Source organism: Mesobacillus subterraneus, assembly GCF_000934845.1.
In the GTDB taxonomy this organism is placed as follows: domain Bacteria; phylum Bacillota; class Bacilli; order Bacillales; family Cytobacillaceae; genus Mesobacillus; species Mesobacillus stamsii.
In genome coordinates, this window is record NZ_JXIQ01000023.1 from 1 (window position 1) to 57,671 (window position 57,671).

A 57,671-nucleotide genomic window follows, 5' to 3' on the forward strand; every position below is an offset into this window, starting at 1 on the left:
AGAGTAGGACGCCGCCGGGCAAACGAAAGAACAGCTAATATAGCTGTTCTTTTTTTGTTACTGGAAAAAAACAATAAAGTCAAAGAAACACCAAAATCATATAAATAAGGGAGGTTACTACTGGAATCAAGGCATCTTTCCGCTTGATAGATACCCTTATAGAGGTGGAAGTGCTCGCAAAAGGGTATCATTCCGCTCGAAAGATACCCTTATAGAGGTGGAAATGCTCGCAAAAGGGTATCATTCCGCTCGAAAGATACCCTTATAGAGGTGGAAGTGCTCGCATGAGGGTATCATTCCGCTCAAAAGATACCCTTATAGAGGTGGAAGTTGCTCGCAAAAGGGTATCATTCCGCTCGAAAAATACCCTTATAGAGATGGAAGTGCTCGCATAAGGGTATGATTCGCATAATAGATGCCCTTATGGTTTTAGTAAAAAAAACATATAAAATTACGGGGAGTTTAGATAACGACCAAGGAGCTTGCCCTTTTCATATATAAAGCTCTAATTTTTCCTTGCGGTTCGCAAATTTGTCCATTTTAAGAAATTTCATGTCGAATAATTCATATATACAGGAAACCTCCGATATATCCTAGGTACAAATTGTTTCTATCATCACAATAATATAGAAACAGTTTCATCAAGGGGGGAAAGTATTTTGCGAAAAAACGGGACGGGTCTAAAATTGAAATTAGGGACGAAAATCAATTTAATTGTACTTGGCACGGTTCTATTGATTTCTGCGATCATTGGTGTCATCGTGACCAGAGAAGTGACGGCAGGGATTAAAACTTTTGCAGTGGAAAAAGCAAAAGGGGACTTGGCTTTAAGCAAGCGATATATTGCTAATGAATATCCAGGTGAGTGGGAAATCAAAGACGGTAGGCTATATAAGGGGGATCAGGTTTTTAATGACCATTTTGAGCTAGTAGACAAAATTGGTGAGGATACAGGGGATACAGTCACTATTTTTCAGGAAAACACTCGGATTGCCACAAATGTAATGCTGGAGGGTAAGCGTGCTGTTGGGACAACAGTTTCCGCAGAGGTTGCTGACGTAGTGCTAAAACAAGGAAAGCCATATTATGGAGAGGCAAATGTGGCAGGTCACACGTACCAAACAGCTTATGAGCCTATAATTGATCAGAACGGCAAGGCAATCGGAATTCTGTACGTTGGTGCTCCAGACGGGATCATCGGACAAATTTTGTCTTCTTTTATGACCAAATTTTTGATTCAGGTCGTTATCGTTTTACTCCTCGCATTTATAGGAATCTACTGGTTTACACGTAGTTTAAAAAGAAGATTGGATGCTATTGCAGCAGCGATGATCAAGTCAGGAGCCGGAGATTTTACAGCTGTGGTTGAAGATAACAGCGGAGATGAGCTTGGTGATCTTGCGAAAAGCTATCATAGCATGAAAAAAAGCTTGAGTACAATGCTGCAGGATGTACTTGAAACTTCAGAGCAGGTTGCAGCTTCATCTGAACAGCTAACAGCAGGCGCTGAACAGACAAGCAGAGCGACAGAGCAAATAACGGAGGCTATCCAACAAGTCGCTAGCGGTTCGGATGCTCAAGCACAAGGGATAGAGGAAAGTGCAGGAGCCCTTGCGGAACTGGCAAGAGGAGTGGCGGAAATTGCAGAGACTTCTTCATTAATTGCTGAGTCAAGTTCACAAGCAAGTGTTCATGCAAAGCAGGGGGAAACATTTGTCGAAGAGACAGCAAGTCAAATGAATCGGATCCACACTTCCGTTGAACAAACAGGAGAAGTTTTTCGTTTGTTGAATAAAAGGTCCAGGGAAATTGATACTATCTCGCAGGCGATTAGCGAGATTGCAGACCAAACCAATTTACTAGCATTAAATGCGGCCATTGAGGCAGCAAGGGCTGGTGAACATGGCAAAGGTTTTGCCGTGGTTGCCTCAGAGGTCAGGAAGCTCGCGGAACAATCGCAAAAATCTTCTTCTCAGATTTCAGATTTGATTAATCAGATACAAATTGATATGGAGCAATCCAATGATTCGATTGAAACAGTAAAACATGAAGTGCTAAGTGGTCTGGAGATTGTGGAAGGGACTCAAGGGAGCTTCCGGGAAATCCTTAACTCCATGAAAGATATGAGTGCGAGAATGGATGAGATGGCCGCTACAGCAGAACAAATGTCGGCTAGCACAGAGGAAATCTCAGCAACCGTCCATGAAATTTCAACTGTTTCGAAGGCATCAACTATCCATACTCAAAATGTTGCGGCTTCAGCTGAGGAGCAATTAGCTTCCATGGAGGAAATCACAGCAGCTGCAAATAACTTGTCTACAATGGCAGAAACTTTAAAAGATACAGTCAGCCGATTTCAAATGTAATAGAAAACCATCAGTGCCATTCTTTGGCTTGATGGTTTTTTTTTCGATCAAATCGCAAAATAGCGCCTTTTCAGTGTGGACATCTTAATAAATTTCTATAAATTTCCTTTTTTGTTCTTTTGCAAGATGCTTTACATGGGACTTGATTAATGGGAACATTAAGGCTTGTAGGATAACATGTCTGGAGGGGTTAGGAAATGCTGGAGAATAGTTTTGTCATGGTATCCATCATCTTAATCATCAATATTGTTTACGTGTCTTTTTTTACCATAAGGATGATTCTGACGTTGAAGGGGCAGCGTTATACGGCTGCGGGTTTAAGCATGATCGAAGTGGTGGTTTATGTTGTCGGCCTTGGCTTAGTACTGGATAATTTGAACCAGATCCAGAACTTAGCTGCCTACGCAATTGGCTATGGGATCGGTGTCATTGTCGGAATGAAAATTGAAGAGAAGCTGGCGCTTGGATATATTACGGTTAATGTCATTACAAAGGAATATGATCGGGATCTTCCTAAAGCATTGCGGGATCAGGGGTTTGGTGTGACAGACTGGGCTGCGCACGGGCTGGAGGGGAACCGGATGGCGATGCAGATTCTTACGCCGAGGAAATATGAGCTGAAGCTATATCACACTATTAAGGAACTGGATCCAAAAGCGTTTATCATCGCGTTTGAACCGAAAGCCATTCATGGCGGGTTTTGGGTGAAATCTGTACGGAAAGGAAAACTATTTTCATGAGCAAAGCAAAAAAGAAACAGATGTATGAAGTCGGTGAACATGAATCGATTGATGATTGCCTTAATAGAATGAAGATGGATGGGTTTGCTCCTGTACGCAGATTGGAAAAACCAATTTTTAAGGAAATAGAAAAAAACGGAACAATGGCGTACGAGCCTGCTGGCCGGAAAATTATTTTTGAGGCCAGATCGATAGAAGAATAATCATTTAAACACGAACGAAAAAAATAAAAGACATATTAATGTTCGATTATTGGTTGACAACAAGGCGAAATGGTTGGTAATATGTAGATGTCGAAAGTGAAATTTAGTTTTCCCTCGTATAATAATGGGGATATGGCCCATGAGTCTCTACCCGGCTGCCGTAAATGGCCGGACTATGAGGGAAAGTAGTTTATAGCGAAGGGAACAGAAATCGCGTTCACTTATGGATTTCTTGCGCACAAACGCACCCGGACAGACTACTTTCTCTTCTTTATGGAGGAAGCAGTCTATCCGGTTTTTTGTTTTTATAACTCCAAAAGGGAGGCGAGAAAAAATGTCGGTTGCGGTCATAATGGGGAGCAAGTCGGATTGGGAAACAATGAAGCATGCATGTGACATACTGGACCAATTGGAAATTTCTTATATAAAAAAAGTTGTATCCGCCCACCGGACGCCGGACTTGATGTTTGAGTTTGCTGAAAATGCGCGAGCGGAAGGAATCAAAGTTATCATCGCAGGTGCGGGTGGGGCAGCTCATTTGCCAGGGATGGTAGCAGCGAAAACCACCCTTCCGGTCATCGGGGTGCCTGTGCAGTCGCGGGCGCTGAATGGATTGGACTCGCTTTTATCAATCGTCCAGATGCCTGGAGGAGTGCCAGTTGCAACGGTAGCAATTGGCAAGGCTGGGGCAACGAACGCAGGCTTGCTGGCAGCACAAATTATCGGAGCATTTGACCAGGAGCTTGCAAAGAGGCTGGAGCGATTGCGGGAAGAGACAAAGATTTCGGTGATGGAAAGCAGTGATGAGCTTGTCTAAATTGATTTTACCAGGAGAGACGATCGGGATAATTGGCGGCGGACAGCTTGGCAAAATGATGGCGCAATCGGCAAAGGCAATGGGTTTTAGGGTCATCGTACTTGACCCGGTAGCGGATTGCCCATGCGGCCAAGTAGCAGATGAGCAGATTGTTGGCGGCTATGAGGACCTTGAAAAAATAAAGCAGCTGTCTGAACAGAGTGACGTGATTACGTATGAGTTCGAGAATATTGACGCGGATGCGCTGGAGTGGCTGAATAAATACGCCTATGTGCCGCAGGGAACAGAATTGCTGCGCGTTACACAGGACAGGATAGAAGAGAAGCGCCATTTGGAAGCAGCAGGTGTGAAGGTGGCACCCTACACGGTTGTTGAAAAAATCGAAGATGTCAGGGCTGGAATCGAGAAGTTGGGAGTGCCAGCTGTTCTGAAAACTGCACGCGGCGGTTATGACGGCAAAGGGCAACTGGTGATCAAGTCCATCGATGATATCGTTTTGGCGGGAACACTTGTCAGCCAGGGGACTTGCGTACTGGAAAAATGGATTTCTTTCGAGAAAGAGATTTCAGTAATCGTCACCCGCGGTACGAATGGCGAAACGAGTATTTTCCCTGTTGCTGAAAATATCCACGAGGAAAATATTCTGCATCAGACGATTGTGCCGGCAAGAATGAGCGCAGAGGCTGGAGCTAAGGCTATAAAAGCAGCCAAACAGATTGCGGAGGCGTTGGAGTTAACTGGGACGCTTGCGGTGGAGATGTTTTTGGCGGCTAACGATGAGCTTTTCATAAATGAACTGGCACCGAGACCGCATAACTCGGGTCATTATACGATTGAAGCATGTGAGACTTCGCAGTTCGAGCAGCATATCAGGGCGGTATGCGGCTGGCCGCTTGGAAGCACAAATTTGCTGAAGCCGGCTGTGATGGTGAATATTCTCGGGCAGCACCAGCAGCCATTGCTTGAAAAGATCGCCGAGCTATCGGATTGGAAAATTCATATATATGGCAAAAAAGAAGCAAAGCATCAACGGAAGATGGGGCATGTGACCCTTTTACGAGACACAGTAGAGGTTGCGCTGGATGAAGCTGAGAGAAGTTGTATTTGGAAAGGCGCAGCACAATGGATCGGAGGACAAAACAAATGATAGATCGTTATACAAGACCGGAAATGGGAGCAATCTGGACGGAGGAAAACCGCTTTAAGGCATGGCTTGAGGTGGAAATTTTGGCATGTGAAGCTTGGGCTGAACTTGGCGAAATTCCTAAGGAAGATGTAAAGAAGCTAAGGGAAAATGCCTCTTTTGATGTGGACCGGATCAAGGAGATCGAGGAAGAGACACGTCATGATGTGGTTGCTTTTACAAGGGCGGTGTCCGAGACGCTTGGGGAAGAGCGCAAATGGGTGCATTATGGCTTGACGTCTACAGACGTTGTTGATACGGCTTTATCTTATGTTCTTAAACAGGCAAATGCGATCCTTCTGAAGGACCTTGAGAACTTCGTTGAAATTTTGGCGAATAAGGCGAAAGAACATAAGTACACCGTGATGATGGGCCGCACGCATGGCGTGCATGCAGAGCCGACGACATTTGGCCTGAAGCTTGCTCTTTGGCTGGAGGAAATGAAACGAAATCTCGAGCGTTTCAAAATGGCTGCCCGTGATGTCGAATTCGGCAAGATTTCCGGTGCGGTTGGAACGTATGCGAATATTGATCCATTTGTTGAATCTTATGTTTGTGAAAAATTAGGGCTGCAGCCGGCACCGATTTCTACACAGACTTTGCAGCGTGACCGCCATGCGTTTTATATGTCGACGCTCGCGTTGATTGCGACTTCGATGGAAAAATTCGCTGTGGAAATCCGCGGCCTGCAAAAGAGCGAGACTCGTGAGGTGGAGGAGTTTTTTGCAAAAGGCCAAAAAGGGTCTTCCGCTATGCCGCATAAGCGGAATCCGATTGGTTCTGAGAACATGACCGGAATGGCGCGGGTCATCCGTGGCTATATGACAACAGCCTACGAGAATGTGCCGCTATGGCATGAACGGGATATCTCGCATTCTTCAGCAGAGAGAATTATTTTGCCAGACGCAACGATCGCGTTGAACTACATGCTGAACCGTTTTGGCAATATCGTAAAGAACTTGACGGTTTATCCGGAGAATATGAAGCGCAATATGGACCGGACGCTTGGCTTGATTTACTCCCAACGCGTGCTGCTAGCCTTGATTGATAAAGGCATGTCCCGTGAGGAAGCGTACGATACAGTGCAGCCACGCGCGATGGAAGCCTGGGAGAAGCAGGTGCAGTTTCGCAGCCTGATCGAGAGTGATGAGACAATCTCCGGGCTATTAAGTGAAGCGGAACTCGATGACTGCTTTGATTACCACTATCACATCAAGCATGTAGAGATGATTTTTGAGCGTTTAGGTCTGTGATGGAAGATTTACCTGCAGGTGACTGAGATTGCCAATTATCTTAATCGGAGGGCGTTAAAATGGAAGAGCAGACATTGCTGTACGAAGGGAAAGCGAAGCGGGTTTATGCAACAGATCAAGAAGGGATTGTCAGGATTCAATATAAGGATTCGGCGACTGCTTACAACGGCGAGAAAAAGGCGGAAATTGCCGGCAAGGGCCGACTGAATAATGAGATTACCAGTCTTTTATTTTTGAAGCTTAGCGAAGCGGGAATCCAGTCCCATTTTATCAAAAAGATCTCCGAAACAGAGCAGCTTGTGAAGCAAGTGAAAATCATACCACTTGAGGTTGTCGTGAGGAATTACGCAGCTGGGAGTTTTTCCAAGCGGCTCGGAGTTGAGGAAGGCGAGAAGCTCCGGCGCTCGATCGTTGAGTTTTACCTGAAGGATGATTTGCTTGGCGACCCGCTCATTACCGATGATCATGTCGATGTACTGAATCTTGCGACTGAGGAAGAAGTGGCGGAGTTGAAGGCAGCGGCTTTAAAAATCAATCAAGTCCTTGGTGGATTTTTCGCGGAAATTGGCGTCAGGTTAATAGACTTCAAGCTTGAATTTGGCAAGGACGGAGACGGCAGCATCCTGCTGGCTGACGAGATTTCACCTGACACATGCCGCCTGTGGGACATGAAAACGCAGCAGAAGCTTGATAAAGACGTGTTCCGCCGTGATCTGGGGAATTTGACCGATGCATACGAAACCATTTTAACGAGATTGGGAGGACAATTGCATGTATAAAGTGAAGGTGTATGTCACGTTAAGGGAAAGTGTGTTGGATCCGCAGGGAACGGCAGTCAAAAATGCGCTTGCGACACATAGGTATGAGGGAATCCAGGATGTACGGATCGGCAAGTATATGGAACTGACTTTAGATGAAAGTGTGCAGGATGTCGATAGTACTGTGAAGGAAATGTGCGAGCGCCTGTTGGCAAATACGGTAATCGAGGATTACAGGTACGAGGTTGAGGAGGTAGTTGCACAGTGAAATTTGCGGTGATTGTCTTTCCGGGTTCGAACTGTGATATCGACATGTACCATGCCGCAAAGGATGAGCTTGGTGAACAAGCCGAGTATGTATGGCATGACACTGAAAGTCTAGAAGACTATGACGCGGTGCTTTTGCCAGGCGGTTTTTCCTACGGAGATTATTTAAGATCCGGTGCAATCGCGCAGTTCAGCAATGTCATGAAGGAAGTTGTGAAGGCTGCGGAAGCAGGGAAGCCTGTACTAGGCGTCTGCAACGGGTTCCAGATTTTGCTAGAGGCAGGACTTCTTCCAGGGGCAATGCGTCGCAATGAAAGCCTTAAGTTCATCTGCAGGCAGGTAGAGCTGAAAGTCGAGAACAACGAGACGATGTTCTCAGCAGGCTATGAAAAAGGCGAGGTCATTACGATTCCGGTTGCACATGGAGAGGGCAACTATTATTGCGATGATGCAACGCTTGCCCGATTGAAGGAAAATAATCAAATCGTGTTCACCTATAGTGGAGAGAATCCAAACGGAAGTCTTGAGGATATCGCTGGTATCATGAATGAGCGCGGCAATGTTCTTGGGATGATGCCGCATCCGGAACGAGCTGTTGATGAGTTACTTGGCGGCGCAGACGGCCTGAAGCTTTTTAAATCAATCGTCAAACAATGGAGGGAAGCAAATGCGGTTAATGCTTGAACCAAGTCCAGCGCAAATTAAACAGGAAAAGATTTATCGTCAAATGGGCCTGTCAGACAGCGAGTTTGCTTCTGCTGAAAAAATACTTGGACGCACACCTAATTATACAGAGACGGGCTTGTTCTCGGTTATGTGGTCGGAGCACTGCAGCTATAAGAATTCCAAGCCCGTGCTGAAAAAGTTTCCTGTCACCGGGGAGCGCGTGCTGCAAGGGCCGGGGGAAGGTGCGGGAATCGTTGATATCGGCGATGGCCAGGCGGTTGTTTTCAAAATCGAGAGCCATAACCACCCTTCAGCCATCGAGCCTTACCAAGGTGCAGCTACTGGTGTTGGCGGCATCATCCGCGATGTTTTTTCGATGGGAGCAAGGCCAATTGCATTATTGAATTCCCTCCGTTTTGGCGAGCTGGAGTCGCCTCGGGTGAAATACTTGTTTGAACAGGTTGTTGCCGGGATTGCTGGCTACGGAAACTGTATCGGTATTCCGACTGTCGGCGGTGAGGTTCAGTTTGACTCTTCTTACGAAGGCAATCCGCTTGTGAATGCGATGTGTGTCGGACTGATCAACCACGAGGATATCAAGAAGGGCCAGGCACATGGAGTAGGCAATCCGGTTATGTATGTTGGTGCGAAGACTGGACGAGATGGTATCCACGGTGCCACTTTTGCTTCCGAGGAATTGAATGAAGCATCGGAAGAGAAGCGTCCTGCTGTCCAGGTCGGAGATCCCTTTATGGAAAAATTGCTTCTGGAAGCTTGCCTGGAGCTTGTGAAAAATGACGCGTTAGTCGGCATCCAGGACATGGGTGCTGCCGGTTTGACAAGTTCGGCTGCTGAAATGGCAAGCAAGGCAGGTTCCGGAATCGAGATGAATCTTGACCTTGTTCCTCAGCGCGAAACAGGCATGACACCTTATGAAATGATGCTCTCCGAGTCACAGGAACGTATGCTGATTGTGGTGGAAAAGGGTCGCGAGCAGGAAATCATCGATCTTTTTTCCAAGTACGAGCTGGAAGCGGTGGCGATTGGCACAGTAACGGACGACAAGATGCTTCGTCTTTTGCATAACGGGGAGGTAGTAGCGGAAGTGCCGGCAGATGCGCTGGCAGAAGAGGCTCCTGTCTATTACAAGCCTTCTAGTGAACCAGCTTACTTCCGTGAATTCCAGGCAATGGATAAGCAAATTCCTAAAGTAGAAAACTATGAAACGACTCTTTTGCAGCTGCTCAAGCAGCCGACGATTGCGAGCAAAGAGTGGGTCTATGATCAATATGACTATATGGTGCGCACGAGCACAGTCGTTTCGCCAGGTTCGGATGCTGCTGTAGTCAGAATTCGCGGCACGGAAAAGGGTCTGGCGATGACGACGGATTGCAATTCCCGCTATCTCTATCTTGACCCGGAAACAGGCGGAAAGATTGCTGTTGCTGAAGCGGCACGCAATATCGTCTGTTCTGGCGGCGAGCCGCTGGCGATCACAGATTGCCTGAACTTCGGGAATCCGGAGAAGCCGGAGATATTCTGGCAGTTTGAAAAAGCAGTCGACGGGATGAGTGAAGCGTGCCGGACATTGAGCACACCCGTCATCGGCGGGAATGTAAGTTTGTACAATGAAACGAATGGAACAGCTGTCTATCCAACCCCGGTTGTCGGAATGGTCGGATTAGTTGAAAACCTGAAGCACGTTACGACGCAGCATTTTAAAAACGCCGGCGATTTGATTTATTTATTGGGTGATACGAAGGATGAATTTGGCGGCAGCGAGCTGCAAAAGCTAGTTCATGGCCGGATTTTTGGCAAGGCGCCTGAACTAGATTTACAAGTAGAAGCAAGCTATCAGGCTCAAATTTTAATAGCAATCAGAAAGGGTGTTGTTGCTTCGGCACATGATGTCGCAGAGGGCGGCGTCGCGGTTGCACTTGCTGAATCCGTGATCGGCAGCAAAGGGCTCGGAGCAGAAGTGAAATTAGAAGGAAATGTTGTATCGGCGCTGTTCAGCGAATCGCAATCCCGCTTCCTTTTATCGATAGCACCTGATGACCAAATAGAGTTTGAAAAGATCACAAATGCGGTCTTGATCGGAAAAGTAACGGAAACTCCAGTCTTAAAAATAGATGTCAACGGTAAGAACGTGATCCATCATGATGTAAAGGGGCTGAAAAAAGCCTGGAAAGGAGCCATCCCATGCTTGCTGAATTAAAAGGCTTGAATGAGGAATGCGGCGTTTTTGGAATCTGGGGACATCCTGAGGCAGCACAAATCAGCTATTACGGTCTACACAGCCTGCAACATCGCGGCCAGGAAGGGACGGGAATCGTTGTTAGCGATGGGCAGCAGCTAAAGGGCAAGAAAGGCGAGGGCCTTGTTACGGAAATTTTTACCGCAGAGGCAATGGAAGATTTGCAAGGTGTCGGTGCCATCGGCCATGTTCGCTATGCGACTGCAGGGGGAGGCGGCTACGAGAATGTTCAGCCGCTCCTGTTTCAATCGCAAAACGGCGGTCTTGCGTTGGCGCATAATGGCAATCTGGTAAATGCTGATTCATTGCGGAATCAGCTTGAAGCTCAAGGCAGCATCTTCCAGACAAGTTCTGATACGGAAGTACTCGCCCATTTAATTAAGCGTGGCGGCTTCAGTCAGCTGAAGGATCGTGTAAAAAATGCCTTGCCGATGCTGAAGGGTGCCTATGCCTTTTTGATTATGACCGAGACGGAGTTAATGGTGGCACTAGATCCGCATGGCCTTCGCCCGCTTTCGCTTGGCATACTTGGCGATGCCTATGTGGTCGCATCAGAGACATGTGCCTTCGATATTGTCGGAGCGGAATTTATCCGGGATATCCTTCCGGGAGAACTGCTCGTGATCGATAAGGATGGTCTTCATTCTGAGATGTATTCAGTGAATACAACGACAGCCATCTGTACAATGGAATATATTTATTTTTCGCGGCCAGATAGCAATATCCACGGGATCAACGTCCATGCCGCCCGGAAAAATCTTGGCAAGCAGCTGGCAAAAGAAGTGCCAATCGAAGCGGATGTGGTCACGGGTGTTCCGGATTCCAGTATTTCTGCAGCCATCGGTTATGCGGAGGAATCGGGAATTCCGTACGAAATGGGGTTAATCAAAAATCGCTATGTTGGCCGGACCTTCATCCAGCCATCGCAGTCCCTGCGGGAGCAGGGTGTGAAAATGAAGCTTTCACCGGTACGCGGGATTGTTGAAGGCAAGCGTGTCATTATGGTGGACGATTCCATTGTGCGCGGTACGACAAGCCGCCGGATCGTAAAGATGCTGAAGGAAGCGGGAGCAACCGAGGTGCATGTGGTGATTAGTTCGCCGCCGATTCAGAATCCATGCTTTTACGGGATCGATACCTCGAATAAGGAAGAGTTGATCGCATCTGAAAAATCGGTGGAAGAGATTCGCGAACTGATTGGCGCCGATTCGTTGACGTTTTTAAGTGTTGAAGGGATGCTAGACGCAATCGGACACAATGAACCAGGCGAAACACGCGGCCAGTGCTTGGCATGCTTTACAGGGAAGTACCCGACGGAAATCTATCCGCAGGCGATTCCTGCAGGACATAAGTGCTGATCAAAGAGTTTATTCCAAATATAGGCAATATTTTGATGTTTCCATTCGGCCAGTTTTACGAAATCTATACTAAACTGGCTCTTTTTTGGACAATAAGTAGAAAAAATCAGCCAAATCGGAGGTAGTGAACATGGCTAATGCGTATAAGCAGGCCGGTGTAGATATCGAGGCCGGATATGAAGCGGTTAAACGGATCAAAAAGCATGTGAATCGGACAGTCCGACCGGGTGTGTTCGGAGCGCTGGGCGGATTCGGCGGGATGTTCGATCTTTCTAGCCTTGAGCTGAAGGAACCGGTGCTCGTTTCGGGTACAGATGGTGTCGGCACGAAGCTCATGCTCGCCTTTATGATGGACCGCCACGATACAATTGGCATAGATGCAGTTGCAATGTGCGTGAACGACATTGTTGTCCAAGGGGCAGAACCACTCTACTTCCTGGACTATATTGCCTGCGGAAAGGCACAGCCTGAAAAAATCGAGGCAATTGTCAAAGGAATTGCCGATGGCTGCGAGCTGGCTGGCTGCGCCCTTATCGGCGGTGAAACAGCGGAAATGCCAGGAATGTACTCTCCGGATGAATATGATTTGGCTGGTTTTTCAGTCGGTGCATGTGAAAAAGCTGCTATCATAACAGGGCAGCAAATTAAGGAAGGCGATGTGCTGATTGGGTTGGCGTCAAGCGGGATTCACAGCAATGGCTATTCGCTTGTGCGCAAGGTGTTTCTCGAGCAGGCCGACTGGAAGCTTGACCGATATATCGAGGAATTCGGCTGCACACTTGGCGAAGAGCTGCTGAAGCCGACCCGCATTTATGTAAAATCATTGCTGGCTGCGATGAAGCAATTCGAGCTAAAAGGACTTGCCCACATCACAGGCGGCGGTTTCATGGAAAACATTCCGCGGATGCTGCCGAAAGGACTTGGTGCAGAGATCGAAGAAGGCAGCTGGGAAATATCCCAAGTCTTTAAGACGCTAGAGTCATTAGCCGAACTCGATCGCCAAGATATGTATCAAACTTTTAATATGGGCATTGGCATGGTCGTGGCGGTTGATTCAAAACTTGCACCGGAACTTGTTGCATTTTTTACCGAAAAAGGGGAGCGGGCTTCAGTAATTGGGACAGTCACTGGTACGGAGGGAATCTTGATCAAACCGGCTGGTGAAGCAATATGAAAAAAATTGCAGTGTTCGCATCAGGAAGCGGCAGCAATTTTCAGGCGATTGCAGTTGCAGCCCAGTCTGGTAGCCTAAACGCTGAAATCAGCCTGCTCGTATGCGACAAGCCGGATGCGTTTGCGGTGGATCGTGCCGAAATGCTGGGGATTCCTGCTCTGGTCATCAGCCCGAAAAACTATGCTTCTAAGGAAGCATACGAGAAAGAAATTTTGCAAAGGCTGACCAGTTTGCAAGTAGACATGATTGTACTTGCTGGCTATATGCGGTTGATTGGCCCAATATTATTGAATGCGTACGTGGGAAAAATCATCAATATCCATCCATCGCTGCTCCCGGCTTTTCCAGGAAAGGATGCCATTGGCCAGGCGCTGGCAGCGGGAGTCAAGACGACGGGAGTGACGATTCACTATGTCGATGAGGGAATGGACACCGGACCGGCGATTGCGAGTGCGGCAGTGGATATCATTGCTGGGGAGACACACGAGTCACTTCAGCGAAAAATACAGCGAATCGAGCACAGCTTATATCCAGAGGTTCTGGAGAAGCTGCTAAATGGAAAAGAGGAGGCAGTACAATGAAAAAAAAGCGGGCACTGATCAGTGTTTCCAATAAAGATGGTATTGTGGAATTTGCCAAGGAACTTGTTGAGCTTGGGTTTGAAATCATTTCGACTGGCGGAACGAAGAATGCGCTGAAAGAAGGAGGGATTCCAGTCATCGGCATCAGCGATGTAACAGGATTTCCGGAAATTCTTGAAGGCCGTGTCAAGACGCTGCACCCAAAAATTCATGGTGGATTGCTTGCAAAGTACGACGATCCTTCCCATCAGGCTCAGATGTCTGACAATCACATTGAAAAAATCGATCTCGTTTGCGTCAATTTGTATCCTTTCAAAGAAACCATTTCCAAGCCCGGCGTCACACCGGAACAAGCGATCGAGAATATTGATATTGGCGGTCCGGCAATGCTGCGCGCCTCTGCGAAAAACCATCTATACATAACCGTGCTCGTTGACCCTGCAGACTACAAGCAGGTGATCGATGAATACAAAAAGAACCAGGGAACGTCGCTGGAAACACGCCGCACGCTGGCTGCAAAGGTGTTCCGCCACACGGCAGCTTACGATGCGCTAATTGCGGAATATATGACAAATCTTGCAGGCGAACAACAGCCAGAGAAAATGACGGTTACTTACGAGTTAAAGCAAAGCCTTCGTTATGGTGAAAATCCGCATCAGAAGGCAGCTTTTTACCAGAAGCCGCTTGGTTCTTCATTTTCGGTTGCAGCAGCAGAACAGCTTCATGGGAAAGAGCTTTCCTATAACAATATCAATGATGCAAATGCTGCCTTGCAAATTGTCAAAGAATTCTCCGAGCCTGCAGCCGTTGCCGTGAAGCATATGAATCCATGTGGTGTCGGCACGGGAAAAAATTTATTTGAGGCGTTTGAGAAGGCATTTGAAGCGGATCCTGTTTCTATTTTCGGCGGCATTGTTGCGCTGAATCGCGAGGTGGATCGAGAGACGGCACGCAAATTGTATGAAATCTTCCTGGAAATCATTATTGCGCCTTCTTTTAGCGACGAAGCGTTTGAGATTTTATCGGCGAAAAAAAACCTGCGCTTATTGAAGGTTTCCTTCGATGGCAAGGGAAACAAGGAAAACACTCTTTCTTCGATTGAAGGAGGTTTGCTTGTCCAGGAGCAGGATGCGTTTGGATTCGATGACGCAGAAATCTCTGTGCCAACGAAGCGAGAACCAACGGATGTCGAGTGGGAGGCGTTGAAACTAGCTTGGAAGGTTGTCAAGCATGTTAAGTCCAACGCAATCGTCGTATCCGATAAAGATAGGACTCTTGGCATTGGAGCAGGACAGATGAACCGTGTTGGAGCAGCAAAAATTGCCTTGGAACAGGCTGGTTCGAAAGCGAAGGGTGCAGCGCTTGCATCCGATGCGTTCTTCCCGATGGAAGACACAGTCGAAGCGGCGGCAAAAGCCGGGGTCACAGCCATCATCCAGCCAGGAGGCTCGGTCCGTGATGCGGATTCCATTAAGAAAGCAGATGAATACGGGATCGCGATGGTGTTTACTGGAGTAAGGCATTTCAGGCATTAAGTTAGTTGGAATAGTGGCAGGGAAATTCGTTAGGAAGCAGGACACGGAGGTGCAGGAAATGAAGGTTCTGGTGGTTGGCAAGGGCGGCAGAGAGCATGCGATTTGTAAAAAAGTGAGGGAGAGTCCGCTAGTTACAGAAGTGTTTGTGGCGCCGGGAAACCCGGGCATGGAGGACTGTGCGAAGCTTGTGGCCGTTAACGAAATGGATGCAGAAGCGCTTGTTTCCTTTGCAAAGGAGCAACAAATTGGGCTGACGATCATCGGTCCGGAAATTCCACTGCTCGCGGGGCTGGCAGACAGATTCATCGAAGAGGGGCTCAAGGTTTTTGGTCCGCGAAAAGCAGCAGCGATGATCGAGGGCAGCAAATCGTTTGCGAAGGACTTGATGAAAAAATATGGCATTCCTACTGCTCAATCCGAAACATTCACCGACTACGGCCAGGCAAGGGATTATTTGGCCATAGTTGGTGCTCCAATTGTCATTAAGGCGGATGGATTGGCAGCAGGAAAAGGTGTCGTCGTAGCAATGACAATGCAGCAAGCGGAACAGGCACTGCAGGAAATGATGCTTGACGGCAAATTTGGGGAAGCTTCCGCAATCGTGGTCATTGAGCAATTTTTAACAGGAGAAGAGTTTTCACTGATGGCGTTCGTGAACGGAGAAACGGTGATTCCGCTTGAAATTGCCCAGGACCATAAGCGGGCGTTTGATGGGGATAGAGGGCCGAACACCGGCGGGATGGGTGCGTATTCGCCCGTTCCGCAAATCAAAAACGATTCCATCGAAGAGGCGGTCGAGAAAATCCTTATTCCAGCTGCAATTGCGATGGAAATGGAAGGAAGAAGCTTTACTGGGATACTATATGCCGGGTTAATCGAGACAGAGGAAGGACCTAAGGTGATCGAATTCAATGCCAGGTTCGGCGATCCGGAAACGCAGGTCCTTCTGCCGAGAATGAAGTCGGATTTGGTTAAGGTGATCATCGAATTGCTTGAAGGCGGCAAACCGGAGATTAATTGGCATAAGGAAGCGATGATCGGCGTGGTGGTCGCAGCTAATGGCTATCCAGATGAGTATGAAAAAGGTGCTGAACTCAAAGGCATTGAAAATATGTCCGATGTTTTTCATGCAGGTACAGCGAAAAACAGCCACGGCAAGTTCGTGACAAACGGTGGCAGGGTGTTGCTAGTTGGCGCTAAAGCAGAAACACTAAAAGAAGCGCAGCAACTAGTATATGCTGAGCTGGAAAAGCTTGACTGTCCGGAGACTTTTTACCGAAAGGATATCGGCAGCAAAGCTATCGCGCACGTCTCTTACTAGAACTCTTTATATAAACGAATAAAATGGCAATGATGCTGCCAATCAATGCGATCCAGACAAAGCTGACGTCAATGATATATTCCCAAAACATTAGAATCATCTCCTTTTTTGAAGCCCCCAGGTAATGGGGGCTTTCTATTTTAACTAGGATTGTACTGGATCCATCCTTCAGAGTCTTGATCCTCCGAATTTTTCTGTTCCATTCTATCTTGGCATTTTTCATAGGCGGCGGTCATTGGACAATAGCGAACGATTCCTTCGCCGACCTTCATGGCGCCGAGCATGGCAATAAAAAGATAGGAATCCTTCCACGGCCGCTTCACCATTTTGGCGGTCGACCATGCCAGAATTGTCAGCCCCGAGGTAATTCGCACAAGGGCATTGAGGATGCCCATATTCGGACGCACGTTCATTTTTCATCGCTCCCTTGATCGCTATTTTAAAATTCTTTAGTGCGTTAAACAGTAAAATATGATACGATAGTACAATAATGTAAAGGCTTTCTTTTTAAAACTTAGAAAAGGGGAACATGGTATGGAACAACGTTACCGATGGAAAAACAAACAATTGCGCAACCATGCTGCTGTGCTGGACGGCACCCTTCCACCGACGATTTTATTGAAAAATGCAACGTATTTAAACCAGACATTCCGCAAATGGATGACTGCGAACATATGGATTTACAATGACAGGATTGTGTATGTTGGTGAAAACCTGCCGGAAAATACGGAGCAGTGTGAAATCGTGGATTGCACCGGAATGAGACTCGTTCCGGGGTATATTGAACCACACGCTCACCCATTTCAACTTTATAATCCCCATTCTTTCGCTGCTTATGCAGCGCAAACGGGGACGACCACATTGATCAATGACAATATGGTGCTTGCTTTGCAATTAGGAAAAAAGAAAGCGTTTTCTTTTATCAATGAGCTTAATGATATTCCCGTTACCATGTACTGGTGGAGCCGGTTTGACGCACAAACAGAGATTGATCACGAGGAAGAGGTATTTTCCAACAGCAATGTCAGAGCATGGCTGGAGCATGAGAATGTCGTCCAGGGCGGGGAACTGACATGCTGGCCAAAGCTGTTGAGCGGCGATGACATGATTCTTCACTGGATGCAGGAAACGAAGCGTTTGCACAAGAAAATAGAAGGGCATTTTCCAGGAGCATCAGAGAAAACCTTGGCAAAAATGATGCTGTTCGGTGCGGACTGCGACCATGAGGCGATGACAGGCGAGGAAGTCAGAAGAAGATTGATGCAGGGGTATATGGTGTCGCTGCGGCATTCCTCCATCCGCCCAGATTTGCCGAAGCTGCTGGATGAAATTCATGAGCTTGATATCGCGGTGTACGACCGGTTTATGATGACGACTGATGGTTCATCAACAGCATTTTATGAAAATGGCGTTATGGATGAATTGATCCGGATTGCCATGGATCATGGCGTTCCGGTTATCGATGCCTATAATATGGCGACCATCAATGTGGCGCGTTATTATAATTTCGAGCATCTGCATGGGAATATCGCTACTGGACGGATTGCGCACATCAATATCCTGAGCGATGAAAGAAATCCAACTCCTGTATCGGTGCTCGCGAAGGGCCGTTGGGTGAAACGAGATGGCGTGGCCATGGATGAAGCAAAAGAGTTGCCTTGGTCGGAGATGGGCTTTGCTCCGCTAGAATTGGATTGGAATTTGACAATGGACGATCTGCAGTTTTCGATGCCATTTGGAATTAAGATGGAGAATTCAGTGATTACGAAGCCTTATTCCATTTCGATCGATGTTTCCGCAGAGCAATTAGCATCAAACCATGATGAATGCTTTTTCACCCTGTTCGACCGCAAAGGGAAATGGCGCATCAATACAGTGTTAAAAGGCTTCGCAACCGATTTGCAGGGGCTTGCAAGTTCATTTTCCAATACCGGAGATATTATTTTAATTGGGAAAAACAAGCAGGATATGATTGCTGCTTTTGACAGACTGAAGGAGCTTGGAGGAGGCATTGTTGCCAGTGAAAATCGAGTCCCTGTCCGTGAAATCCCATTGACTCTTCAAGGAGTCATGTCGAGCCATCCAGTAATGGAGCTGATGGCAGAAGAAAAGCAGTTGCTGGAATATTTGAAGGACAAGGGCTATAAATTTGCGGATCCAATCTATTCCCTGTTATTCTTCTCATCAACGCATTTGCCTTATATCCGAATCACCCAGATGGGCATCTATGACGTGATGAAAAAAACGGTACTCTTTCCAACGATAATGCGTTAAAATATAAAAGTACATCTAAGAAATAGACAGCCATGCATGAACCGTGTTCTAGGGGTGGCCAAATGAGAAAAATATCGATCGCTGTGCTGGCTGTAGCAATCGTGCTTGCAGGAGGATGCAGCAGCAAAGAGACAAAAAAACAAGAAATAGAGAAAGAAAAACAAGCGGAAACAGATAAAACGGAAACAGAAGGATTGCAAGCTCCATTTCCGCTTACCGGAGTGGGCACAACAGAGGTATCGTCAGACCGGGCAGTAGCAGTGGTTGTCAATAATCACCCGCAAGCAAGGCCGCAATCCGGGCTTAATAAAGCAGACATTGTTTATGAAGTTTTGGCCGAAGGAGGCGTAACAAGGTTCGTGGCGATTTTTCAGAGCGAGAAGCCTGAAAACATCGGCCCTGTTCGCAGTGCGAGGGAATACTTCATCGATTTGGCATCGGGGTTTGACAGCTTTTTCATCGCCCATGGTTACAGTCCTGAAGCGAAGGAAATGCTGGAACGCGGCGAAATTGATAACATCAATGGCATGCAATATGATGGATCATTGTTCAAACGTGCTGATTTTCGCAAGGCACCTCATAATTCGTATATAACGTATGAGAATATCGTGAAGGGTGCGGAGATGAGAGGCTATGGAATGGACAACTCGCCTGAACCTGCAGTATTCTTGAGCAGCAAGGAAGCAGAACTGCTCGAGGGAACTCCGGCGGAAGACTTAATGGTATCCTATGGTTCGCCGTCTTTCGATGTTATTTACAAGTATAATCCGGTGGAGGCTAAGTACCACCGTTTTAATGGAAGCGAAGAAACCGTTGACTTTGAATCAAAGGGACCTATTCTACTCGATAATATCCTTATCGTCCAAATGGACCATAAAGTTGTCGACAATGCCGGACGCAGGGAAATCGACATGAACTCCGGAGGCAAGGGCTATCTATTTCAAAAAGGCAAAGTGAATGAGATACAATGGAAAAAGGAAGCTGGCAGAATCATCCCTTATAAAGATGGGTCAAAAGCTGGTTTCGTTCCCGGGAAAACTTGGATCAATATTGTCCCATCAATCAGTGATGTCTCATTCGACTCTCCACAATAAATTCCGAGTGAATTAAGGGGTAGAATATATGCAAATTGATAAATTAAGAGGCAAGGAACTCGACCAATTGTTCAAGGCGATTTTATCGCTGAAGGACCTGGAAGAAGCGTACCGTTTCTTTGATGACCTGGCAACAGTGAATGAAGTCCAGTCACTTGCACAGCGTCTGGAAGTAGCCCGCATGCTTCGAGAAGGGAAGACCTACCACAAAATCGAAACAGAAACAGGCGCAAGCACTGCCACAATTTCCCGCGTCAAGCGCTGCCTGAACTATGGGAACGATGCTTACGAAATGGCACTCGAACGATTGAAAGAGCAGGAAAATACCGAAAAAGCAAATTAGTTTTTCTTGAGGACGGAATCAAATAGGATTCCGTCTTTTTTAAATTATAGCACCAATGCTATAATGGGGAAATGGATAGTTAGAATGGGGGCAATTTTGCGATGTACGATGTTCGCGAGTGGAGACATGTGTTTAAACTCGACCCAAATAAGCAGATCACTGATGAAGAGTTAGAAAGAATTTGCGAGTCTGGAACCGACGCCATCTTAGTTGGTGGGACGGATGGAGTCACGCTGGAAGGCGTCCTCGATTTGATGGCTCGCGTACGCCGGTATACGGTACCATGCATTCTCGAGGTCTCGACGATCGACTCAATCACGCCGGGATTTGATTTTTATTTTATCCCGACGGTGCTAAACAGCAGCAACGCGGAGTGGATTACCGGGATGCATGTTAAAGCGGTCAAGGAATATGGCCATCTAATGGATTGGGCTGAGGTGAAAATGGAAGGCTATTGCATCCTCAATCCGGATTGCAAGGCGGCCAACTTGACCGAGGCGAAGACAGAGCTTTCAGTCGATGATGTACGAGCATACGCGATGATGGCGGAAAAAATGTTCCACTTGCCGATTTTCTATTTGGAATACAGCGGTACCTACGGAAATCCGGAATATGCCAAAGCGGCAAAGGATGTGCTCGACCAAACGGTCCTCTTTTACGGTGGCGGGATTGAGTCCGCACAGCAGGCAGTCGAAATGGCTGCCCATGCCGATGTGATTGTTGTAGGGAATATCATCTACCAAAACATCGATGAAGCAGTGAAAACAGTTGCTTCAATTAAGTCCTAATCTAGTTGAATTGTATGGTTTTATCGGGTAAAATAAGAACAAGTGTTTGTATAGGTGGTGGAGAGTGTGCAGTTTTTAACGGATAAATTATTGAATAGCCTGAATCCGGAGCAGCAAAAGGCTGTCAAGAAAGTCGACGGACCGCTGCTTCTGATGGCCGGAGCAGGCTCAGGGAAAACAAGAGTTTTGACCCACAGGATTGCCTATTTAATGGTCGAAAAAGGGGTAAATCCTTATAACATCCTGGCGATTACATTTACGAATAAAGCGGCGCGCGAGATGCGCGACAGAATTCAAAAGATGATGGGCGGAGCGGCAGACCAAATTTGGATTTCGACGTTCCATTCCATGTGTGTGCGAATTTTGCGCCGGGACATCGATCGTCTAGGCTATAATCGGAATTTTACGATCCTTGACTCAACAGACCAGCAATCGGTCATTAAGTCCATTTTGAAAGATAAGAACATGGATCCGAAGAAATTCGATCCAAGAGCGATCCTAGGGACGATCAGCTCGGCGAAGAATGAATTGATTACACCTGAAGAATATGCGAAAACAGCTGCGGATTATTTTTCGCAGAAGGTCAGCGATGTATATGAAGAATACCAGCGCAGGCTCCGCAAAAATAACGCGCTCGATTTCGATGATCTAATCATGACAACGATCACCTTATTCATCCGCATACCGGAAGTACTTGAATATTATCAGCGCAAATTTCAATATATACACGTAGATGAATACCAGGATACAAACAAGGCACAATACATGCTGGTAAAACTGCTTGCGCAGCGCTTCCAGAATCTTTGTGTTGTCGGTGACTCCGACCAATCGATTTATCGCTGGCGAGGTGCGGATATCACGAATATCCTTTCTTTTGAAAAAGACTACCCGAGAGCCAGCGTGATTCTGCTCGAGCAGAACTATCGCTCGACGAAAAAGATTTTGCTGGCGGCGAATATGGTGATCCAAAACAATATGAACCGCAAGCCGAAAAATTTGTGGACGGAAAATGCCGAGGGCAATAAAATCATGTATTACCGTGCAGATAGCGAGCATGGCGAAGCACAGTTCGTCATTGGAAAAATCCAGGAGCTACTGCGCCAGGGCCGCAAGCTGTCTGATATCGCGATCCTGTACCGGACAAACGCTCAGTCGCGCGTGATCGAGGAATCATTCCTGAAGTCCAACATTGATTACTTGATTGTCGGCGGCACTAAGTTCTATGACAGGAAAGAAATTAAGGATATCCTTGCTTACTTGCGCCTGATTTCCAACCCGGATGATGACATCAGCTTGCAGAGAATCATCAACGTTCCGAAGCGCGCAATTGGGACAACCTCGATTGAAAAAATTTCCAACTTCACAACGATGCATGACCTGTCAATGTTCCAGGCGCTTGAGACGATTGAAATGATTGGACTCAGCCCGAAGGCGGAAAAAGCAGCGGCTGAATTCCGCACCTTGATCAGCCATTACACGCAGCAGCAGGAATACCTATCGGTTACTGAGCTGGTGGAGGAAATCCTTGATAAGACAGGCTATCGCGATATGCTAAAGGCGGAGAAATCGTTGGAATCGGAGAGCAGACTGGAAAATATAGAGGAATTTTTATCGGTAACAAAGAGTTTTGAAGCAAGCAGTGAAGATAAGAGCCTAGTCGCGTTTCTGACGGATTTGGCGCTTGTTGCCGATATCGACCGTCTTGATGATGACGGCAAACAAAAAACCGATGTTATCACATTAATGACCCTGCATTCAGCCAAGGGACTAGAGTTCCCGGTGGTGTTCCTGATCGGAATGGAAGAGGGAGTTTTCCCGCATAGCCGTTCCTTGATGGAAGAGAATGAAATGGAGGAAGAGCGGCGTCTTGCTTACGTGGGAATCACCCGCGCCGAGGAAGAACTCTTCATCACGAATGCACAGATGCGTACTCTTTTCGGCCGCACGAATATGAACCAGGAATCACGTTTTATCAAAGAAATTCCTGATGAGTTAATCGAAGATGCCGTGCCAAGAGGAAGAACATCGGCACCTGCTAGTGGGGCAAGACCAACACCAGCTAACGGAGCAAGACCAACACCAATCCGCGGAGGGAGAACTGGCGCGGCATCTATACCTGCGCGCGGGGCTGTGACTCGACCGGCTGCCGTAGCCAGCGGCGGCGAGGGTCTCGATTGGAAGGTTGGCGACAAAGCCCAGCATGGCAAATGGGGTACCGGCACGGTTGTCAGTGTGAAGGGGTCCGGAGAAGGAACGGAGCTAGATATTGCTTTTCCGAGTCCTACGGGAATCAAACGATTGTTGGCCAAGTTTGCACCGATTACGAAGGCGTAAGTTTCTGCACACAGTTAATATGCTCATCTTAATTATGAAAGGGCTGGATTTATGGATTTTCAAAGCGCTGAGAAAAAAGCGAAGGATTTGCAAAATCTGTTGAATCAATATAGTTATGATTACCATGTTCTTGACCAGCCGACAATTCCGGATGCGGAATACGACAGACTGCTGCGGGAACTGCTTGAAATCGAAGAACAATTCCCGGAACTGCAGACGGCTGATTCCCCGACACAGCGTGTCGGCGGCGAGACATTATCGATGTTCCATAAGGTGCAGCATACGATTCCGATGCTAAGTCTTGGGAATGCATTTGACGACCAGGAACTGCGCGATTTTGACCGCCGTGTTCGCCAGGGTGTTGGCGACAATGTATCCTATGTTTGCGAGCTGAAGATCGATGGACTTGCCGTTTCGCTTATTTATGAAGATGGCATGTTCATCCGCGGGGCAACCCGCGGTGATGGAACAACAGGAGAGGATATTACGTCTAATTTAAGAACCATCCGTTCCTTGCCGATCCGTCTGAAAAAGCCGGTTTCGCTTGAAGTTCGCGGCGAGGCGTTCATGCCAAAGAAGTCTTTTGTAGCCTTGAACAAGGCCAGGAAAGAACGCGAAGAAGAGCCATTTGCCAATCCGCGCAATGCAGCAGCAGGCTCTTTGCGTCAGCTTGATCCGAAGATTGCCGCTTCTAGGAATCTTGATGTTTTCCTTTATGGCATCGCCGATGTCGGCGATACAGGGATCCGTTCTCATAGCGAAGGACTGGATTATCTGGAGCAGCTTGGATTCAAAACAAATAAAGAACGCCGCAAGGTTGACAGTATCGAAGCGGTCATCGAGTATGTGAATGGCTGGGTCGAAAAACGCCCGGATCTTCCGTATGATATTGATGGCATCGTCATCAAGGTGGATTCGCTTGACCAACAGGCTGAACTGGGAACAACGGCGAAAAGTCCACGCTGGGCAATCGCTTATAAATTTCCTGCCGAAGAAGTTGTCACGACTTTGATGGACATTGAATTGAACGTAGGCCGCACTGGGGTTGTGACACCAACAGCCATCCTTGAGCCTGTACAGGTTGCAGGTACAACCGTTGGCCGTGCTTCCTTGCATAATGAAGATTTAATCCGTGAAAAAGATATCAAAATCGGCGACAAGGTCGTCATCAAAAAAGCGGGTGACATCATTCCTGAGGTGGTGAATGTTCTTGTTGAGCAGCGGACAGGCGAAGAAGTAGAGTTCCATATGCCAACTCACTGCCCTGAATGCGGAAGCGAGCTTGTCCGGATGGAGGGGGAGGTCGCGCTTCGCTGCATCAATCCGAAATGTCCTGCCCAAATCAGGGAAGGGTTGATTCATTTCGTTTCCCGTGATGCGATGAATATCGACGGGCTTGGTGAACGGGTAGTAAGCCAGCTGTTTGCTCAGGAGCTGATCAATGATGTAGCCGATATTTACAAGCTGACACGCGAGCAGCTTCTCGCCCTTGAGCGAATGGGAGAGAAGTCCGTCAACAATTTGCTGACTGCGATTGAAGCAACAAAGGCTAATTCGTTGGAAAAGCTGCTGTTCGGACTGGGGATCCGCCTTGTTGGTGCAAAAGCCGCAAAGACTTTGGCACAGGAATTTGAAACAATCGATCAGCTTATGCAAGCATCAAAGGATGAACTGATTGCGATCAACGAGATTGGCGACAAAATGGCTGACTCCATCGTCACGTATTTTGGCAATGAAAAAGTGAAGGAACTGATCTCCGAATTAAAAGCAATTGGCGTCAATATGGAATACAAAGGGCCTAAAAAAGTAACCGCGGAGGAATCAGATTCATTTTTTGCCGGTAAAACGATCGTGCTAACCGGCAAGCTGGAGCAATTGAGCCGAAACGAAGCGAAAGCAAGGATCGAGACGCTTGGCGGCAATGTAGCAGGCAGCGTCAGCAAAAAAACCGATTTGGTCATTGCCGGAGAAGAAGCCGGCTCGAAGCTTGCCAAAGCAGAGAGCCTAGGGATTGAAGTGTGGAATGAGGAGAAAATGCTGGAAGAATTAAATAAATAAGAGGTGTACATGCCATGAGAAAGCTTTCCATAGTCGCTCTATCTCTTGTCCTTTTGCTGACGGCCTGTGCCCCTAATTTTCAAAAGCAACAAGAGGTCGTCCAGAAAAAGGATGATGCTACGAAAGAAAAGGCGATTATCCCGAAATACAAAATTTCGGACAAATATTACCGTACCATCATGCCGTTCGAGCCGGGGTCGGCCCGCGGCATGGTCGTCAATAATTTGAATACTAGGTATGACATCACCGAGTTTGAAACGGGATTGATGCGGATTGCCCAAAACTCTTTTTCGACCGATCAGTACGTTTTTAAAGAAGGCCAGTACCTTGACGGTGACACTGTCTCTGCCTGGCTGGCGAGAGAAATGACGCCTGCTCAGGTAAAAGCGAAGGAAGAAGAACTGCGGGCTAAGCAGGAGAATAAAAATAAGGATGTCACAGTGGAAAATCTTGGATTAAATCCGATCGATACTGGCACAGGAGACATCAAAACTCGAAATGAAAAAAATCCAATTTATCTGGCCCATATCCTCGAGCATGATTACCTCGTCCAGTCCGGGAAAGAGGGAACATACCAGCTTGGCGGCATTGCGATCGGGCTGGCGTTGAATTCCATTCATTATTATCGTACCGAAGAATTTGGAGCTGTATACGAAAAAAACATAACCCGGTCTGAACTGGAAGCAGAAGGGAAGAAGATTGCCAAGCAAATACTGAGCAGACTCCGGAATATCGAAGAGTTAAAGAATATCCCGATTACTATTGGGTTATTTGAACAGGAAAGCCGCTCTTCCGTCGTGCCGGGGAATTTCTTTGCTTTTACAGAAGTTTCCCAAGGAAGCAATGATATCGGCAACTGGAAAGAAGTAAAAGAAGAATATATCCTGTTTCCATCTGACAAAGCGGAGAAGGAACACAGGGATGATCTGACATTTTTCGAGAATTTCAAACAGGATGTCGAAGCATACTTCCCTAACTACAATGGTGTCATTGGCAAAGGATTTTATTTAGATGGCCAGCTGCAGGAGCTGAACATCGAAATTCCTATCCAATTTTACGGAAAGGCAGAAGCAATCGGCTTCACCCAGTATGTAACCGGTCTTGTCATGGAGCATTTCCCTAACTATGTTACCGTGCAGGTCAGCGTCTCCTCCGTCCTCGGGCAAGAGGCGCTAATTGTCAAAAAGCCAGAACAGGATGAACCTTTTGTCCATATTTATGAGTAAAAGCAAAGCAAAGAGCAGAATGGCTCTTTGCTTTTTCCGTATCGTCTAAAATCGTCGAAATAAGCAGGACTTGCTAATACGTTGGCATTGAACACTAAGAGACTCTCATGATAGAATGGAAAGGGAATGAAAACGATTTACTACATAGGAGGGGATCGAATGGTTCAGCCATACAAACACGAGCCTTTCACGAATTTTAAAGTTGATGAAAACCGTGAAGGATACTTAACAGGACTTAAGACAGTGGAAGGTTATCTAGGCAAGGATTACGATTTGGTTATTGGCGGAGAGAGAGTCTCGACAGAAGCTAAAATTGTATCTTACAACCCATCCAATAAAGAAGAAGTTGTTGGACGCGTTTCCAAGGCCAACCGAGAGCTTGCTGAAAAAGCAATGCAGGCGGCTGTCGAAGCGTTCAAGAGCTGGAGAAAAGTGAAGCCTGAAACACGTGCAGATGTTTTGTTCAAGGCTGCTGCCATCATTCGCCGCCGCAAGCACGAATTTTCGGCGCTTTTAACAAAAGAAGCTGGTAAGCCATGGAATGAGGCAGATGCTGATACAGCAGAAGCAATCGACTTCCTTGAGTTTTATGCTCGCCAAATGCTGCGAATCAAAGACGGCGTCCATGTAGAAAGCCGTCCAAATGAAGACAATCGATATGACTATATTCCTCTTGGAGTTGGAATCATCATTTCGCCATGGAATTTCCCGTTGGCGATCATGGCTGGAACAACTGTAGCAGCAATCGTCACTGGAAACACAGTTCTATTAAAGCCTGCTTCGACCACACCGGTTGTTGCCGCTAAGTTTGTTGAAGTCATGGAAGAAGCAGGACTTCCTGCAGGAGTTCTTAACTTTGTACCAGGAAGCGGCGCAGAAGTTGGCGACTACCTTGTTGACCATAAAGACACTCGCTTTGTAAGCTTCACCGGTTCACGCGATGTAGGTCTGCGCATTTACGAGCGAGCTTCAAAATTGAATGAGGGTCAAATCTGGCTGAAGCGGGTCATCGCTGAAATGGGTGGCAAAGACACAATCGTTGTCGACAAAGACGCTGACCTAGAATTGGCTGCACAAGCGATTACTGCATCTTCATTTGGCTTTTCCGGCCAAAAGTGCTCCGCATGCTCACGTGCCGTCATCGTTGAGGACGTATATGACCAGGTCCTTAACCGTGTTGTTGAACTGACAAATGAGCTTAAGCTGGATGATCCTACCGACCAGAGCACATTCATGGGTCCTGTTAACGACCAAAGTGCATTCGATAAGATCATGAGCTATATTGAAATTGGCAAAGAAGAAGGGCGTTTGATGACTGGCGGCGAGGGCGATAGCTCAAAGGGTTATTTTATTAAGCCAACCATCTTTGCAGACGCTGATCCAAAAGCTCGCATCATGCAGGAAGAAATCTTCGGCCCAGTTGTTGCATTCGCAAAAGCGAAGGACTTTGACGAAGCGCTTGAAATCGCGAACAACACAGAATACGGCCTAACTGGAGCAGTAATCACGCGTAACCGTGAACACATCCAGAAGGCACGTGAAGACTTCCACGTCGGTAACCTTTACTTCAACCGCGGCTGCACAGGCGCAATTGTCGGATATCAGCCATTTGGCGGTTTCAACATGTCAGGAACAGATTCAAAAGCTGGCGGACCTGACTACCTACTGCTCCACATGCAAGCTAAGACTACTTCCGAAATGTATTAACAAATAGAGCTGTGACATCCCCCTTCTCATATGAGGAGGGGGATTTTTTTTAATAACAGAATTTATATGTTGACCCTTTTTGTGAAGCCGGAGCACAAACCATTTTTAGCTTTAGAAGGAGCAAGCCCATCATCCTAAAGAGGATAGCCTAGGTCCTATTTATCCCAAGGGCAACCCTTTTAACGAACCTTATAACAAACCGAACAAGAAACCGATCATGATAATTGCCACGATGATCATTAGAATGGTTCCTACCACAAAACATCACCTAATACTATGACTACATTGCCCCAAAAAAACCGGAAATCGGAAAAAGAGGTCACCAATGAGCACTATACTAAGTCTATTTTTCATCAAATAGGGTCTAAAGTCTCAATTTTAGAATCTTTTCAGAAAAATTCACAAAATGGTTGCATTCAAAAAATTCTGTTATATAATACTTATTAGATATATCCGATCTGTACTATAACAAAGGGGTGAAACGCAGAAAAGAAATTAATAGGAAGTATCTATCAGTCTCTCGTTTAGTAGCTGGAAAAATCGTAAATCAGGAGGAATGAAAATGACTCAAGATCGTGTAAAGCAATTGCAGGAAAGCTGGGAATTGGATAACAGATGGGCTGCGGTAGAAAGAACCTATACTGCGGAAGATGTTATCAAGCTTCGCGGTTCAATTGATATGGAATATACACTTGCACGTCGCGGTGCGGAAAAACTTTGGAAACTACTAAATGAAGAAGACTTTGTCAATGCACTCGGAGCATTAACTGGCAACCAGGCAGTGCAGCAGGTAAAAGCGGGCCTTAAGGCGATTTACTTGAGCGGCTGGCAGGTAGCTGCAGACGCAAACCTATCCGGAAATATGTATCCAGACCAAAGCTTGTACCCTGCAAATAGTGTCCCTGCGGTAGTTAAGCGGATCAACCAAGCTTTGCAGCGGGCCGACCAGATCACTTATGGCGAAGGAGAGGATTCTATTGACTGGTTCGCGCCAATCATAGCGGATGCAGAAGCGGGCTTCGGCGGCCAGCTAAACGTGTTCGAATTGATGAAGGGAATGATTGAAGCGGGTGCTGCAGGCGTGCATTTTGAGGACCAGCTTTCTTCTGAAAAAAAATGCGGACACCTTGGCGGCAAAGTGCTGCTTCCAACACAGACAGCAGTACGCAATCTAATTGCTGCACGACTTGCGGCAGATGTAATGGGAACGCCAACCTTGATTGTTGCGCGAACGGATGCGAATGCAGCAGATTTGATCACAAGCGATGTCGATCCGACTGATGCCCCATTCATCACAGGCGAAAGAACTCCTGAAGGATTCTTCCGCACGAAGGCTGGTCTAGATCAGGCAATTGCCCGCGGTTTGGCGTATGCCCCATATGCTGACCTGGTCTGGTGTGAAACATCTGAACCAGACTTGGAAGAAGCTCGCCGGTTTGCAGAAGCCATCCAGGAAAAGTTCCCTGGAAAGCTGCTTGCTTACAACTGTTCGCCGTCATTCAATTGGAAAAAGAAGCTGGACGAGGAAACGATCGCAAAGTTCCAAATCGAGCTTGGGAAAATGGGCTATAAATTCCAGTTCGTTACATTGGCAGGCTTCCATGCGCTAAATCATAGCATGTTCGAACTGGCTCGCGGCTACAAAGAGCGCGGCATGGCTGCATACTCCGAGCTGCAGCAAGCCGAATTCGCAAGTGAGCAGTACGGCTACACAGCAACAAGACATCAGCGCGAAGTCGGAACTGGCTATTTCGATGATGTATCAATGGTCATCTCTGGAGGAACTTCCTCAACGACTGCGCTAAAAGGGTCCACTGAGGAAGCGCAATTTACTGCTTCTAGATGAATTTGTCCGTTTAACGGGTTTTCTTCAAAAGATAAGAAAAGCATAAAATTCACTACGAGAATTGTCTAGCTCCAGCGGCTAGCCCCTCGAGTCGCTAGGCTAGTGTCGCCTCCTAGAAACTCCGAAACTTCAACTCCACCGGCAGAAGCAAAAAGCGCTTCTTCCGGTGGAGTCTCCAGTTTCTGTGTTTCTGGGCAGTCGGCTATACTTATTGGTTTCGATCCGCCCATTCGATCCGCCCAATGAAGTCAAAGAACGACTTCACCGGTCGGCCCTCCGAGGCACAGGACGTGCTAGACCCGCCCGCCACGGGACTTGCGTTTTAGGCGGGCAGCGCTTGTCGGAGCTGACCAAGGCGCTTGCGCTTTTCTCATAATATCAGAATTTATATGTTGCCCCTTTTTTGCAATTGCGGGAAAATCGAGGCGTGGAGCCAAATATTCTTAAACGAATCTATTTTGTTGATAGACCAGAAGGTGAAAAACGTCTCGAGGAGTTAGCGGCAAACGGGTTGCCTAAGCGTTGAGCAATGTGCTAGTGCTGGACAAGACAAGAAACCGACGTTATTTTGACAGGTTTGGGTGCTTGGAGTGAAAAGTTGTCAAGAAAGCCCTGTTATTTTGACAGGTTCTATGTTCTTATCAAAAAAACCGATCCTGTGAGGGTTTGGGGTGAAATTATTTATTCGGATGGTGATAGGCTCGGTTACGATCGGAATAGGTTTGAGCGAAGCGAGGAGGAGGCTCGCCTGACGCCCAACGGAAAGTGAGTGTCTGGAGTAGAAATCGATTATCCGCCAAACCCAAAAAAGGACCGGGCGCAGTTTGCCCGGTTTTTCTCATCCCTGGGTCATTTAACTCAGGGATGGATTTACCATTTGATTTTTTCACCTTGCATTCTCCTATTTGTGTCCTTCTCTTCGATGCGAAGAGAAGGTTTTTTTTGCCCTGAAATAGGTTAACCTTAAACTAGCACAGACAAATGGGCGCGAACATACATAATATTAGCCAAGGTTTTTATTTACGATTCAATCAATGACGAAACGCAAAAACCAAAAAACTGTCGAGAATCGATGTGTGGGAAAGCAGGGGTTTCGCTCAATAGCACACAAAGAGGTAAGATGATACAATAAGTTGGAGGTGGACCAATTGAGCAATAGTAAGATGGATGATTATTTGCAACAAGGGATCCATGGTGCAAAGCAGACAAAACCTGATGAGCGAAGAAGGTTTCTGACAACTCTTCGGGAAAGGGTGGTCATCGCGCTTACACAAAGAGAAGTGATCCGAAATGGCGTTGAACCAGAGGTGGAACAACTGATGGATCAAAATCAAGATGCCCATCTGTTTTTAAATGGCAATCTCTCCTATCCATATTTATCAGAATATATTAAGGCGGCAGAGAAGCGCGGGATCGAGTTTACGATCGTGACCAACAAGGAGTATGACTCCGAGTTGGGGCTAGTTTTAGCGCATGATTATGCGATCGATAAGGAAGATATTTATCTCAGTAAAAAGAAACCAATGCCCAAAACTGCTCCAGTCAAGAAAAAAGGATTCTTTTCTCGATTATTCAGCAAATGAGCAAGCCAGTTAATCTAGGCCTGCTCCTTTTTTTGTCTAGGAAAGAAATAAAGAGTTCCAGTAATAGGTACCTTGTGTAGAAATAGTACAAACGGCAAGGCTTATATTGCTTTAAGGACGAAAACTTTGCTATGATGATTATTATTGACTGACGATTGAACATGGAGGTGCTTATATGTCAAGGATTTCAGAAGGTCAGGTGAAGCATGTCGCACACCTGGCAAGATTGGCGATTACGGAAGAAGAGGCGCAATTGCTGACAGACCAGTTGGATAAAATCATTACATACGCAGAACAGTTGAATGAGCTGAATACGGATAATGTTGAGCCGACTGCTCATGTGCTGGAAATAAAGAATGTGATGCGAGAGGATCGTGCCCAAAAAGGACTGCCACGTGAAGAGGTTTTAAAGAATGCACCGGAACACCAGGATGGGCAGGTAAAAGTACCTGGAATTATCGAGTAGGAGGATCGGCGATGAGTTTATTTGAACATAAGATTTCGGAACTTCATAAGCTTTTACATAAAAGAGACATAAGTGTTTCCGACCTGGTCGACGAATCATACAAGCGAATTGGCGAGGTCGAAGGCAAGGTGCAGGCGTTTTTAACCTTGGATGAAGAAAATGCCAGAACAACCGCAAAAGCATTGGATGAAAAGGCCGTGCAAAACGGTCCAACGAGTAAATTATATGGCCTGCCAATTGGAATAAAGGACAATCTTGTAACAAATGGTCTGCGTACGACGGCAGCAAGCAAGATTCTCGAAAACTTCCATCCTATTTATGATGCAACGGTAATCCAGAAGCTTAAACAAGCCGAAACCGTGACAATAGGCAAGCTGAACATGGACGAGTTCGCGATGGGATCATCGAATGAAAACTCAGGCTTTCAAAAAACACACAACCCATGGGATTTGGACCGCGTACCTGGTGGGTCTTCAGGCGGTTCAGCTGCATCAGTAGCAGCAGGGGAAGTGCTGTTCTCTTTGGGTTCTGATACAGGTGGATCCATCCGCCAGCCGGCATCGTTCTGTGGAGTGGTAGGCATGAAGCCAACATACGGACTTGTTTCCCGTTTCGGATTGATCGCGTTTGCGTCTTCTTTGGACCAGATCGGCCCGATTACACGAAATGTAGAAGACAATGCCTATTTGTTAACAGCAATCGCTGGCTACGATGAGATGGATTCAACTTCTGCAAAAGTTGATGTACCAGACTATATTGCTTCCCTAAATGGCGATATAAAAGGGTTGAAGATCGCAGTACCAAAGGAATATCTTGGTGAGGGTGTGAACGAAGAGATTCGCAAGTCTGTGATGGATGCTCTTGCAGTCCTGGAACAACTAGGAGCAACATGGGAAGAGGTTTCCCTGCCGCACTCCAAGTATGCTCTGGCTACTTATTATCTATTGTCCTCTTCCGAAGCGTCCGCGAACCTGGCACGCTTTGATGGCGTTCGCTACGGTTATCGGACACCAAACGCAGAGAATCTGATCGAAATGTATAAAAAGACTCGAGCAGAAGGCTTCGGTGAGGAAGTGAAACGCCGGATCATGCTTGGAACTTTTGCGCTTAGCTCTGGATATTATGATGCTTATTATAAAAAAGCGCAGAAAGTTCGGACACTGATCAAGCAGGACTTTGAAAAAGTATTTGAACAATATGATGTCATTGTAGGACCGACAACGCCTACGCCTGCATTTAAATTCGGCGAGAATACGAGCGATCCGCTGACAATGTACGCAAACGATATTTTAACGATTCCGGTAAACCTAGCTGGCGTTCCAGCCATTTCGGTTCCATGCGGATTCGACCAGGGACTGCCGCTTGGTTTGCAAATTATTGGCCGTCATTTTGATGAAAGCACCGTGTATAAGGTTGCCCATGCTTTCGAGCAGGCGACATCATTCCATAAACAACAACCTGAGCTATAAAGGGGTGAAACAGATGAAGTTTGAAACGGTAATTGGCCTTGAGGTCCATGTGGAATTAAAAACAGAGTCTAAAATCTTTTCGGCAAGTCCAAACCAGTTTGGTGCCGAGCCGAATACAAATACAAGCGTGATCGATCTCGGCTATCCGGGGGTACTGCCGGTCTTAAATAAGAAAGCAGTCGATTACGCTATGAAAGCGGCTATGGCTTTGAACTGTGAAATTGCAGAGCATACGAAATTTGATCGCAAGAACTATTTTTACCCGGACAATCCGAAAGCCTATCAGATTTCCCAGTTTGATAAGCCGATCGGGGAAAATGGCTGGATTGAAATAGAAGTCAATGGCTATAAAAAGAAGATTGGCATCACGCGCATCCATATGGAAGAGGATGCCGGAAAACTAACTCATGGAGACGGCTATTCATTAGTAGACTACAATCGTCAAGGAACGCCGCTCGTGGAGATCGTATCGGAACCCGATATACGCACGCCGGATGAGGCATATGCCTATCTTGAAAAGCTGAAGTCCATCATCCAATATACAGGCGTATCGGATTGTAAAATGGAAGAAGGCTCCCTCCGGTGTGATGCGAATATCTCCATCCGTCCAGTTGGCCAGAAGGAATTTGGCACAAAGACAGAGCTGAAAAATTTGAATTCCTTTAACTTTGTGCGCAAAGGGCTTGAGTATGAGGAAAAACGCCAGGAACAGGAAATCCTAGCTGGCCGCAAAATTCAGCAAGAGACAAGGCGATATGATGAAGCCACGAACACGACACTGCTCATGCGCGTGAAAGAGGGATCAGATGATTATCGCTATTTCCCTGAACCGGACTTACCTGATCTTTACATCGATGAAGAATGGAAAACAAGAGTCCGTGCAGAAATTCCAGAACTCCCTGACGAGCGGAAGAAGCGATATGTCGAGGAAATGGGACTGCCGCCTTATGATGCTGAAGTGTTGACTGTTTCAAAGGAAATGGCTGATTTCTTTGAATCAGCAGTGCAAGCAGGTGCAAACCCTAAGCAGGCATCCAATTGGCTGATGGGAGAGGTTTCAGCTTATCTGAAATCCGAATCGAAGGAGCTTCATGAAACAGCACTGACATCTAAAACACTTGCCGACTTAATCAGTCTGATCGAGAAAGGCACGATCTCTTCCAAGATCGCCAAGCAGGTTTTCAAGGAATTAATCGAAAATGGCGGTGAGCCGGCGCAAATAGTCAAGGAGAAGGGTCTTGTGCAAATCTCTGACGAAGGAGAGCTGCTAAAAATCATTACTGAAATCATCGATGCCAATCCACAATCTGTTGAAGACTTTAAAGGTGGAAAGGACAAGGCAAAAGGTTTCCTTGTCGGTCAAATTATGAAAGCGACAAAAGGCCAGGCGAACCCGCCATTAGTTAATAAACTGTTGGTGGAAGAACTGAATAAAAAATAATAGCGAAGGCTGGCGAATCAATCGCCAGCTTTCTTGTCGTTATTTCCCGAGAAATGATGTCGAAATTACCCAATAAACTTTCAAACTTGATTCTTTTTTTATAGATTAAGAAAGTAGAAAAGTTGTTTGAGAACTGTCCAGCTCCAGCGATAGTCGGGACACGCCAAGGCACTTGCGCTGTTCTTTATTGGCAGGTTCGATGTTCTTATCGAAAAAAAACCCGGTCCTATGAGAAGGTTCGGGTTGAAATTCTTTATTTGGATGGTGAAATGACGAAATGTCAGTGGACCTCGCTCGGTGCCATCGGTTTTATTCCGATTTTAAGTTCTCTACACTCTGATTAAATTCCTTTTCTATCTCCGGGTTTGTCTTAAAAGTAACCAGGCTGACGACGATGGATACAATCAGATTGATCAGGAAGCCAGGGACGATTTCATACATGGTGTCGCTCAGACCGGCATTGCTCCAGATGACGACGGTGGCTGCGCCGGCAACCATCCCGAATATCGCTCCCCAGTTGGTCATCTTACGCCAGTACAGGCTTAGCAGGATGATCGGTCCGAACGCTGCACCGAAGCCTGCCCATGCGTATGCCACCAGTCCAAGAATGGTATCGTTCTGAGCCCATGCAAGCACAGCGGCTACGATTGCTACTAAGAGCACAGCCAAGCGTCCGAAAAATACATATTGCATATCGGATTTCTCTTTTTTGAATAAAATTTTGTATAAATCTTCCGTAAGGGCGCTGGATGTAACAATCAACTGAGAAGAAATCGTGCTCATGATCGCAGCCAGCACCGCAGCCAGCATGAATCCAGCAAACAATGGATGGAAGAAGATTTGCCCGAGCACAATGAAAACTGCCTCAGGGTTATCCAGTTTCACATCTGGGTTCTGATTGAAATAAGCAAGACCGACAAGAGATGTTAGAACAGCCCCAATTAAGGAGAAAATCATCCAGCCCATTCCGATTCTTCTGGCACTTTTTATTTCTTTTATCGATGTAATCGCCATAAAGCGGGTGATGATATGCGGCTGGCCAAAGTAACCAAGCCCCCATGCGGAAGTGGAAATGATCCCGAGTACGGTAGTCCCTTTAAATAAATCAAGCAAGGAAGGATCAATTGACCGGATTGTGTTGAACGTCTCGGCAGTTCCGCCTGTTTTTGAGAAGCCGATGATCGGTACAAGCAGCAGAGCGAGGACCATCATCATTCCTTGAATGAAGTCGGTGTAGCTTACCGCGAGGAAGCCACCAAATAAGGTATAGGCTACGACAACAACGGAAACAAGCAGCAAGCCGGTATGATAATTAAGGCCGAAGGAACTCTGGAAGAACACGGCACCGGCGACCATTCCAGAGGAGACATAGAAAGTGAAAAATAGTAGAATAACAATGCCGGAGATAATTCTTAAAAGCTTTGTATCATCTTTAAAACGGTTTTCAAGGAAGCTTGGGATGGTGATCGAGTCATTCGCTACAAGTGTGTAGGAACGAAGTCGAGGCGCAACATACAACCAGTTCAGGTATGCACCTACCGTAAGGCCAATCGCAATCCATGCATTCGCCAAACCACTAACATAAATTCCTCCTGGAAGACCCATCAAAAGCCAACCGCTCATATCGGCCGCTCCGGCACTAAGTGCGGTGACTGCTGGACCGAGCGATCTCCCGCCCAGCATGTAGTCTGTCAGATTGGCAGTCTTTTTGTAAGCGTACCAGCCGATATAGAGCATCACGGCCATGTAAATTCCAATCGCGATAATTTGATACATTTCATTGGACATCATCTTTCCTCCTTTATTTTTGCTAATAAAAATAAAAAAATATTGCCAATACATGTAATATTCTATCATTTTTTCTGAAAAATTAACACTCTATTTTTCTGCAAAAAAACTATTCATTTCATAGTAATTTTCTCTATTACTATACTAAATTGATGTTAGCGTTTTTTAGGAGGAATGCGATCGCGGCCTTTCTTATCAGTGATCTTCGGTTCACTGCCATTAAAGAAATTCTGGATGTTTGACCGGTGCAAGAAAAGTAACAAAATAATAAATGCAGTAAAAATAAGTGGTTCTTCGATGTTCGGTGAGAAGAATGAATAAATAAGCATCGCAATTCCAACTGAAATAGAGCCGATAAATACATATTTGGTCAAAAGAATAACGGTGAAAAAGGTAAGATAGACGGCCAGGAACATGCCGACATCAGCAATCAGCAGCACACCTGCTGTTGTTGCGATTGCTTTGCCGCCGCGAAATCCGGCAAAAATTGGGAAGCAGTGACCGATGACCGCAATTAATCCCGCATACAAAGGTTCGACCGGGACATTGAAAATCAACGGAAGGGAAGCAGCCAGCACTCCTTTTCCCCCATCAATCAGCAGGACAATGATCGCAGCCTTTTTGCCCATCACTCGAAGTGTATTCGTGGCACCAGGATTTTTGCTGCCGTGGTTCCTAATATCGACTTGGAAAAAATATTTTCCCATCCATAAGGCTGTTGGAATCGAGCCAATCAAATAGGCAGCTAGGACCATCATCCAAATCATGAAACATCCCCCTTTTTCCCGTATAGATTTTTAAAAGATATTGCCAATAAATGTAATCGCTCTCTTTGTATTGTACGGAAAAAAGAGTAAAATGGAAAGAACATTTCTGGAGTGCTTTTTTGGCAAATAGTTTTGAAGTAGCTTATGATAGATCTGGTAGTGTCTCGGTGATTGCATGGACGAGAAATATGAGCTATGATGTAAAATGATGGAACAAAATTAAAAACCAAGGTAAATAGGATGATGGGTATGAAAAGAGCAAGAATCATTTATAATCCGACTTCCGGACGGGAAGCTTTTAAAAAGCATCTTGCTGATGTTTTAGTGAAACTAGAAAATGCCGGCTATGAAACCTCTTGCCATGCAACAACAGGGGAAGGGGATGCGACGCATGCAGCGAGGATTGCAATCGAGCGGCGCTATGACCTGGTGATTGCAGCTGGCGGTGACGGGACGATCAATGAAGTGGTCAATGGCATTGCTGACCAGGAATACCGCCCGAAAATTGGTGTCATTCCAGTAGGTACAACGAATGACTTCGCCCGCGCACTGCATATTCCTCGTGATATCGATGCGGCAGTCGACATCATTGTAAATGGCGAAACGATCCCGGTGGACGTGGGCCGGATTAACGATAGATATTTTATTAATATTGCAGGCGGCGGCAGGATGACTGAGCTGACATACGAAGTTCCAAGCAAACTCAAGACGATGCTTGGCCAGCTCGCGTACTATTTAAAAGGAATAGAGATGCTGCCATCCATCCGTGCGTCCCATGTGACGATAGAGTACGATGGCAAGCTGTTTGAAGGCGAAGTGATGATGTTTCTCGTCGGACTTACAAACTCAGTCGGCGGCTTTGAGCGCCTTGCCCCTGATTCATCGATCAATGATGGCTTGTTTTCGCTGTTAATATTAAAAAAGACAAGCCTGGCTGATTTTATCAGGATAGCTTCGCTGGCAGTGAGGGGCGAACACATCTATGACCCTGGGGTGATCTACACACAAGCAAATCGGATCAAGGTGCAGGCGAAAGAAACGGTGCAGTTGAATCTGGACGGCGAATATGGAGGCAATCTTCCAGCTGAATTCGAAAATTTGTACAGGCATATCGAAGTTTACGTCCCGCTTGATGAAATCCGTCCTGAAGATCGTCCGGAGAACCTCGAAAGGAAGTTTATAGCTGAATGAAGAAACGGGGGAAAGGTGCTTCCCTCTGTCCCTTCGAGGGCTCGATTGGTTAGATGGGAATGCGGCATCATTGAAATAGATCAGTGCATCAGCAAAGACAAATCAGATGCAGTAATTTGGGGGTTTTTTTTTGAGTACGAAATTTATAGATGACAGCTTAATGCTCCATACGGACTTATATCAATTAAACATGATGGAAACTTACTGGCGTGATGGCGTTCACAATCGCCGGGCGGTTTTTGATTTGTTTTTCCGCAAGCTTCCTTTCGGCAATGGTTATGCGGTTTTTGCCGGGCTGGAAAAAGTCATTCATTATATCAAGAACTTTGGCTTCACAGAAAGCGATATCCAGTATTTAAGAGAGGAAGGGGAATTTGGAGAGGATTTCCTAGCCTTTTTACAAGATATGAAATTCACTGGTTCGATCCGCTCGATGCAGGAAGGGGAAATTGTTTTTGCCAATGAACCGCTGTTACGGGTGGACGCTCCACTTGCCCAAGCGCAGTTAATCGAGACGGCGCTGCTGAATATCGTTAACTATCAGACACTGATTGCAACAAAAGCCTCGCGTATCAAGCAGGTCGTGAAGGCTGAGGTGGCGATGGAGTTCGGTACGCGCCGGGCACATGAACTGGATGCGGCGCTCTGGGGCACTCGTGCTGCCTATATTGGAGGATTTGACTCGACAAGCAACGTACGTGCAGGCAAGCTTTTCGGTATTCCAACTGCTGGAACCCACGCGCATTCCATGGTTCAGGCGTACAAGGATGATTATACCTCCTTTAAAAAATACGCGGAAACCCATAACGATTGCGTATTCCTCGTCGATACTTACGATACGCTCAGATCGGGTGTGCCGAATGCAATCAAGGTCGCCAGGGAATTTCGCGACAAAATCAATTTTATCGGAATTCGTCTCGACAGCGGCGACCTTGCTTATCTTTCAAAGGAAGCGCGCAAGATGCTGGATGAAGCAGGTTTTAAGCAAGCGAAAATTGTCGCTTCCAGCGATCTGGATGAATACACGATAATGAACCTGAAAGCCCAGGGGGCTAAGATCGATATTTGGGGAGTCGGCACCAAATTGATCACCGCTTATGAACAAGCTGCGCTCGGAGCTGTTTATAAAATTGTTGCAGTGGAGCAGTCTGATGGAAGAATGGAGGACACCATCAAAATTTCCTCCAATCCTGAAAAAGTAACCACACCGGGAATTAAAAATGTATACAGGATCATCAATAATATCAATAATCGCTCTGAAGGGGATTATATTACACTGGAGGATGAAAATCCGCAGCAGGAAAATCGCCTGAAGATGTTTCACCCTGTCCACACTTTTGTCAGCAAATTTGTCACTAATTTTTCAGCACGCGATTTGCATCATGATATATTTACGGATGGCCAGCTCGTGTACAATCAGCCAAGCCTGGGGGAAGTCCGCAAGCATTCGACATACTGCCTCGGTGTGCTTTGGGAAGAATACACACGTATGCTCAATCCAGAAGAATATCCGGTTGACCTCAGCCAAAAATGCTGGGACAATAAAATGCGCAATATAGAAGAAGTGAAAGAAAAGATCGCAAAAATGACTGGTGAGAGTATGTAAGGGTATATGCTGCTTCCTGAGGGAGGCAGCTTTTTCCTTTTAAGACGGGGGCATTTTTGCATGTTTTCTGATACAATGAAAGAGTATTTCCTCAGCCAATCCACATTTTTTCTCACTGAAAGGAGCCCACAAATGCTGCAAAAAGCCATTGAATTATTGCAAAAATATTTTGGTTATACGACATTCCGCCGAGGCCAGGACGAGGCGATCGCCTCCGTGCTGGATGGGAAAAGCACGGTCTGCGTTATGCCAACCGGCGGCGGAAAGTCAATTGTTTACCAAATTCCTGCTCTTGTGATGCCGGGAACGACTCTCGTTATTTCCCCGCTGATCTCGTTGATGAAGGATCAGGTGGATACGCTCAGCCAGCTCGGTATTCCAGCTGCCTATATCAATAGTTCGCTGACTGCCCGCGAAGCTGCATCAAGGATGAATGATGCTAGGAATGGAAAGTACAAGCTGCTGTATATTGCACCCGAACGCCTTAGTTCCTGGGAATTCATTCAAGACTTGCAGGAAATGGACATTCCGTTGATCGCGGTCGATGAAGCGCACTGTATTTCCCAGTGGGGCCATGATTTTCGCCCAAGCTATCTGCAGATTTCCGGGCTTGTTGACCGTCTGCCGCGAAAACCGATTGTACTGGCCTTGACGGCTACCGCAACTCCAAAGGTTAGGGAAGATATTTGCGCCTCGCTAAAAATAGACCCTAATCATACCGTGATTACCGGGTTCGAGCGCAGCAACCTGAGTTTTTCTGTTGTTAAAGGACAAGATCGCCAAGTCTTTTTAAAAGATTTCATCAAAAAGAATGAAAAAGAAGCAGGGATCATTTATGCGGCGACACGCAAAACGGTTGACCAGCTTTATGAGTGGCTGCACAAGGAAGGCTTCCATGCTGCCCGCTACCATGCTGGCATGAATGATGAAGACCGGACTCGTGAACAGGACCGCTTTTTACAGGACGAGGCCACCGTAATGGTCGCGACATCGGCGTTCGGAATGGGAATTGATAAGAGCAATATTCGCTACGTCCTCCATTTTCAGCTGCCTAAGAATATGGAAAGCTATTATCAGGAAGCTGGCCGTGCCGGTCGGGACGGCCTGAACAGCGAATGTGTCTTGCTGTATTCCTCTCAGGATGTCCAGGTACAGCGCTTTTTGATTGACCAATCAGCGGATCGCGAACGAATAGCACCCGAACTGGAAAAACTGCAGCAAATGGTCGGGTACTGCCACACCGAGGAATGCTTGCAATCCTATATCCTCCATTATTTTGGTGAAAGGGAAACGGAACCATGCGGCCGCTGCGGAAATTGTACGGACTCACGTGAAACGGAAGACGTCACAAAGGATGCCCAAATGGTGCTGTCCTGCATCATCAGGATGGGGCAGAAGTACGGGAAAGCGATGACGGCGAATGTTTTGACTGGATCGCGAAATAAAAAAGTGACCGAGCTGCGCCTCGATAAACTGCCGACGTACGGATTGATGAAAAACCGCAGTTCCAAACAGGTGAACGACTTGATCGAGTTCCTGATTTCGCAGGAATTAATTGGCGTTGAGCATGGAACCTACCCAACCATCTATGTCCCTGAAAAGGGGAAGGGTGTATTGCTCGGCAAGACGAAGGTGTTTAGGAAGGAAGCAGTTCGAGTCAAGCAGGTTTCAAACGATGACCCGTTATTTGAAGAACTGCGAGAGTTACGGAGAGAGATTGCTTCAGCCGAAAAAGTTCCGCCATTTGTCATTTTCTCCGATTCTTCTTTGAAGGATATGTGCCTGAAGCTGCCGCTGACGAATGCGGATTTTCTTAATGTAGCTGGTGTCGGAGAGCACAAGCTGCAGAAGTACGGGGAACCATTCATTCAACGGATCATCGAATTCTGCAAGGAATATCCAGAGCGTCAGCCTGTGATGAATGCCGTTGTCGAGGGCGGAAAGAAACCGGCGAAAAAAGCTGTTGGCGACTCTCATCTTGAAACCTACAAGCTGCATCAGTCGAAACTGTCAGTTGCTGAAATTGCCGCCAATCGCGAACTTGCGGAAAGTACCATCGAAAATCACTTGATTCAATGTATCCAGCAGGATATGGAAGTTGACTATAACGTGCTGATTCCAGCAAAGTTTATGAACGACCTCGAGCAGGCCGTATCTGAAGCCGGCCGCGACAAACTCAAGCCAATCAAGGAACTCCTTCCCGATCATATCAGTTATTTTATGATCAAAGTCTTTTTGTACATGTCTAAAAAGAAGGTACATTAAGAGAGACGCAGCTTAGTTGTCCAGTTCCAGCGTTAGCCCATTCGAGACGCCACAAGTACAATGATAGTTGCAGACTGTGCCTTTCGCAATCATACAAGCAATGTGATAAACTCTGACTTAGCTAATTCACAGCAAAGGACGGAAATGATGAGCAAAACAATCCCGGTTAAAAAGAATGATTATCTAGAGGTTGAGTTTGAAGATTTGACGCATGACGGTGCTGGTGTCGCAAAGATCGATGGCTACCCGATTTTCGTGCAGGGCGGTCTCCCCGGAGAACATGCGAAAATAAAAGTTACCAAGGTAAACAAAGGATACGGCTTCGGCCGGCTGATAGAAATTCTTGAACAAAGCCCATTCCGTGTTGAATGTCCGGCTGAGGATGCCCATAAGTACGGAGGCTGCCAGCTGCAGCATATTAGCTATAAGGGTCAGCTTAAGTATAAGGAAAATATGGTGAAGCAAGTGCTGACACGGATTGGAAAGCTTGAGGATGTTGTGGTGCACCCGATTATCGGGATGGACAACCCGTGGCATTACCGAAACAAAGCCCAAGTGCCAGTTGGGGAGAAAGACGGCAAGCTGATCGCCGGCTTTTTCAAGCCGCGAAGCCACGAGATCGTCGATACAGACGAGAGCCTGCTTCACCTTCATGAAATAAATGAGGCAATCAAGGTGGTAAAAGAAATCGCCAGTGAGCTTGGAATCCAGCCTTATCAGGAAGAATCGCACAAAGGTGTGCTACGCCACATCATGGCCAGGTATGGCAGACAAACCGGTGAGTTGATGGTGGTTATGGTAACGAGGACAAATGAGCTTCCTCAGCGCGCGAAACTGGTTGAAAAGATTATCGAGCGGCTTCCTAAGGTAAAATCAATCGTTCACAACAGTAACTCCAAAAAAACAAATGTCATCATGGGCGATCAAACAGAGGTACTATGGGGCAGCGAAGTCATCTATGACTACATCGGAGACATCAAGTTCGCCATCTCAGCGCGGTCTTTCTATCAAGTTAACCCTGAACAAACAAAAGTACTCTACGATAAAGCACTTGAATATGCAGAGCTTACAGGCAAAGAGTCCGTTATTGACGCCTATTGCGGCATCGGCACCATCTCGTTATTTTTAGCACAAAAAGCCAAAAAGGTATTCGGAGTCGAAATCGTTCCCGAAGCCATCGAAGACGCAAAGCGAAATGCCCAACTAAACGGCATCATAAATACCGAATTTGCAGTCGGTGAAGCAGAAACAGTCATACCTGCCTGGTATAAAGAAGGGAATAGTGCCGATGTTTTGGTTGTCGACCCACCGCGCAAAGGCTGCGACGAAGCACTTCTGCAAACCATCATAGACATGAAACCGAAGAAGGTAGTGTACGTCTCATGCAATCCAGCCACCCTCGCAAGAGACCTGCGAATCCTGGAAGAAGGCGGGTTCAAAACCCTTGAAGTACAACCGGTTGATATGTTCCCGCAGACGACGCATGTGGAGACGGTAGTATTGTTATCAAGGGTAGAGAAGTAAGAGTGTAAAAAGGTAAGTAAATAAGCACTTTCTGTGATTTGAGATCTGGTTTCATGCCGGAAGGATAATCACGGTTTTTTATTTTGTGGGAACTTATCTAAGAATGCGGAATGCAAGGTTTATAGGTTAGATTTACTTTAGGGCTCGTGAGTTGATAAGATTGCTGACAAAAATGCGGTGAGTGGATAGGATTATTGTCAAAAAATTAGAAAACATTTACACTTTTTATTGACCGAGTCAATAAAATGAAGTACAATAAATATTAGGTGGGATTATAGCCCTGCACCAGGAGGTGAGAACTTGATAGGATTAGAATATATTTTAAACCTCTATAACCTTCAACATATAGAACTAGCTGAAAAACTTGGCATTAAAAAACAAAATATAAACATGTGGGTGAAAGGGCGACAGAACATTCCAAAGAAATATCTACCGGTTTTAGAAGAACTCTTTGGCATTGATCAGTCCTACTTTGGGCGTGAGCTTACAGAAATTGATCAGTTGGAAATCCAAAAGGAAAAGCTGAAAAGAGATCTTAAGCCTGTAATCAAAAAGCATGAGCAGCAGTTTTCACTGGGAGAGATTAATGATCTCATTGAAGTTCCCATCTATGATAAAGAAGAAATGAATGCAATAGAGCGAGATATTGAAAAGGCCAAGCTTGTATCTAAGTTTAAGGCCGCGATGGATATAGTGGATAATAATCCATACTTGGAGACTTATAAACTGATCGTAGAACTACTTGAAAAAGTGCAGCATGAATCAGTTCTGCACAAAACAATTGAAGCATTGGCTCACTATTATCAAGTCTTACCTGATTGGGTAAGCAGCGAACCTGAACAAGAAGGCTTTGAAGGTGAAATATTTGAAGTCTTTGATGATCATAATTATTAAACATTTGGAGGGAATATATAAATGGCTGAGAACACAGGGAACATCGGATTTGAAGAGACACTTTGGAAAGCGGCAGACAAACTTAGAGGGAGTATGGATGCCAGTGAGTATAAACATGTGGTACTGGGATTGATCTTCCTTAAGTACATATCCGATAAATTTGAAACAAAGTTTAACGCTCTAGTGGAAGAAGGAGCAGGCTTTGAAGAGGACCGAGATGAATATGAAGCAGAGAATATTTTTTGGGTTCCCAAAGAAGCTAGATGGTCATTTATCAAAGACAATGCAAAAGACTCTAAAATTGGCCAGTACATTGATGATGCCATGATTCTTATTGAAAAAGAGAATACATCGTTAAAGGGTGTACTAGATAAGCGCTACGCAAGGCCAGAAATAGATAAACGGAGGCTTGGAGAACTGATTGATCTTATCTCAACCATCAAGCTTCACCAAAATGGAGAAAAGGACTTACTTGGTAGAGTTTATGAGTACTTCCTTGGCCAGTTTGCAAGTGTTGAAGGAAAAGGTGGTGGAGAATTCTATACCCCTACCAGTGTTGTTAAGACTTTGGTTGACATGATCGAACCATACCAAGGTAGAGTCTACGACCCCTGCTGTGGATCGGGCGGTATGTTTGTGCAGAGTGAAAAGTTTGTGGAAGATCATCAAGGGAAAGTTGAAAATCTCTCCATCTATGGTCAGGAGATGAACTCAACAACGTGGAAACTTTGTAAAATGAACCTCGCTATCAGAGGTCTTGATGCCAATTTAGGACCACACCATGATGATACGTTCCATCACGACCTTCATAAGACTTTAAAGGCAGACTATATCCTTGCTAATCCCCCATTTAACATTAGTGACTGGGGAGGAAATCAACTTACAGATGATGTGAGATGGAAGTTTGGTATTCCACCTGCAGGGAATGCGAACTACGCATGGCTTCAGCATATGGTTTATCACTTGGCCCCTAATGGAAGCGCGGGTATTGTTCTCGCTAACGGATCATTAAGCACAAATACATCGAACGAAGGTGAGATTAGAAAGAATTTGTTAGAAGGGGATATAATCGATGCAATTGTTGCGCTTCCTGATAGATTATTTTATTCAACAAGCATTCCTGTCTCGCTTTGGATTTTAAATAGAAACAAGAAGGATAATCCGAGGTTTAGGCCAAGAGATCACGAAGTTCTCTTTATTGATGCTCGACAACTAGGTGTAATGATTGACAGAAGACATAGAGAACTATCGGAAGAAGATATCACTAAGATATCCGAAACCTATCATGAATGGCGAAATATAGATGGAGACTATGAAGATATTAAGGGGTATTGTAAGTCAGCAAAGATTGAAGATATCAGAGAGCATGAATATGTCCTAACGCCTGGAAGGTATGTAGGCATTGAAGATGTCGAAGATGATGGTGTACCATTCGATGAGAAGATGGAGAATATGACAGCAGAGCTGGCCGAACTATTTGCAAAATCCCGACACTTAGAGGAGGAGATAAGAAAGAATCTTGGGGGTATCGGGTATGAGTTCTAGTAACCCCAATAATTATGTCATAATATTTGATACTAATATTCTATATGAAAAAGCGGAAAATGGATGTGACTTTTGTGAATTTAAGTTTAATAGACTTTTTCAAAATATCGTAGATGAGATTGAAGAACGTGATCTTGTTGAACATATTACTATTGCGGTACCTGATGTGGCTTGGAACGAGTTATATCAACAAAGGATACAATCATATAACCGAAAGAATCAAGAGTTGGAAAAGTTATTAGAAGCTTTTAAGTTTCCAAATTTTCAGTATGAAATGTCATTACTCGATTATGAAATCTACTTAAATGAGCAAGTTGACTTATTTAAAAAAAAGCTTGATAACTATTCAATGAATGTAATCAGTATAGATTTACCTAGTGAAACAAGATTTAAATCAATTGTAAAACGTGCTTTTTCTAAACTTCCCCCATTTGAAGGAATTGACAAAAAAAGTGATAAAGGATTTAAGGATGCTTTAATATGGGAGAGTGTATTAGAATTTAAGACGAAGTGTTCTGAATCTAAAGTAATATTATATTCTCGAGATGGATTATTCAACGATGTGCTTGCGGAAGAATACAATGATCTCTTTAAAGATTATTTGATATTGTTAAATAAAGAAGTTGATGTAATAAAACAAATTGCGGAGATTCAAAAGACTGTAAATCAGCTTCGCAAAATAGATATAGATGAAGTTAAGTATTACGAGGAGATAAGACTTCTGACAAGCTTCGAACTAATAAAAGATGTGATTTTTGAAACTGAATTATATAAAAAAATCGGTTCACAAATTTATGATGTTAGTGATGTTAGGGATAGTGAAATCAAGAATGTTATAGAAACTACAGATATTAATTCTAAAGAGTATATTAATTTTGAAATAAATATTCAACTCAGTTTGACATTCTCAAATTCTGAAAAAGAAGAAGATATTGATTTAGAAAATGAAGAAATCGTGTTTTATGTTGAGTATAGCTTTTATGAGAAGTGTTTTTATATCACAAAAGTTTATGCATTAGAAAACTTTTATGATCTTAATAAAAGGCAGTTAGGCGGTGGAAAATTTGTTTAGAAGAATGAAACTTTCAGAGATAGGTCAAATAGTTGCTGGTGGAACACCAAAAACAAAGATTGAAGAATATTGGAACGGAGATGTCTCTTGGATAACCCCCAAAGACTTATCTTCTCATGCAGGCATGTATATTTCAAAAGGAGAACGAAATATTAGCCAGAAGGGACTAGACAACTCCAGTGCAAAACTTCTTCCCAAAGGGACCGTTTTGTTTACTTCAAGAGCGCCTATTGGTTATGTTGCTATAGCAAGGAATGAAGTGACTACTAATCAAGGGTTTAAGAGTATTATTGTGGACGATGAAAACGATAATATATTTGTATATTACTTGTTAAAAAACAATATAAGTCTAATAGAAAATCATGCAAATGGATCAACATTTAAAGAAATATCTGGCGCAGTTATGAAGAATTTAGAGTTTGACATTCCATCGCTAATGGAACAAAAATCCATAGCCCACATCCTTTCAACTTTAGATGACAAAATTGAAGTCAACAATAAGATTAACAAAACACTTGAAAATATGGCACATGAAATCTTCAAGCAATGGTTTGTGGATTTCGAATTTCCCAATGAAGATGGAGAACCTTATAACTCCAGTGGTGGAGAAATGGTTGAAAGTAAGCTTGGATTGATTCCTAAGGGATGGGAAGTAAGCACATTAAAAGACGTGATCAATATAATTGATAATAGAGGAAAAACACCTCCACAGGAGCCCAACAAAACAATCTACCCAATAATCGATGTGAAGGCTTTGTCAGGTGATATTAGAGTAATTGATTATAATAATTGCATGAAATATGTTAGCAAAGAAACTTATGACAATTGGTTTAGGAGTGGGCATCCGAGCCAAGGAGATATTCTTTTATCAACTGTGGGTAGTTTAGCAGAATTGAAAATATTTATGGGGAATACAGGATGTATTGCTCAGAATGTCGTTGCTTTAAGAGCTATAAATATTTCCAATCTTTATTTATTTGAGTTGCTGAAAAATATTAAAAACGATTTAGTATCTTATAATATTGGATCAGTGCAGCCTAGTATTAAGGTAACACATATTGTTAAACATAAGATTCTTATTCCAAATAATATTATTGTTGAGAAATTCCATCATTTTATTGATAGAATTACAAATAAAATATTTGTTAAGCATAATGAAAACGTGTTATTAACTTCAATGAGGGATTCACTTATCCCTAAACTAATGTCCGGTGAAATCAGAGTTCCCTGCTTGCTTGACGGCGCAGGTAAACCTTGTGATGAAGAAGGTGCCGCATCGTGAAGTTTGGGTTCCGAAAACCAAGTTTAAAAAGAAGAATCTCTGCAAGAACCAGCATCAAAAGACAGCTGGTGCATCGAGCAGGGATAAAGATGCCGCGGGGATATGGATTTCTGAGGAATCCCAAGAAAGCAGTTTACAACAAGGTATATAATCGGACATCATTTGATATATTTAAGGTCCTTAAAAGGCTATTCAAATAATCACTCATTCAAGGCGGATTCGTTGAATGGAGAAGTGGAGGTGTGGGGTGATCAATAAATTAATAGAATTAAATCAAAAGACGGTATTGGAAAGGCTAATCAAATTTAAAGATTGTCTGGGAGGTGGTAGTGATGAGTAGTAAAAATAGTATTTTTACAGAAGCGATGCTTGAAGAAGCAGCTATTGAAATATTAGAAAGTCTTGGCTACGATTATGCCTTTGGCCCGGACATCTCTTTAGGTGGAGATTATGAAGAGCGAAAAGATTATCGTGAGGTGATCCTTCCACATCGAGTAAAGGAAGCGCTCTTTAAGATCAATCGAGATCTACCAAGGGAGGCACTTGATGATGCCTATCGTCAACTGATCACATTCAATAGCCCAATGCTGGAAGAAAACAATCGATATTTTCATCAGTTAATGACAGAGGGGATAGAAGTATCCTTTAATGAAGGTGGACAAATTCGCACCAAAAGAGCCTTCATCATAGACTTTGAAAATATGAATAATAATGAGTTCGTGGTCGTCAATCAATTTACAATTATTGAAAATGAAGAGAGAAGACCGGACCTTATTGTCTTTGTGAATGGTCTGCCTCTTGTGGTTATTGAATTAAAGTCTGCCAGTGATGAAAATGTAGGGATTGATGGGGCCTATAATCAAATACAGACCTATAAACTAGACATTCCATCCCTTTTCAACTATAACGCTTTTTGCATCATCTCAGATGGAATCAATGCAAAAGCTGGCACCATTACCTCTAATGAAGAGTGGTTTATGAACTGGAGAACCGTTGATGGAGAGGATATCGCACCTTTGTCCCAGCCTCAGTATGAAGTACTGCTAAATGGCATGTTCCATAAGGACAGATTACTTGATATTATTAAAAACTTTCTTCTTTTCCAGGAGTCAAAAGAATCTGAGAAGGATATCGATGGGAAGAAGATAGGGGATAAAAAATCCATCATCAAAATTCTGGCAGCATATCACCAGTACTTTGCTGTTAAGAAAGCCATTGAAAAAACAAAAGAAGCAACAAAGGAAGACGGCGATCGAAAGATTGGTGTTATTTGGCATACACAAGGTTCTGGAAAGAGTTTTTCTATGGTGTTTTATACCGGAGGACTTGTGAGAGAACTTAACAATCCTACCATCGTGGTCATAACCGATAGAAATGACCTGGATGATCAGCTCTTTACAACCTTCACCAAATCGAAAGATATCCTACGTCAGACACCAAAACAAGCAACCGTAAGGAAACTTTCAGATAACCAAAGAACGAATTATGCCAATGGAAATAGCACTGAGGTTAATGGACTTTATGACCTTTTAAATGATAGAGAGTCTGGTGGGATTATCTTCACCACCATTCAAAAGTTCAAACCAGAAGAAGGCGAGATGCCAGTACTCACTGATCGTAAGAATGTCATCATCATTGCAGATGAAGCCCACAGAAGCCAATATGGCCTAGAGGCCAAAGTGGACTCTAAGACCGGAGAAGTGAATTATGGTTATGCGAAATACCTAAGAGATGCACTACCCAACGCCTCTTTTATCGGCTTTACAGGAACACCGATTGATCTAGAAGATCGATCAACTGTAGCCATATTTGGTCATACCATTGATACATATGACATGACCCAGGCGGTTGAAGATGAAGCAACGGTTCGAATTTATTATGAAAACCGCATCATTAAACTGGAAACCGATGAAGAAGAACTGACCAAAATCGATGATGAATTTGAAGAAATCACAGAAGGTCAGGAAGAATTTGAGAAGGATAAGAACAGGGCCAAATGGTCCAGAATGGAATCCATTGTGGGATCTCCAAACAGAATCAAAAAGCTTGCTGAAGATGTAGTAAATCACTACGAAGAAAAGGCTAAGAGCATCGATGGCAAAGCTATGGTGGTCTGCATGAGTCGCAGAATCTGCGTTGAGCTCTATGATGCCGTAACAGCGCTGAGACCCGATTGGCATAACGATGATATTGATAAAGGGAAGATAAAAGTTGTTATGACCGGCAGCGCTGCAGATAATGAAAAGCTACAGAAGCATCTAGGTGGCAAACAGCGTAGGGATTTGCTGGCCAAACGAATGAAAGACAACAGTGATGAGTTGAAAATCGTTATTGTAAGGGACATGTGGCTCACGGGATTTGACGTTCCTTCCATGCATACCATGTACATTGATAAACCCATGAAAGGGCATAACCTGATGCAAGCCATTGCAAGGGTTAATCGCGTCTTTAAAGAAAAATCTGGCGGTGTAGTTGTTGACTATATTGGGATTCTAGAAAGTTTAAAGAGCGCCTTAAAACAATACACCAATACGGATCGTCTAAATACCGGTATTGATACGGATGTTGCTGTTGCTGTAATGCTTGAAAAACTGGAAGTCTTAAGAGACATGATGCATGGCTATGATTACTCAAAATATATGGGCAACTCTAAAGTGGAAAGAATGAGGACCATTGTAGGCGGTATGGACTTCATTCTCGGAAAGAAAGAAGAAGAACAAAAGGAATTTAAAAAGACAGCTCTTGAACTAGGCAAGGCTCATGCCCTATGTGCTGCGACTGAAAAGGGGAAAGAGAAGGCTCTTGAAGTCAGCTATTTTAAAGCAGTTAAAGCAAGTCTAGTTAAACTGAAGGAAAAAGACAAAGCGCCATTATCCAAAAGAGAAATTGAAGCAAGACTTCATCAAATGCTGGAGCGCTCCATTATCTCAGAAGATGTTATCGATGTATTTGATGCCATGGGAATCAAGAGGCCTGAGATCTCAATCCTTTCTGAAGACTTCTTAAAAGAAGTTCAGCAAATGAAGCAGAAGAACCTAGCACTGGAAATGCTTAAAAAATTATTAGAAGGCAACATCAAAACCATGGAAAAGAGAAACCTTGTGAAGTCTGAGAAGTTCTCGGAAAGGCTCACAAAGGCTCTAAACAAGTATCGAAATCAAGCACTTACAAATGCTGAAGTAATTGAGGAACTTATTCGAATGGCCCACGATATTAAAAAGATGCGAGAGGAAGAAACAGAACTGGGACTAAGTGACGATGAAATTGCTTTTTATGATGCACTGACAGCGGATGATATAGTAAAAGAACTTATGGAAGATGAAACGCTTAAGAAAATCGCTCATGAATTGACTTTAGCCATAAGAAACAACATTACCATTGATTGGAGTGTTCGTAAAAGTGCTAGGGCAAGCATGAGACGTGTGATTAAAAGGCTTCTTAGCAAGTATGACTATCCACCAGATCAAGCATTAAAAGCGATGAATATCGTTATGCGGCAAGCGGAGAAAATGGCCGGAAATGTTTATGAAGAAGTTATCTGGTCAGACAGAGTTGCAGAAGAACCTGGAAAATTCACAACGGATTGATGAAAGGATTGAAGAATAATGGCAGAAATAAAATATGAAATCAAAGAAACCGTGGGCGCTCTCTCAGAAAACAATAAAGGCTGGTCAAAGGAATTGAATTTGATTAGCTGGAATGACAGGGAGCCTAAATACGACATCAGGGATTGGTCGCCGGAACATGAGAAAATGGGCAAAGGTGTAACCTTAAGCGTAGAAGAACTTAAAAAGCTGAGGGATTTACTGAATGAGATGAAACTTTAGGGAGGTTGAGAGATGAGCAAATTACAAAAACCGGGTGAAAAACCTGATCGATCTGGTGAGTATATTGAGAGAGGACCACGAGGTGGAGAAGTAAGTAAACCTAGACAAGTAACAATTGAACCAGGAGATGATAAACTTCCGCCTACAGCTGAAAAAAATAGAAAGTGGGAGAGAATTGGTCCTGAGAAGAAATAGGCATTGATACAGTATTGATATGATCTGTGATGAAGAAGAGTCAATGCTTATTGTCGGTAGACAAGTCAGAAATGAAAAGAATGGAAGAAGTGATTTGACTGCAGTAGATAACAATGGAAATATTGTACTCATTGAAATCAAGAGGGACCGTAAGGATATTGAACACCGCAAAGAAGCGTTTGAATTCCAGGCAATAAGATATGCTGCCAGTTATGCAACAATAGATAAGACCGATGATTTAGTGAAAAAAGTTTATGCTCCCTACATTGAAAATTATAGAAGTGAGTTTGAACTTGGAGAGTTAACCTCATTTGAACTTGGTATTCGCAAGTTGAACGAGTTCCTTCAGGTCAATGATGCACAAAAGAACTTCAATGAAAAGCAAAGGATCATCTTGGTGGCGTCTGATTTTGATGAGCAGACATTGCCGGCAGCTGCGTGGCTAAATAGTAATAATGTTGACATGAGTTGCTATAGATTAACTCCATACAAGCTAAATGAAGATTTGTTTTTCTATGTGGAAAAGCTACTCCCTGTGACCAACTATGATGATTATTATGTGAATTTGATGGATAAATCAATCGTGACAACAGTAATAGGAGATAAGAAAATCACACGGAGATCTTTGCCTAAAATTGACATAATGCTCGAATGGGGTGTTGTTAAAGAAGGCGACATCATTGTTGCTAAAGGTAGCGGTGTGGAAGATTTTAAAAGCTTTTTGATGACATCCAATTGTTGATTATGAAAGAAAATAGTAATGGGGTTTTATAAATTTACCAAACTATTTAATAGGTTTTATTTTGTCTATCTCTAAAAATTCAATTAGTTTTTGTGGGATTAACTCTTCACCAAAAGTTTCAATTTTATTTATGGTATCCCAGATCCCAAAACTATCTTTATCATTTTTATTGTAACCAATTACATTCTCTAATTTTGGTATATTAAAATGTATTTGGTCAGGTTTAGATTCCTGTATTAATCTCCAATTAGTTGTTATCATTGCTCTTTTTGTTGTAACACTTAATTCTTCGCTTTTAAGGTTAAATGCTTGGATTTTTTGGATTTCATTTTTATAAAAATTACTACTCTTATATTCATTTTCAGTTTTAAAGTCTAGTTTACAGATGAAATCGTCATTAAAATCAAAATCGTTAATCACAAAAAAGTTTAGACCTAAGTGCTTGCAAAGCTTGATGAGTACCAGTGCTGTTATTTTACCGTGATGTGGAATTATGGCTATATTATTAAAATTTAGATAAGCATCTGAAAACTTTGCATCATTTGTTATTTTCAATACTTTCTTTCTTATAACTTCTTTATATACCAACATATCATTTGGACCTTCAACAAGGAGTACTTTTCTACTAAATATTATTTTATTTAGATTAGGTTCGATAATCTTAATGTAATTGTTATAGTCTCTAACCTGTTCTACTAATTCATCGTCCTCAATCTGTGAAATTGTAACTTCAGATGAAAAATCCGCCTTAGCCTTATTATATTTTATTTCAGTTTGCTTACTATTTTCATCGAACTCTAATCTTATCAAACCTTTTGTATCGAAAATATCAATCATCTTATGTGAATGTGTAGTATAAATGACTTGATGATTATTTTCTGCTAATCCACATAAAACAATTTTATAAAAATACTCTTGGTGATTTTCATGTAAAAAACTTTCAGGTTCTTCAAATAAAAATAGGCATCTATCATCAGAATTAGTTTCTGCTATGGCTTGTATTACAGCCATTACAAACATTGAAATATAACCATCACCAAAATGTTCAATTGGAATCAAATTTCCAGAATCACCGTTCAATCCGATTTTGAACATCATTTCTAAAAAAATTTCTTCATAGTCTGGCAAACCAAACTCAATATTACAATTGTTATTTCTAAGATTTTTTGAATAATTTATTTGAATTTGTTTAATAAACGTATTTAGTTTGGAATCTATAAGGACATTTTTAGTAGAATCTTTTATTTGATCTTTAAAAGTATTTTTTTTCTTTAGCATATCTTTATCTGAATCTACAATACTTTTAATATGTTTTGCGAGAAATGATGTGAGATTCCCCCAACTGGTTTTTTTAGTAGATATCTCTTTTTTTATCTCATGGAAATTTACATAGAAAATCTTATAGTATTTTGAAGCTCCAAATGCATTCCAATTTTTATCCTGTTGCTCCCAATCTTTGTAAGATTCGATTTTTGCATTTTCTATCTCAGTTCCATCTAAATCTATGTTGAGAAAATGATATCCTGTTAAATCAGCATATTTACCATCAGGTTTTAATTCTGTACTACTTTCTATACCTGTAATAATACCTGGTACATTATTAAAATCTCTATTATGGAAGTCATCTCGAGTAAAGGTATTCCTGTTAACATATCTTTCCGTAATTCCATATAGGATAGCATTTAGTAAATTGGTTTTACCAGCATTATTGTATCCTACAATTGCAATTGGTTTCTTATAGTCTTCTTTAGGAAATACAATATCTCTTTTTTCTCCAAATGAACGATAATTTTTAATTGATATTCCGTTTATTCTAATGCTACTCATACAAGAACCTCCATAATAGAATTCATTGTAAATAATTGTCTTATTATAACATATTAAACTGACATCAATAATCGTGACTTAGGCTTATTAACTATCCTAAATTGTTATACAAATATTCAAACAAAATGTATTTGCTTCAGGTTGACTCCTCGCATGATTGTAATTTATTGTGTTGTTTGCTATTACCCTATCATTTTTTCTCTTATAATAGATAGTGAAAAAAGGAGTGTGAAATAAATGGGTGTGCCAATCGGAATTTTTAAAAATGGTGAGTTTTTAAAAGAATGCTCCAACATACAAGAAGCCGGGAGCGTCACTTCGTTCATCTTGTCGATGATGAAGCACAGATTGATTTTCTAAATGTCATAGAAAATATTCCACAGGCATATGTGTTGGCTGATGTTTGGAAAATAAGAAAAACTTGGATAACTATGAGAAAACGCCGGAGCTATATGGAGACAAACGATGAGTAAAATTACTTTTTCAGTGAAATCAATAAAAGATGTTCTACAGAATGAAAGTCTTAAAATCCCAGAATATCAGCGACCATACAAATGGGAACGCAGGCATATTCGCAACCTTTTTTATGATATACGAGAAGCCATTGACAGAAACATGAGTGAGTATCGAATCGGCTCTATCATTTTGCATAATAAAGACGATGAAAACATAGACATCGTGGACGGGCAGCAACGTTTGATTTCAATTTCATTATTCATGTATTGTGTTGCAAAAGACAATCTGCCTGATGGTGCTAGTAACTTATTAAACGGCAGTTATGTAGGCATCTCACAGCTTCACGCTAAAGAGAACTATGATGAATGGCGTTTTCTTTGTGGTTTAATTTCGAAGGAAGAGGTCGACGTCATAAGCAACTTTATGATGAACCATTGCAAAGTTTCTGTTATAGAGATGCCATCAGAATGCTTATCAGAAGCTTTTCAGCTTTTTGATTCGCAAAATAACCGTGGCAAGGCCTTAGAACCTCACGATTTATTGAAAGCCTATCATTTAAGAGCAATTGAAAATCCGTCCGAACTCACGGTAGAAAACTGGGAAAAATTTGTTAATGACAGAGAACTTAATCTCCGCGATTTGTTTGACAAGCACCTATTTAGAATAAGACGCTGGATTAACGGCGATACAGGATTGTATCAAAAAAAGTATGGCAGTGAGCTAAAATTCACTGAGCGTTTTATCGAAGATTTCAAGGGTGTTAATCTTCAAAATGCGTCATACCCCTATTTGCAGTTATACGAGGAATTACTTAAACACGACATTTCTTTCCCAAATTCTATTTGTATGCCAATAATTAATGGAACGCCTTCTTCAATTTTATTGAATTCTCGTATGTGCTTTTCAAAAACAATTTTTATAAGAACAGTATAGTAGACGGCTTCCTTTCAGATGAACTCAAAGATATAGTGAACAGTAAGAAAAGCAAATATTCAAGAAACATCAATCTGTATACTAACCTACTAGCAACATTTATTGATCGTTTTGGAGTGGAAAAACTCGACAGAGAAACGTGTGAAAAGGTGTTTGTTTGGGCGTTTTATCCAAGAACTGCCGCAAAAGCAATATACGATACAACACTCGCAAATTATGCAGCAAGCGGGACATTCCAGAAGAAAAAATGGCAGAAGCTATTTCAAGAATTAGCGGTTTCGGCTACTCCACGTGAATTTGTTGCTCGAATTGATACAGATATGCTTGGCAATCTAACCGCTGAAGACATCATAAATAAGCTTAATGAGGGGGTCAAAAGGTGAACAATCCTCTGTCTATATTTGATTTGCTGAACGATAATAGCTATTCAATTCCGCTGTACCAACGAAATTTTGCGTGGACTGACGTGGAAATAACACAACTAATAATAGATGTGCTCGATTCTATCAAAGAAAATCGTCCCGAGTATTTCATAGGGACTCTCGTCGTAAGCAAAAATGGAAATGAATATTCTATCATAGATGGGCAACAGCGATTTACCTCAATACTACTTATTGCTCTTGCCATTCAAAATGAATATTCTCCTTCC

General features: G+C 44.1%; 52 protein-coding genes and 1 riboswitch (1 of these 53 running past the window's edge). Of the genes, 45 read left to right on the top strand and 7 right to left on the bottom strand.

The features are described from left to right. The first annotated feature begins 659 nt into the window (after positions 1-659). The 15 genes from UB32_RS04045 (at position 660) to purD (ending at position 16,479) form a co-directional block, all read left to right on the top strand. On the top strand, positions 660-2,366 hold the full coding sequence (locus UB32_RS04045; RefSeq protein WP_044391421.1) for a methyl-accepting chemotaxis protein: 1,707 nt from the start codon (positions 660-662) through the stop codon (positions 2,364-2,366). Between the two features lie 197 nt (positions 2,367-2,563). Beyond that, the gene (locus UB32_RS04050) at positions 2,564-3,106 is read left to right on the top strand and encodes a DUF2179 domain-containing protein (RefSeq protein ID WP_044391422.1); all 543 of its coding nucleotides are present in this window, start codon (positions 2,564-2,566) and stop codon (positions 3,104-3,106) included. Next, positions 3,103-3,309: an NETI motif-containing protein gene (locus UB32_RS04055; RefSeq protein ID WP_044391423.1), complete on the top strand. Its 207-nt coding sequence runs from the start codon at positions 3,103-3,105 to the stop codon at positions 3,307-3,309. The genes UB32_RS04050 and UB32_RS04055 overlap by 4 nt, the downstream gene beginning before the upstream one ends. Positions 3,310-3,403: 94 nt before the next feature. After that, positions 3,404-3,505: riboswitch (purine riboswitch) on the top strand. A 138-nt stretch (positions 3,506-3,643) separates the two neighbouring features. After that, positions 3,644-4,126 (top strand): 5-(carboxyamino)imidazole ribonucleotide mutase, encoded by a 483-nt coding sequence (purE, locus tag UB32_RS04060; RefSeq protein ID WP_044391424.1) that lies wholly within the window; start codon positions 3,644-3,646, stop codon positions 4,124-4,126. Next, positions 4,113-5,273 (top strand): 5-(carboxyamino)imidazole ribonucleotide synthase, encoded by a 1,161-nt coding sequence (gene purK / locus UB32_RS04065; RefSeq protein WP_044391425.1) that lies wholly within the window; start codon positions 4,113-4,115, stop codon positions 5,271-5,273. Before purE ends, purK begins: the two co-directional genes overlap by 14 nt. Next, the gene (gene purB, locus UB32_RS04070; RefSeq protein ID WP_044391426.1) at positions 5,270-6,562 is read left to right on the top strand and encodes an adenylosuccinate lyase; all 1,293 of its coding nucleotides are present in this window, start codon (positions 5,270-5,272) and stop codon (positions 6,560-6,562) included. Before purK ends, purB begins: the two co-directional genes overlap by 4 nt. Before the next feature lie 59 nt (positions 6,563-6,621). Then, positions 6,622-7,341, top strand: a complete 720-nt coding sequence (purC, locus tag UB32_RS04075) for a phosphoribosylaminoimidazolesuccinocarboxamide synthase (protein ID WP_044391427.1) — start codon at positions 6,622-6,624, stop codon at positions 7,339-7,341. Next, positions 7,334-7,588 (top strand): phosphoribosylformylglycinamidine synthase subunit PurS, encoded by a 255-nt coding sequence (purS, locus tag UB32_RS04080; RefSeq protein ID WP_044391428.1) that lies wholly within the window; start codon positions 7,334-7,336, stop codon positions 7,586-7,588. The genes purC and purS overlap by 8 nt, the downstream gene beginning before the upstream one ends. Continuing rightward, positions 7,585-8,271, top strand: a complete 687-nt coding sequence (gene purQ, locus UB32_RS04085; RefSeq protein WP_044391429.1) for a phosphoribosylformylglycinamidine synthase subunit PurQ — start codon at positions 7,585-7,587, stop codon at positions 8,269-8,271. Before purS ends, purQ begins: the two co-directional genes overlap by 4 nt. Continuing rightward, positions 8,255-10,471, top strand: a complete 2,217-nt coding sequence (gene purL, locus UB32_RS04090) for a phosphoribosylformylglycinamidine synthase subunit PurL (RefSeq protein ID WP_044391430.1) — start codon at positions 8,255-8,257, stop codon at positions 10,469-10,471. The genes purQ and purL overlap by 17 nt, the downstream gene beginning before the upstream one ends. Beyond that, entirely contained in the window at positions 10,456-11,868 is a 1,413-nt protein-coding gene (gene purF, locus UB32_RS04095) for an amidophosphoribosyltransferase (protein ID WP_044391431.1), read from the top strand. Before purL ends, purF begins: the two co-directional genes overlap by 16 nt. Positions 11,869-11,998: 130 nt before the next feature. Beyond that, positions 11,999-13,042 (top strand): phosphoribosylformylglycinamidine cyclo-ligase, encoded by a 1,044-nt coding sequence (purM, locus tag UB32_RS04100; RefSeq protein ID WP_044391432.1) that lies wholly within the window; start codon positions 11,999-12,001, stop codon positions 13,040-13,042. Continuing rightward, on the top strand, positions 13,039-13,623 hold the full coding sequence (purN, locus tag UB32_RS04105) for a phosphoribosylglycinamide formyltransferase (RefSeq protein ID WP_044391433.1): 585 nt from the start codon (positions 13,039-13,041) through the stop codon (positions 13,621-13,623). Before purM ends, purN begins: the two co-directional genes overlap by 4 nt. After that, positions 13,620-15,158, top strand: a complete 1,539-nt coding sequence (gene purH, locus UB32_RS04110; RefSeq protein ID WP_044391434.1) for a bifunctional phosphoribosylaminoimidazolecarboxamide formyltransferase/IMP cyclohydrolase — start codon at positions 13,620-13,622, stop codon at positions 15,156-15,158. Before purN ends, purH begins: the two co-directional genes overlap by 4 nt. Positions 15,159-15,216: 58 nt before the next feature. Then, on the top strand, positions 15,217-16,479 hold the full coding sequence (purD, locus tag UB32_RS04115) for a phosphoribosylamine--glycine ligase (protein WP_044391436.1): 1,263 nt from the start codon (positions 15,217-15,219) through the stop codon (positions 16,477-16,479). On the opposite strand, the gene UB32_RS20750 is transcribed toward purD, so the two are convergent. Together UB32_RS20750 and UB32_RS04120 are read right to left on the bottom strand one after the other, a co-directional pair. Then, on the bottom strand, positions 16,457-16,570 hold the full coding sequence (locus tag UB32_RS20750; RefSeq protein ID WP_336623594.1) for an EYxxD motif small membrane protein: 114 nt from the start codon (positions 16,568-16,570) through the stop codon (positions 16,457-16,459). The genes purD and UB32_RS20750 overlap by 23 nt on opposite strands. 49 nt (positions 16,571-16,619) lie before the next feature. Then, the gene (locus UB32_RS04120; RefSeq protein WP_044391437.1) at positions 16,620-16,892 is read right to left on the bottom strand and encodes a YgaP family membrane protein; all 273 of its coding nucleotides are present in this window, start codon (positions 16,890-16,892) and stop codon (positions 16,620-16,622) included. 121 nt (positions 16,893-17,013) lie between these two features. Here UB32_RS04120 and UB32_RS04125 point away from each other — a divergent pair, with 121 nt between their 5' ends. The 9 genes from UB32_RS04125 to aceA all read left to right on the top strand — a co-directional run bounded on the left by UB32_RS04125 (position 17,014) and on the right by aceA (position 30,149). Next, positions 17,014-18,753: an adenine deaminase C-terminal domain-containing protein gene (locus tag UB32_RS04125; RefSeq protein WP_044391439.1), complete on the top strand. Its 1,740-nt coding sequence runs from the start codon at positions 17,014-17,016 to the stop codon at positions 18,751-18,753. Between the two features lie 62 nt (positions 18,754-18,815). After that, complete coding sequence (locus UB32_RS04130) at positions 18,816-19,847, top strand: DUF3048 domain-containing protein (protein WP_044391441.1); 1,032 nt, start codon at positions 18,816-18,818, stop codon at positions 19,845-19,847. A gap of 28 nt (positions 19,848-19,875) precedes the next feature. Then, positions 19,876-20,190 carry a YerC/YecD family TrpR-related protein gene (locus UB32_RS04135; RefSeq protein ID WP_044391443.1) on the top strand — a complete coding sequence of 105 codons (315 nt, stop codon included), beginning with the start codon at positions 19,876-19,878 and terminating at the stop codon, positions 20,188-20,190. Between the two features lie 101 nt (positions 20,191-20,291). Then, on the top strand, positions 20,292-20,978 hold the full coding sequence (locus UB32_RS04140; protein ID WP_044391445.1) for a heptaprenylglyceryl phosphate synthase: 687 nt from the start codon (positions 20,292-20,294) through the stop codon (positions 20,976-20,978). Between the two features lie 66 nt (positions 20,979-21,044). After that, positions 21,045-23,312, top strand: coding sequence for a DNA helicase PcrA (gene pcrA / locus UB32_RS04145; protein ID WP_044391447.1), 2,268 nt, complete (start codon positions 21,045-21,047; stop codon positions 23,310-23,312). A gap of 51 nt (positions 23,313-23,363) precedes the next feature. Further along, positions 23,364-25,370 (top strand): NAD-dependent DNA ligase LigA, encoded by a 2,007-nt coding sequence (ligA, locus tag UB32_RS04150; RefSeq protein ID WP_044391449.1) that lies wholly within the window; start codon positions 23,364-23,366, stop codon positions 25,368-25,370. Between the two features lie 14 nt (positions 25,371-25,384). Then, a complete protein-coding gene (locus UB32_RS04155; protein WP_044391451.1) occupies positions 25,385-26,596 on the top strand; it encodes a CamS family sex pheromone protein in 1,212 nt (403 codons plus the stop codon). A gap of 159 nt (positions 26,597-26,755) precedes the next feature. After that, the gene (gene pruA, locus UB32_RS04160) at positions 26,756-28,303 is read left to right on the top strand and encodes an L-glutamate gamma-semialdehyde dehydrogenase (protein WP_044391453.1); all 1,548 of its coding nucleotides are present in this window, start codon (positions 26,756-26,758) and stop codon (positions 28,301-28,303) included. A 562-nt stretch (positions 28,304-28,865) separates the two neighbouring features. Further along, positions 28,866-30,149, top strand: coding sequence for an isocitrate lyase (aceA, locus tag UB32_RS04165; protein WP_044391455.1), 1,284 nt, complete (start codon positions 28,866-28,868; stop codon positions 30,147-30,149). Positions 30,150-30,214: 65 nt separating this feature from the next. Here aceA and UB32_RS19970 read toward each other — a convergent pair whose 3' ends face one another. Then, positions 30,215-30,379 carry a hypothetical protein gene (locus UB32_RS19970; protein WP_157841609.1) on the bottom strand — a complete coding sequence of 55 codons (165 nt, stop codon included), beginning with the start codon at positions 30,377-30,379 and terminating at the stop codon, positions 30,215-30,217. Between the two features lie 447 nt (positions 30,380-30,826). Continuing rightward, positions 30,827-31,039 (bottom strand): hypothetical protein, encoded by a 213-nt coding sequence (locus UB32_RS04170; RefSeq protein WP_044391457.1) that lies wholly within the window; start codon positions 31,037-31,039, stop codon positions 30,827-30,829. A gap of 249 nt (positions 31,040-31,288) precedes the next feature. Between UB32_RS04170 and UB32_RS04175 the strand changes: the two genes are divergently transcribed. The 4 genes from UB32_RS04175 (at position 31,289) to gatB (ending at position 35,108) form a co-directional block, all read left to right on the top strand. Further along, positions 31,289-31,732, top strand: coding sequence for a YueI family protein (locus tag UB32_RS04175; RefSeq protein ID WP_431305961.1), 444 nt, complete (start codon positions 31,289-31,291; stop codon positions 31,730-31,732). Positions 31,733-31,907: 175 nt separating this feature from the next. Next, positions 31,908-32,198: an Asp-tRNA(Asn)/Glu-tRNA(Gln) amidotransferase subunit GatC gene (gene gatC, locus UB32_RS04180; protein WP_044391458.1), complete on the top strand. Its 291-nt coding sequence runs from the start codon at positions 31,908-31,910 to the stop codon at positions 32,196-32,198. Positions 32,199-32,209: 11 nt separating this feature from the next. After that, complete coding sequence (gene gatA / locus UB32_RS04185; protein WP_044391459.1) at positions 32,210-33,667, top strand: Asp-tRNA(Asn)/Glu-tRNA(Gln) amidotransferase subunit GatA; 1,458 nt, start codon at positions 32,210-32,212, stop codon at positions 33,665-33,667. Positions 33,668-33,680: 13 nt separating this feature from the next. Beyond that, entirely contained in the window at positions 33,681-35,108 is a 1,428-nt protein-coding gene (gene gatB / locus UB32_RS04190; RefSeq protein ID WP_044391461.1) for an Asp-tRNA(Asn)/Glu-tRNA(Gln) amidotransferase subunit GatB, read from the top strand. A gap of 309 nt (positions 35,109-35,417) precedes the next feature. Here gatB and putP read toward each other — a convergent pair whose 3' ends face one another. After that, complete coding sequence (gene putP, locus UB32_RS04195) at positions 35,418-36,896, bottom strand: sodium/proline symporter PutP (RefSeq protein WP_044391463.1); 1,479 nt, start codon at positions 36,894-36,896, stop codon at positions 35,418-35,420. Positions 36,897-37,051: 155 nt separating this feature from the next. Then, positions 37,052-37,663, bottom strand: a complete 612-nt coding sequence (plsY, locus tag UB32_RS04200) for a glycerol-3-phosphate 1-O-acyltransferase PlsY (RefSeq protein ID WP_044391465.1) — start codon at positions 37,661-37,663, stop codon at positions 37,052-37,054. A 249-nt stretch (positions 37,664-37,912) separates the two neighbouring features. Here plsY and UB32_RS04205 point away from each other — a divergent pair, with 249 nt between their 5' ends. The 13 genes from UB32_RS04205 to UB32_RS04265 all read left to right on the top strand — a co-directional run bounded on the left by UB32_RS04205 (position 37,913) and on the right by UB32_RS04265 (position 53,806). Next, on the top strand, positions 37,913-38,854 hold the full coding sequence (locus tag UB32_RS04205; RefSeq protein WP_044391466.1) for a diacylglycerol kinase: 942 nt from the start codon (positions 37,913-37,915) through the stop codon (positions 38,852-38,854). A gap of 160 nt (positions 38,855-39,014) precedes the next feature. Beyond that, positions 39,015-40,460 carry a nicotinate phosphoribosyltransferase gene (locus UB32_RS04210; protein WP_044391516.1) on the top strand — a complete coding sequence of 482 codons (1,446 nt, stop codon included), beginning with the start codon at positions 39,015-39,017 and terminating at the stop codon, positions 40,458-40,460. Positions 40,461-40,592: 132 nt separating this feature from the next. Next, the gene (recQ, locus tag UB32_RS04215; RefSeq protein WP_044391518.1) at positions 40,593-42,725 is read left to right on the top strand and encodes a DNA helicase RecQ; all 2,133 of its coding nucleotides are present in this window, start codon (positions 40,593-40,595) and stop codon (positions 42,723-42,725) included. Between the two features lie 147 nt (positions 42,726-42,872). Continuing rightward, positions 42,873-44,249: a 23S rRNA (uracil(1939)-C(5))-methyltransferase RlmD gene (gene rlmD / locus UB32_RS04220; RefSeq protein ID WP_044391468.1), complete on the top strand. Its 1,377-nt coding sequence runs from the start codon at positions 42,873-42,875 to the stop codon at positions 44,247-44,249. A gap of 300 nt (positions 44,250-44,549) precedes the next feature. Further along, positions 44,550-45,143: a helix-turn-helix domain-containing protein gene (locus UB32_RS04225; RefSeq protein WP_044391470.1), complete on the top strand. Its 594-nt coding sequence runs from the start codon at positions 44,550-44,552 to the stop codon at positions 45,141-45,143. Between the two features lie 21 nt (positions 45,144-45,164). After that, the gene (locus UB32_RS04230) at positions 45,165-46,688 is read left to right on the top strand and encodes a type I restriction-modification system subunit M (RefSeq protein WP_044391471.1); all 1,524 of its coding nucleotides are present in this window, start codon (positions 45,165-45,167) and stop codon (positions 46,686-46,688) included. Beyond that, on the top strand, positions 46,678-47,760 hold the full coding sequence (locus tag UB32_RS04235) for a PIN domain-containing protein (protein WP_044391472.1): 1,083 nt from the start codon (positions 46,678-46,680) through the stop codon (positions 47,758-47,760). The genes UB32_RS04230 and UB32_RS04235 overlap by 11 nt, the downstream gene beginning before the upstream one ends. After that, entirely contained in the window at positions 47,753-49,042 is a 1,290-nt protein-coding gene (locus tag UB32_RS19760; protein WP_052806947.1) for a restriction endonuclease subunit S, read from the top strand. Before UB32_RS04235 ends, UB32_RS19760 begins: the two co-directional genes overlap by 8 nt. Continuing rightward, on the top strand, positions 49,039-49,242 hold the full coding sequence (locus UB32_RS20375; protein ID WP_044391474.1) for a hypothetical protein: 204 nt from the start codon (positions 49,039-49,041) through the stop codon (positions 49,240-49,242). The genes UB32_RS19760 and UB32_RS20375 overlap by 4 nt, the downstream gene beginning before the upstream one ends. 132 nt (positions 49,243-49,374) lie before the next feature. Beyond that, positions 49,375-52,629 (top strand): type I restriction endonuclease subunit R, encoded by a 3,255-nt coding sequence (locus UB32_RS04250; protein ID WP_044391475.1) that lies wholly within the window; start codon positions 49,375-49,377, stop codon positions 52,627-52,629. Between the two features lie 18 nt (positions 52,630-52,647). Continuing rightward, positions 52,648-52,869: a YdbC family protein gene (locus tag UB32_RS04255; RefSeq protein ID WP_044391477.1), complete on the top strand. Its 222-nt coding sequence runs from the start codon at positions 52,648-52,650 to the stop codon at positions 52,867-52,869. 12 nt (positions 52,870-52,881) lie between these two features. Continuing rightward, entirely contained in the window at positions 52,882-53,064 is a 183-nt protein-coding gene (locus tag UB32_RS04260) for a YjzC family protein (protein ID WP_044391480.1), read from the top strand. 43 nt (positions 53,065-53,107) lie between these two features. Further along, entirely contained in the window at positions 53,108-53,806 is a 699-nt protein-coding gene (locus tag UB32_RS04265) for a hypothetical protein (RefSeq protein ID WP_198528154.1), read from the top strand. 42 nt (positions 53,807-53,848) lie between these two features. On the opposite strand, the gene UB32_RS04270 is transcribed toward UB32_RS04265, so the two are convergent. Next, positions 53,849-55,633, bottom strand: a complete 1,785-nt coding sequence (locus tag UB32_RS04270; RefSeq protein WP_044391482.1) for an ATP-dependent nuclease — start codon at positions 55,631-55,633, stop codon at positions 53,849-53,851. A 237-nt stretch (positions 55,634-55,870) separates the two neighbouring features. Between UB32_RS04270 and UB32_RS20660 the strand changes: the two genes are divergently transcribed. The 4 genes from UB32_RS20660 to UB32_RS04280 all read left to right on the top strand — a co-directional run. Beyond that, on the top strand, positions 55,871-55,993 hold the full coding sequence (locus UB32_RS20660) for a hypothetical protein (RefSeq protein WP_277813873.1): 123 nt from the start codon (positions 55,871-55,873) through the stop codon (positions 55,991-55,993). A 105-nt stretch (positions 55,994-56,098) separates the two neighbouring features. After that, complete coding sequence (locus UB32_RS04275; RefSeq protein WP_198528155.1) at positions 56,099-57,022, top strand: DUF262 domain-containing protein; 924 nt, start codon at positions 56,099-56,101, stop codon at positions 57,020-57,022. 35 nt (positions 57,023-57,057) lie between these two features. Next, positions 57,058-57,405 carry a hypothetical protein gene (locus tag UB32_RS20160; protein WP_198528156.1) on the top strand — a complete coding sequence of 116 codons (348 nt, stop codon included), beginning with the start codon at positions 57,058-57,060 and terminating at the stop codon, positions 57,403-57,405. Then, on the top strand, positions 57,402-57,671 hold the 5' portion of the coding sequence (locus tag UB32_RS04280; protein WP_044391484.1) for a DUF262 domain-containing protein. It continues 1,677 nt past the right edge of the window; 270 of the gene's 1,947 nt are visible here — the first part of the coding sequence; its start codon is at positions 57,402-57,404; its stop codon lies off the right edge, out of view. Before UB32_RS20160 ends, UB32_RS04280 begins: the two co-directional genes overlap by 4 nt.

Bases quoted from the DNA above. Each gene is read 5' to 3' on its own strand.
- UB32_RS04050 (WP_044391422.1), top strand. From the start codon at position 2,564: ATGCTGGAGAATAGTTTTGTCATGGTATCCATCATCTTAATCATCAAT.
- gatA (WP_044391459.1), top strand. From the start codon at position 32,210: ATGAGTTTATTTGAACATAAGATTTCGGAACTTCATAAGCTTTTACAT.
- purE (WP_044391424.1), top strand. From the start codon at position 3,644: ATGTCGGTTGCGGTCATAATGGGGAGCAAGTCGGATTGGGAAACAATG.
- gatB (WP_044391461.1), top strand. From the start codon at position 33,681: ATGAAGTTTGAAACGGTAATTGGCCTTGAGGTCCATGTGGAATTAAAA.
- rlmD (WP_044391468.1), top strand. From the start codon at position 42,873: ATGAGCAAAACAATCCCGGTTAAAAAGAATGATTATCTAGAGGTTGAG.
- purL (WP_044391430.1), top strand. From the start codon at position 8,255: ATGCGGTTAATGCTTGAACCAAGTCCAGCGCAAATTAAACAGGAAAAG.
- purM (WP_044391432.1), top strand. From the start codon at position 11,999: ATGGCTAATGCGTATAAGCAGGCCGGTGTAGATATCGAGGCCGGATAT.
- UB32_RS04210 (WP_044391516.1), top strand. From the start codon at position 39,015: ATGCTCCATACGGACTTATATCAATTAAACATGATGGAAACTTACTGG.
- pruA (WP_044391453.1), top strand. From the start codon at position 26,756: ATGGTTCAGCCATACAAACACGAGCCTTTCACGAATTTTAAAGTTGAT.
- UB32_RS04135 (WP_044391443.1), top strand. From the start codon at position 19,876: ATGCAAATTGATAAATTAAGAGGCAAGGAACTCGACCAATTGTTCAAG.
- UB32_RS19970 (WP_157841609.1), bottom strand. From the start codon at position 30,379: ATGGGCGGATCGAAACCAATAAGTATAGCCGACTGCCCAGAAACACAG.
- UB32_RS04250 (WP_044391475.1), top strand. From the start codon at position 49,375: ATGAGTAGTAAAAATAGTATTTTTACAGAAGCGATGCTTGAAGAAGCA.
- UB32_RS04260 (WP_044391480.1), top strand. From the start codon at position 52,882: ATGAGCAAATTACAAAAACCGGGTGAAAAACCTGATCGATCTGGTGAG.
- UB32_RS04140 (WP_044391445.1), top strand. From the start codon at position 20,292: ATGTACGATGTTCGCGAGTGGAGACATGTGTTTAAACTCGACCCAAAT.
- purS (WP_044391428.1), top strand. From the start codon at position 7,334: ATGTATAAAGTGAAGGTGTATGTCACGTTAAGGGAAAGTGTGTTGGAT.
- UB32_RS04270 (WP_044391482.1), bottom strand. From the start codon at position 55,633: ATGAGTAGCATTAGAATAAACGGAATATCAATTAAAAATTATCGTTCA.
- UB32_RS04230 (WP_044391471.1), top strand. From the start codon at position 45,165: ATGGCTGAGAACACAGGGAACATCGGATTTGAAGAGACACTTTGGAAA.
- plsY (WP_044391465.1), bottom strand. From the start codon at position 37,663: ATGATTTGGATGATGGTCCTAGCTGCCTATTTGATTGGCTCGATTCCA.
- recQ (WP_044391518.1), top strand. From the start codon at position 40,593: ATGCTGCAAAAAGCCATTGAATTATTGCAAAAATATTTTGGTTATACG.
- putP (WP_044391463.1), bottom strand. From the start codon at position 36,896: ATGTCCAATGAAATGTATCAAATTATCGCGATTGGAATTTACATGGCC.
- purF (WP_044391431.1), top strand. From the start codon at position 10,456: ATGCTTGCTGAATTAAAAGGCTTGAATGAGGAATGCGGCGTTTTTGGA.
- UB32_RS04125 (WP_044391439.1), top strand. From the start codon at position 17,014: ATGGAACAACGTTACCGATGGAAAAACAAACAATTGCGCAACCATGCT.
- purN (WP_044391433.1), top strand. From the start codon at position 13,039: ATGAAAAAAATTGCAGTGTTCGCATCAGGAAGCGGCAGCAATTTTCAG.
- UB32_RS04055 (WP_044391423.1), top strand. From the start codon at position 3,103: ATGAGCAAAGCAAAAAAGAAACAGATGTATGAAGTCGGTGAACATGAA.
- UB32_RS04275 (WP_198528155.1), top strand. From the start codon at position 56,099: ATGAGTAAAATTACTTTTTCAGTGAAATCAATAAAAGATGTTCTACAG.
- ligA (WP_044391449.1), top strand. From the start codon at position 23,364: ATGGATTTTCAAAGCGCTGAGAAAAAAGCGAAGGATTTGCAAAATCTG.
- purB (WP_044391426.1), top strand. From the start codon at position 5,270: ATGATAGATCGTTATACAAGACCGGAAATGGGAGCAATCTGGACGGAG.
- UB32_RS04265 (WP_198528154.1), top strand. From the start codon at position 53,108: ATGCTTATTGTCGGTAGACAAGTCAGAAATGAAAAGAATGGAAGAAGT.
- purD (WP_044391436.1), top strand. From the start codon at position 15,217: ATGAAGGTTCTGGTGGTTGGCAAGGGCGGCAGAGAGCATGCGATTTGT.
- purK (WP_044391425.1), top strand. From the start codon at position 4,113: ATGAGCTTGTCTAAATTGATTTTACCAGGAGAGACGATCGGGATAATT.
- gatC (WP_044391458.1), top strand. From the start codon at position 31,908: ATGTCAAGGATTTCAGAAGGTCAGGTGAAGCATGTCGCACACCTGGCA.
- UB32_RS04120 (WP_044391437.1), bottom strand. From the start codon at position 16,892: ATGAACGTGCGTCCGAATATGGGCATCCTCAATGCCCTTGTGCGAATT.
- UB32_RS04255 (WP_044391477.1), top strand. From the start codon at position 52,648: ATGGCAGAAATAAAATATGAAATCAAAGAAACCGTGGGCGCTCTCTCA.
- aceA (WP_044391455.1), top strand. From the start codon at position 28,866: ATGACTCAAGATCGTGTAAAGCAATTGCAGGAAAGCTGGGAATTGGAT.
- UB32_RS04235 (WP_044391472.1), top strand. From the start codon at position 46,678: ATGAGTTCTAGTAACCCCAATAATTATGTCATAATATTTGATACTAAT.
- purC (WP_044391427.1), top strand. From the start codon at position 6,622: ATGGAAGAGCAGACATTGCTGTACGAAGGGAAAGCGAAGCGGGTTTAT.
- purH (WP_044391434.1), top strand. From the start codon at position 13,620: ATGAAAAAAAAGCGGGCACTGATCAGTGTTTCCAATAAAGATGGTATT.
- UB32_RS20660 (WP_277813873.1), top strand. From the start codon at position 55,871: ATGGGTGTGCCAATCGGAATTTTTAAAAATGGTGAGTTTTTAAAAGAA.
- UB32_RS20750 (WP_336623594.1), bottom strand. From the start codon at position 16,570: ATGTTTTGGGAATATATCATTGACGTCAGCTTTGTCTGGATCGCATTG.
- UB32_RS04205 (WP_044391466.1), top strand. From the start codon at position 37,913: ATGAAAAGAGCAAGAATCATTTATAATCCGACTTCCGGACGGGAAGCT.
- UB32_RS04130 (WP_044391441.1), top strand. From the start codon at position 18,816: ATGAGAAAAATATCGATCGCTGTGCTGGCTGTAGCAATCGTGCTTGCA.
- UB32_RS04155 (WP_044391451.1), top strand. From the start codon at position 25,385: ATGAGAAAGCTTTCCATAGTCGCTCTATCTCTTGTCCTTTTGCTGACG.